Source organism: Pseudomonas sp. P4_C8 (assembly GCF_056401975.1).
The window spans coordinates 1-57,671 of sequence record NZ_JBFUIH010000019.1; the positions used below are offsets into that span (position 1 = coordinate 1).

Annotated in this window: 51 protein-coding genes and 4 pseudogenes (1 of these 55 running past the window's edge); 27 read left to right on the forward strand and 28 right to left on the reverse strand. The window is 56.3% G+C overall.

Features of this window, described 5'->3' with window-relative positions; genetic code table 11:
* From AC1DWM_RS13665 to AC1DWM_RS13675, 3 genes are all read right to left on the reverse strand, one after another.
* The coding region (locus AC1DWM_RS13665) for an efflux transporter outer membrane subunit (protein ID WP_477795401.1) at positions 1–1,245 on the reverse strand (1,245 nt) is incomplete at its 3' end.
* 78 nt (positions 1,246–1,323) lie between these two features.
* Positions 1,324–1,956 carry a response regulator gene (locus AC1DWM_RS13670; RefSeq protein ID WP_223513772.1) on the reverse strand — a complete coding sequence of 211 codons (633 nt, stop codon included), beginning with the start codon at positions 1,954–1,956 and terminating at the stop codon, positions 1,324–1,326.
* 33 nt (positions 1,957–1,989) lie between these two features.
* The gene (locus AC1DWM_RS13675) at positions 1,990–3,357 is read right to left on the reverse strand and encodes a cache domain-containing protein (protein ID WP_223513775.1); all 1,368 of its coding nucleotides are present in this window, start codon (positions 3,355–3,357) and stop codon (positions 1,990–1,992) included.
* A gap of 307 nt (positions 3,358–3,664) precedes the next feature.
* Here AC1DWM_RS13675 and AC1DWM_RS13680 point away from each other — a divergent pair, with 307 nt between their 5' ends.
* The 3 genes from AC1DWM_RS13680 to AC1DWM_RS13690 all read left to right on the forward strand — a co-directional run bounded on the left by AC1DWM_RS13680 (position 3,665) and on the right by AC1DWM_RS13690 (position 7,856).
* Positions 3,665–5,725: a carbon starvation CstA family protein gene (locus AC1DWM_RS13680; RefSeq protein ID WP_477795402.1), complete on the forward strand. Its 2,061-nt coding sequence runs from the start codon at positions 3,665–3,667 to the stop codon at positions 5,723–5,725.
* Between the two features lie 11 nt (positions 5,726–5,736).
* The gene (locus AC1DWM_RS13685; protein ID WP_046027284.1) at positions 5,737–5,937 is read left to right on the forward strand and encodes a YbdD/YjiX family protein; all 201 of its coding nucleotides are present in this window, start codon (positions 5,737–5,739) and stop codon (positions 5,935–5,937) included.
* Between the two features lie 302 nt (positions 5,938–6,239).
* Positions 6,240–7,856: a mechanosensitive ion channel family protein gene (locus AC1DWM_RS13690; protein ID WP_477795403.1), complete on the forward strand. Its 1,617-nt coding sequence runs from the start codon at positions 6,240–6,242 to the stop codon at positions 7,854–7,856.
* Positions 7,857–7,941: 85 nt separating this feature from the next.
* Here AC1DWM_RS13690 and AC1DWM_RS13695 read toward each other — a convergent pair whose 3' ends face one another.
* On the reverse strand, positions 7,942–8,847 hold the full coding sequence (locus tag AC1DWM_RS13695) for an amino acid ABC transporter substrate-binding protein (protein ID WP_477795404.1): 906 nt from the start codon (positions 8,845–8,847) through the stop codon (positions 7,942–7,944).
* Positions 8,848–8,895: 48 nt separating this feature from the next.
* Positions 8,896–10,236, reverse strand: coding sequence for a putrescine-ornithine antiporter (gene potE / locus AC1DWM_RS13700; RefSeq protein ID WP_477795405.1), 1,341 nt, complete (start codon positions 10,234–10,236; stop codon positions 8,896–8,898).
* 94 nt (positions 10,237–10,330) lie between these two features.
* Here potE and AC1DWM_RS13705 point away from each other — a divergent pair, with 94 nt between their 5' ends.
* The gene (locus tag AC1DWM_RS13705; protein WP_477795406.1) at positions 10,331–10,672 is read left to right on the forward strand and encodes a potassium channel family protein; all 342 of its coding nucleotides are present in this window, start codon (positions 10,331–10,333) and stop codon (positions 10,670–10,672) included.
* 22 nt (positions 10,673–10,694) lie between these two features.
* On the opposite strand, the gene ppk2 is transcribed toward AC1DWM_RS13705, so the two are convergent.
* The 8 genes and pseudogenes from ppk2 to AC1DWM_RS13745 all read right to left on the reverse strand — a co-directional run.
* Positions 10,695–11,513 carry a polyphosphate kinase 2 gene (gene ppk2 / locus AC1DWM_RS13710; protein ID WP_477795407.1) on the reverse strand — a complete coding sequence of 273 codons (819 nt, stop codon included), beginning with the start codon at positions 11,511–11,513 and terminating at the stop codon, positions 10,695–10,697.
* 113 nt (positions 11,514–11,626) lie between these two features.
* The gene (locus AC1DWM_RS13715; protein WP_477795408.1) at positions 11,627–13,381 is read right to left on the reverse strand and encodes a SulP family inorganic anion transporter; all 1,755 of its coding nucleotides are present in this window, start codon (positions 13,379–13,381) and stop codon (positions 11,627–11,629) included.
* Positions 13,382–13,530: 149 nt separating this feature from the next.
* Positions 13,531–14,490, reverse strand: a complete 960-nt coding sequence (locus AC1DWM_RS13720; protein WP_477795409.1) for an HlyD family secretion protein — start codon at positions 14,488–14,490, stop codon at positions 13,531–13,533.
* Between the two features lie 3 nt (positions 14,491–14,493).
* Positions 14,494–14,865: a DUF3302 domain-containing protein gene (locus AC1DWM_RS13725; protein WP_223513820.1), complete on the reverse strand. Its 372-nt coding sequence runs from the start codon at positions 14,863–14,865 to the stop codon at positions 14,494–14,496.
* Positions 14,866–15,202: 337 nt separating this feature from the next.
* On the reverse strand, positions 15,203–15,499 hold the full coding sequence (locus AC1DWM_RS13730) for a hypothetical protein (RefSeq protein ID WP_223513824.1): 297 nt from the start codon (positions 15,497–15,499) through the stop codon (positions 15,203–15,205).
* A gap of 93 nt (positions 15,500–15,592) precedes the next feature.
* Positions 15,593–16,201 carry a trimeric intracellular cation channel family protein gene (locus tag AC1DWM_RS13735; protein WP_223513827.1) on the reverse strand — a complete coding sequence of 203 codons (609 nt, stop codon included), beginning with the start codon at positions 16,199–16,201 and terminating at the stop codon, positions 15,593–15,595.
* A gap of 34 nt (positions 16,202–16,235) precedes the next feature.
* On the reverse strand, positions 16,236–17,267 hold the full coding sequence (gene ahr, locus AC1DWM_RS13740) for an NADPH-dependent aldehyde reductase Ahr (protein WP_477795410.1): 1,032 nt from the start codon (positions 17,265–17,267) through the stop codon (positions 16,236–16,238).
* A 107-nt stretch (positions 17,268–17,374) separates the two neighbouring features.
* Positions 17,375–17,488, reverse strand: a pseudogene (locus AC1DWM_RS13745) (RidA family protein); the annotation flags it as partial.
* Here AC1DWM_RS13745 and AC1DWM_RS13750 point away from each other — a divergent pair.
* The 6 genes from AC1DWM_RS13750 (at position 17,474) to otnI (ending at position 24,560) form a co-directional block, all read left to right on the forward strand.
* A complete protein-coding gene (locus AC1DWM_RS13750) occupies positions 17,474–18,754 on the forward strand; it encodes a diguanylate cyclase domain-containing protein (RefSeq protein ID WP_477795411.1) in 1,281 nt (426 codons plus the stop codon). The pseudogene AC1DWM_RS13745 and the gene AC1DWM_RS13750 sit on opposite strands and share 15 nt — an antisense overlap.
* 422 nt (positions 18,755–19,176) lie before the next feature.
* Entirely contained in the window at positions 19,177–20,169 is a 993-nt protein-coding gene (gene ltnD / locus AC1DWM_RS13755) for an L-threonate dehydrogenase (RefSeq protein WP_477795463.1), read from the forward strand.
* Positions 20,170–20,179: 10 nt separating this feature from the next.
* Entirely contained in the window at positions 20,180–21,472 is a 1,293-nt protein-coding gene (gene otnK, locus AC1DWM_RS13760; RefSeq protein ID WP_477795412.1) for a 3-oxo-tetronate kinase, read from the forward strand.
* Complete coding sequence (gene otnC / locus AC1DWM_RS13765; protein ID WP_223513841.1) at positions 21,469–22,107, forward strand: 3-oxo-tetronate 4-phosphate decarboxylase; 639 nt, start codon at positions 21,469–21,471, stop codon at positions 22,105–22,107. Before otnK ends, otnC begins: the two co-directional genes overlap by 4 nt.
* 188 nt (positions 22,108–22,295) lie before the next feature.
* Positions 22,296–23,756, forward strand: a complete 1,461-nt coding sequence (locus tag AC1DWM_RS13770) for a GntT/GntP/DsdX family permease (protein WP_223513845.1) — start codon at positions 22,296–22,298, stop codon at positions 23,754–23,756.
* A 21-nt stretch (positions 23,757–23,777) separates the two neighbouring features.
* Positions 23,778–24,560: a 2-oxo-tetronate isomerase gene (gene otnI / locus AC1DWM_RS13775; protein ID WP_477795413.1), complete on the forward strand. Its 783-nt coding sequence runs from the start codon at positions 23,778–23,780 to the stop codon at positions 24,558–24,560.
* A gap of 93 nt (positions 24,561–24,653) precedes the next feature.
* On the opposite strand, the gene AC1DWM_RS13780 is transcribed toward otnI, so the two are convergent.
* Positions 24,654–25,475: a DeoR/GlpR family DNA-binding transcription regulator gene (locus AC1DWM_RS13780; RefSeq protein ID WP_223513851.1), complete on the reverse strand. Its 822-nt coding sequence runs from the start codon at positions 25,473–25,475 to the stop codon at positions 24,654–24,656.
* 398 nt (positions 25,476–25,873) lie between these two features.
* Between AC1DWM_RS13780 and AC1DWM_RS13785 the strand changes: the two genes are divergently transcribed.
* The 3 genes and pseudogenes from AC1DWM_RS13785 to AC1DWM_RS13795 all read left to right on the forward strand — a co-directional run bounded on the left by AC1DWM_RS13785 (position 25,874) and on the right by AC1DWM_RS13795 (position 27,907).
* Entirely contained in the window at positions 25,874–26,383 is a 510-nt protein-coding gene (locus tag AC1DWM_RS13785) for a cupin domain-containing protein (RefSeq protein WP_477795414.1), read from the forward strand.
* A gap of 227 nt (positions 26,384–26,610) precedes the next feature.
* Positions 26,611–27,126, forward strand: a pseudogene (locus tag AC1DWM_RS13790) (MFS transporter); the annotation flags it as partial.
* Between the two features lie 139 nt (positions 27,127–27,265).
* On the forward strand, positions 27,266–27,907 hold the full coding sequence (locus AC1DWM_RS13795; protein ID WP_477795415.1) for a dimethylsulfonioproprionate lyase family protein: 642 nt from the start codon (positions 27,266–27,268) through the stop codon (positions 27,905–27,907).
* A gap of 161 nt (positions 27,908–28,068) precedes the next feature.
* On the opposite strand, the gene AC1DWM_RS13800 is transcribed toward AC1DWM_RS13795, so the two are convergent.
* Positions 28,069–29,964 (reverse strand): sigma-54-dependent Fis family transcriptional regulator, encoded by a 1,896-nt coding sequence (locus AC1DWM_RS13800; protein WP_477795416.1) that lies wholly within the window; start codon positions 29,962–29,964, stop codon positions 28,069–28,071.
* Positions 29,965–30,209: 245 nt separating this feature from the next.
* Here AC1DWM_RS13800 and AC1DWM_RS13805 point away from each other — a divergent pair, with 245 nt between their 5' ends.
* Together AC1DWM_RS13805 and AC1DWM_RS13810 are read left to right on the forward strand one after the other, a co-directional pair.
* A complete protein-coding gene (locus AC1DWM_RS13805; RefSeq protein WP_477795417.1) occupies positions 30,210–32,033 on the forward strand; it encodes an NAD(P)/FAD-dependent oxidoreductase in 1,824 nt (607 codons plus the stop codon).
* Positions 32,034–32,416: 383 nt separating this feature from the next.
* Positions 32,417–33,322: a LysR family transcriptional regulator gene (locus tag AC1DWM_RS13810; RefSeq protein ID WP_477795418.1), complete on the forward strand. Its 906-nt coding sequence runs from the start codon at positions 32,417–32,419 to the stop codon at positions 33,320–33,322.
* Here AC1DWM_RS13810 and AC1DWM_RS13815 read toward each other — a convergent pair.
* Positions 33,312–34,088 carry a substrate-binding domain-containing protein gene (locus tag AC1DWM_RS13815; RefSeq protein ID WP_477795419.1) on the reverse strand — a complete coding sequence of 259 codons (777 nt, stop codon included), beginning with the start codon at positions 34,086–34,088 and terminating at the stop codon, positions 33,312–33,314. The genes AC1DWM_RS13810 and AC1DWM_RS13815 overlap by 11 nt on opposite strands.
* Positions 34,089–34,113: 25 nt before the next feature.
* Positions 34,114–35,406, reverse strand: coding sequence for a tricarballylate/proton symporter TcuC (gene tcuC, locus AC1DWM_RS13820; protein ID WP_477795420.1), 1,293 nt, complete (start codon positions 35,404–35,406; stop codon positions 34,114–34,116).
* 183 nt (positions 35,407–35,589) lie between these two features.
* Between tcuC and AC1DWM_RS13825 the strand changes: the two are divergent.
* A pseudogene (locus AC1DWM_RS13825) lies at positions 35,590–35,682 on the forward strand (histidine phosphatase family protein); the annotation flags it as partial.
* 28 nt (positions 35,683–35,710) lie between these two features.
* Here AC1DWM_RS13825 and AC1DWM_RS13830 read toward each other — a convergent pair.
* From AC1DWM_RS13830 to AC1DWM_RS13840, 3 genes are all read right to left on the reverse strand, one after another.
* Positions 35,711–36,583: an isocitrate lyase/PEP mutase family protein gene (locus tag AC1DWM_RS13830; protein WP_223521753.1), complete on the reverse strand. Its 873-nt coding sequence runs from the start codon at positions 36,581–36,583 to the stop codon at positions 35,711–35,713.
* A gap of 124 nt (positions 36,584–36,707) precedes the next feature.
* Positions 36,708–38,015: a C4-dicarboxylate transporter DctA gene (gene dctA, locus AC1DWM_RS13835; protein ID WP_223521751.1), complete on the reverse strand. Its 1,308-nt coding sequence runs from the start codon at positions 38,013–38,015 to the stop codon at positions 36,708–36,710.
* A gap of 103 nt (positions 38,016–38,118) precedes the next feature.
* Positions 38,119–39,288 carry a mandelate racemase/muconate lactonizing enzyme family protein gene (locus tag AC1DWM_RS13840; protein WP_223521749.1) on the reverse strand — a complete coding sequence of 390 codons (1,170 nt, stop codon included), beginning with the start codon at positions 39,286–39,288 and terminating at the stop codon, positions 38,119–38,121.
* A gap of 99 nt (positions 39,289–39,387) precedes the next feature.
* Here AC1DWM_RS13840 and AC1DWM_RS13845 point away from each other — a divergent pair, with 99 nt between their 5' ends.
* The 6 genes from AC1DWM_RS13845 (at position 39,388) to leuD (ending at position 44,094) form a co-directional block, all read left to right on the forward strand.
* Positions 39,388–40,263, forward strand: a complete 876-nt coding sequence (locus AC1DWM_RS13845; RefSeq protein WP_477795421.1) for a LysR family transcriptional regulator — start codon at positions 39,388–39,390, stop codon at positions 40,261–40,263.
* 195 nt (positions 40,264–40,458) lie between these two features.
* Positions 40,459–40,725, forward strand: coding sequence for an RraA family protein (locus AC1DWM_RS13850; protein WP_317849420.1), 267 nt, complete (start codon positions 40,459–40,461; stop codon positions 40,723–40,725).
* Complete coding sequence (locus AC1DWM_RS13855; protein WP_477795422.1) at positions 40,691–41,155, forward strand: RraA family protein; 465 nt, start codon at positions 40,691–40,693, stop codon at positions 41,153–41,155. Before AC1DWM_RS13850 ends, AC1DWM_RS13855 begins: the two co-directional genes overlap by 35 nt.
* Entirely contained in the window at positions 41,152–41,901 is a 750-nt protein-coding gene (locus AC1DWM_RS13860) for a sulfite exporter TauE/SafE family protein (protein ID WP_477795423.1), read from the forward strand. Before AC1DWM_RS13855 ends, AC1DWM_RS13860 begins: the two co-directional genes overlap by 4 nt.
* Before the next feature lie 159 nt (positions 41,902–42,060).
* Positions 42,061–43,482, forward strand: a complete 1,422-nt coding sequence (gene leuC, locus AC1DWM_RS13865) for a 3-isopropylmalate dehydratase large subunit (protein ID WP_223521744.1) — start codon at positions 42,061–42,063, stop codon at positions 43,480–43,482.
* 3 nt (positions 43,483–43,485) lie between these two features.
* Entirely contained in the window at positions 43,486–44,094 is a 609-nt protein-coding gene (leuD, locus tag AC1DWM_RS13870; protein ID WP_477795424.1) for a 3-isopropylmalate dehydratase small subunit, read from the forward strand.
* 49 nt (positions 44,095–44,143) lie between these two features.
* Here leuD and AC1DWM_RS13875 read toward each other — a convergent pair whose 3' ends face one another.
* Positions 44,144–45,061 (reverse strand): LysR substrate-binding domain-containing protein, encoded by a 918-nt coding sequence (locus AC1DWM_RS13875; protein WP_477795425.1) that lies wholly within the window; start codon positions 45,059–45,061, stop codon positions 44,144–44,146.
* A 128-nt stretch (positions 45,062–45,189) separates the two neighbouring features.
* Between AC1DWM_RS13875 and AC1DWM_RS13880 the strand changes: the two genes are divergently transcribed.
* Complete coding sequence (locus tag AC1DWM_RS13880; protein ID WP_477795426.1) at positions 45,190–46,530, forward strand: 2-hydroxycarboxylate transporter family protein; 1,341 nt, start codon at positions 45,190–45,192, stop codon at positions 46,528–46,530.
* A gap of 160 nt (positions 46,531–46,690) precedes the next feature.
* Here AC1DWM_RS13880 and AC1DWM_RS13885 read toward each other — a convergent pair.
* From AC1DWM_RS13885 to AC1DWM_RS13910, 6 genes and pseudogenes are all read right to left on the reverse strand, one after another.
* A pseudogene (locus tag AC1DWM_RS13885) lies at positions 46,691–47,615 on the reverse strand (AraC family transcriptional regulator).
* A gap of 19 nt (positions 47,616–47,634) precedes the next feature.
* Entirely contained in the window at positions 47,635–48,603 is a 969-nt protein-coding gene (locus tag AC1DWM_RS13890; RefSeq protein ID WP_477795427.1) for an XdhC family protein, read from the reverse strand.
* Between the two features lie 20 nt (positions 48,604–48,623).
* The gene (locus AC1DWM_RS13895; RefSeq protein ID WP_477795428.1) at positions 48,624–51,014 is read right to left on the reverse strand and encodes a xanthine dehydrogenase family protein molybdopterin-binding subunit; all 2,391 of its coding nucleotides are present in this window, start codon (positions 51,012–51,014) and stop codon (positions 48,624–48,626) included.
* Entirely contained in the window at positions 51,011–52,003 is a 993-nt protein-coding gene (locus tag AC1DWM_RS13900; RefSeq protein ID WP_477795429.1) for an FAD binding domain-containing protein, read from the reverse strand. Before AC1DWM_RS13900 ends, AC1DWM_RS13895 begins: the two co-directional genes overlap by 4 nt.
* A complete protein-coding gene (locus AC1DWM_RS13905) occupies positions 52,000–52,488 on the reverse strand; it encodes a (2Fe-2S)-binding protein (protein WP_477795430.1) in 489 nt (162 codons plus the stop codon). The genes AC1DWM_RS13900 and AC1DWM_RS13905 overlap by 4 nt, the downstream gene beginning before the upstream one ends.
* 285 nt (positions 52,489–52,773) lie before the next feature.
* Complete coding sequence (locus AC1DWM_RS13910; RefSeq protein ID WP_477795431.1) at positions 52,774–53,520, reverse strand: YkgJ family cysteine cluster protein; 747 nt, start codon at positions 53,518–53,520, stop codon at positions 52,774–52,776.
* 207 nt (positions 53,521–53,727) lie between these two features.
* On the opposite strand from AC1DWM_RS13910, the gene AC1DWM_RS13915 reads away from it, so the two are divergent.
* Both AC1DWM_RS13915 and AC1DWM_RS13920 read left to right on the forward strand, forming a co-directional pair.
* A complete protein-coding gene (locus AC1DWM_RS13915; RefSeq protein WP_477795432.1) occupies positions 53,728–54,744 on the forward strand; it encodes an SDR family oxidoreductase in 1,017 nt (338 codons plus the stop codon).
* 27 nt (positions 54,745–54,771) lie between these two features.
* Positions 54,772–55,158 carry an SDR family NAD(P)-dependent oxidoreductase gene (locus AC1DWM_RS13920; protein ID WP_477795433.1) on the forward strand — a complete coding sequence of 129 codons (387 nt, stop codon included), beginning with the start codon at positions 54,772–54,774 and terminating at the stop codon, positions 55,156–55,158.
* On the opposite strand, the gene AC1DWM_RS13925 is transcribed toward AC1DWM_RS13920, so the two are convergent.
* Entirely contained in the window at positions 55,053–55,970 is a 918-nt protein-coding gene (locus tag AC1DWM_RS13925; protein WP_477795434.1) for an AraC family transcriptional regulator, read from the reverse strand. The genes AC1DWM_RS13920 and AC1DWM_RS13925 overlap by 106 nt on opposite strands.
* A 165-nt stretch (positions 55,971–56,135) precedes the next feature.
* Here AC1DWM_RS13925 and AC1DWM_RS13930 point away from each other — a divergent pair, with 165 nt between their 5' ends.
* The gene (locus AC1DWM_RS13930; protein ID WP_477795435.1) at positions 56,136–57,185 is read left to right on the forward strand and encodes an NAD(P)-dependent alcohol dehydrogenase; all 1,050 of its coding nucleotides are present in this window, start codon (positions 56,136–56,138) and stop codon (positions 57,183–57,185) included.
* A 50-nt stretch (positions 57,186–57,235) separates the two neighbouring features.
* On the forward strand, positions 57,236–57,671 hold the beginning of the coding sequence (locus AC1DWM_RS13935) for an MFS transporter (protein WP_477795436.1). The gene runs 764 nt beyond the window's last position; the window shows 436 of its 1,200 coding nt (coding positions 1–436); its start codon is at positions 57,236–57,238; its stop codon lies beyond the right edge, outside the window.

Below are 57,671 nucleotides of genomic sequence, written 5' to 3' on the forward strand. Positions count from 1 at the left end.
AGCCCCTCCGGCGTCGCGCAGGATGCGTTCGCTCTCCAGTGACTGGATCAGGCCGTTGGCCGCATCATCGGCTTCGCGAGCGGCCTGGCGAACTTTATCGCGGTAGGCTTCGATTAACTGCTGCAACCGCGCGTCCTGGACGCGCACGTTGTTGGCGATCTGCCCGTGATCGAATACATTCCAGCGCAGACTGGGACCACCGATCAGGTCCAGGCTGCTGGATGTGCCATTGAGAGAGTCCGCCGACCAGACAATGCTGCCGAGCAGCGTCAGCGACGGATAGAAATCGGTTTCGGCCACGCCGACCAGCGCACCTTGGGCGGCGACGTTGAGTTCGGCGGCGCGTACGTCAGGCCGGCGCAGCAGCAGGTTGGACGGTACATCTTGCAGCACGGCGCGATCGACCAGCGGGACCAGGGTGTCGTTATCGATCACCTGTGGCAGGCTGCCAGGCGGTTGCCCGATCAGCACGGCCAAGGCATTACGCGTGCGTTGCAACTGGTCCAGGAGGGCGGGAATAGTGGCCAACGTGCCCAAGTATTGGGTTTTGGCCTGTTGCAGATCGAGTTCGGCATCCTGCCCGCTGTTGAACAGTTTTTCGGTGATCTCGAAATTGCGCTTTTGCTGAGCGGCGTTTTCACGCGCGACACGCAAACGGGCGTCTGTGGTGCGCAACAAATAATAGGTGTCCGCCACCTGGGAACGCACCAATACCAGGACGTCTTCATAGTTGGCCTGGGAGGAAAAATAAGCTGCATCGGCCGACTCGATGGCGCGACTGAAACGCCCCCAGAAGTCGAGCTCCCAGGCGATATCAAACGCGGCACTGTGTTGCCACAAATTGGTGTCCTGCGGATTGTTGCCACCATATTGGTGACGGTCAATGTACAAATTGTCAGTGCTGACTTGCTGAAATTGCGGGTACAGCCCGGCTTGCGTAATGCCCAGTTGGGCGCGGGACTCCATGACGCGCAAACCGGCAATTTTAAGGCTGGAGTTGTAAGCATCCGCTTGTGCAATCAGTTTGTTGAGAACCGGGTCGTGGAAGATTTGCCACCACTGCCGCAGATCCGGATTAGGCCCGCGTTGGCTGGATTGCTCGAGGGCAGGGGTGTCCCATGTCTTGATCCACTCCTCAGCCGGCGGCTGGAAGTTCGGTCCCAGCTGAATACAACCGCTCAGGGCCAGCGATCCCAGCAGAAAGAGACGGCCTGGCTGCAACTTAAGGTATAGACCTGAAGGCATTGCGCTGTGTCCAGCCAAGAAAGATTACTGGAGCATAGACGTCCGAGAGTATTGTCGAGCGGTCGACGTTTTATTTTATTACCGCGAAATAATTCCATGATCGATCGCGTATTTGACCAGTGCCGCGGGTTTGTCGATATTGAGTTTGCGGCGGATGCTCAGACGATGGGTCTCGACCGTCCGCACGCTGATGTCCAGTTCTCGGGCCATTTCCTTGTTGTTCAGGCCCTGCGCCATTTTGTACAACACTTGGCTCTCGCGCGGTGTCAGCTCGTTGTCCGTACTTTTATCGGCGATCAACCGCTGGGCGATTTCGGCGCTGTAGAACGTGCCGCCGCTGGCAATGGCTTCGATGGCCGCAATGATTTCCCGCGACGGAGAATTTTTCAGCACGTAGCCGCTGGCGCCCGCACGAACAGACTCGCTCACGTATTCGTAGTTGTCGTACATACTCAACACCAGCACCTTCAGCGACGGGTACTGGCTGCGTAACACGCGCGTCAGTTCCAGGCCGTTCATGTCGCGCAAGCTGATGTCGACCAGCAACAAATCCGGCTGGCAGCGCCCGACCATCTCGATCGCCTGCGCACCACTTTCGGCTTCGCCCACCACTTCCAGGGGTGCCATGACCGCCAACAGCGCTTTGATCCCGTCACGGACCAGGGAGTGATCGTCGACCAGGGCGACGCGGATCGGGTAGGGCAGGTTCATCGCGGGTGTTCACTCTTGTTGTAAAGGGGTAAGTCAGCGTTTCGCTGCGGGCGCTTTCATTGGCAGTTGCACGTCCAGTTCACTTCTGCCAGGCATCGATATCAGCTCGAAACGTCCGCCAAAATGCTCGACACGTTCACGGATGTTACGCAGGCCAATGCCCGCATGGCGACGTTCGACCTGGGCGACGTTGAAACCGATACCGTCATCCACCACGCTCAGTCGTACTGATTCTTCAGCGCCGTGCAGGGTAATGGAAACGTTTTTGGCTTGAGCGTGGCGTTCGATATTGGTCAGGCCTTCTTGCACAATCCGGAACAGCGCGACCGCCGCGCCATCGACCAGGTGACAGTCGAATTCATTGTCGTCATACGTCACTTTGAGACCGCTGCGTTGCTCGAATTCGGCAGCGAGTTGGCCGATCGCCGCTGGCAGGCCCAAGGTGTCGAGCAACGAAGAACGCAGGTCGTGCGAGAGGCTGCGGACCTCGCCAATGGCTTCGCCCAGGCGTTCGGTGGCGTCCTTCAACGTGCTCAACCCTTTGTCATGTCCTTGTTCATTTTCCAGCAGATGGCTGGCCAGTTCGAAGCGAAACTTGATCGACACCAGCAACTGGCTAATGCCGTCGTGCAACTCGCGGGACACCCGTGAACGCTCTTCTTCTTGCAAGCTGACGATACGCTGCGTCAGGCGCTGCAGCTTTTTATCCGCCAGGCGATGCTCACTGACGTTCAGCGTCATGCCGCTGGCAAACACAAACAGCACGGCCACAAGCGCCACGACAGCAATCGCCAGCATGGTTTTGCGGATGCCCTGAGCCACTTCGTCACGCGCCTGTTGGGTGGCGCGTTCAACGTCCTCAAGGTATATGCCGGTGCCGAGCATCCAGCCCCAATGGTCCAGCATCACCACGTAGGCGAGCTTGTCGGTTACCTGGCCGGAGGAGGGTTTGTTCCAGGCATAGCGTTGAAAGCCTTCGCCTGATTGCGCACTTTTGAGCAGTGCCTGAATCACCGGCAAGCCATGTGGGTCTTTCATGTCCCACAGGTACTTGCCCACCAGTTCGGTCTGGCGCGCGTGCATCAGGCTGCGGCCTTCGCGGTCATAGACGAAGAAGTAGCCATTGATGCCGAAGCTGAGCTTGCGCAATTCTTCCAGGACTTGTTGCTGGGCGTGCGCGTCACCGTGGCCGTCGTCGTACAGCGGCGCGATCAGGCTTTGCGCCATTTCGACGTAGTTCTTGAGTTCAGCACGCTTGCTGGCCAGGATACTGTCTTCGATCAGCTGCGCCTGTTGATCGCCCAGTTGTCGGTTGAGCGAAATCACCAGCGCGCAGATCACCGCGATGGCCAACACCAGCGGCAGAATCCCGAGCGCGACGATTTTGTGTTTGAGCTGCATCCTGGCTCCTGACCGAGGGAAAGCAAAGGCCCGGCATCATAGGCCAAAACCTGTGGGAGCGAGCCTGCTCGCGAATGCCATCTGTCATTCAACATCCATGTCGTCTGATTCACCGCCTTCGCCGGCAAGCCGGTCTCGCTCCCACAGGGGATCAACTCCGCCTACGTAGAACTACGTAGACCGCGCGTACGTAGTAACGCGGATTTATTTGTAGACGGCTTGCGGGGATATTGGGCCAGCTCCGCACCGCGGACACAATTATAAAAATTACCGCCGCAGTCCACTGGCTGTCGGCAGGAGACACGCTATGCCCCGTCTGGCTAAACACCTCGCCTGGTTTGCCGTGGCTGTTCTGGGAGCGTTTGCGCTAAGTGTCGTGGCCCTGCGCCGCGGCGAAGCGATAAACGCCCTCTGGATCGTAGTCGCAGCCGTCGCCATCTACCTCGTTGCCTACCGCTATTACAGCCTGTTCATCGCCACCAAGGTGATGCAACTGGACCCCAATCGTGCCACGCCCGCGGTCATCAATAACGATGGCCTGGACTACGTGCCGACCAATAAACACGTACTGTTCGGTCACCACTTCGCGGCCATTGCCGGCGCAGGGCCTCTGGTCGGGCCGGTGTTGGCAGCGCAAATGGGCTACCTGCCCGGTACGCTGTGGCTGATCGCCGGCGTCGTGCTGGCGGGGGCCGTTCAGGACTTCATGGTCCTGTTCATGTCGACTCGCCGTAACGGTCGTTCCCTGGGCGACATGGTCCGTGAAGAAATGGGCCGCATCCCCGGCACCATCGCGCTGTTTGGCTGCTTCCTGATCATGATCATCATCCTCGCGGTGCTGGCGCTGATCGTGGTCAAGGCCTTGGCCGAGAGCCCATGGGGCATTTTCACGGTGATGGCGACCATCCCGATTGCGATGTTCATGGGCATCTACATGCGTTACATCCGCCCGGGCCGCATCGGTGAAATCTCTGTGGTCGGCGTGCTGTTGCTGCTGGGTTCGATCTGGCTCGGTGGGCAGATTGCTGCTGACCCGGTCTGGGCCAAGGCCTTCACCTTCACCGGGATTCAGATCACCTGGATGTTGATTGGCTACGGTTTTGTCGCAGCGGTACTTCCGGTATGGCTGATTCTAGCCCCGCGTGACTACCTGTCGACGTTCCTGAAAATCGGTACCATCGTCGCCTTGGCCATCGGCATTCTGGTGACCATGCCCGATCTGAAAATGCCGGCGCTGACCCAGTTCATCGACGGTACGGGTCCGGTGTGGAAAGGTGGCTTGTTCCCGTTCCTGTTCATCACCATCGCCTGTGGCGCGGTCTCGGGTTTCCATGCGCTGATTGCTTCCGGCACCACGCCGAAGCTGTTGGCCAGTGAAGGTCATGCCCGTTACATCGGTTACGGTGGCATGTTGATGGAATCGTTCGTCGCCATCATGGCCATGGTTGCCGCCTCGGTGATCGAGCCAGGCGTGTACTTTGCGATGAACAGCCCGGCGGCGCTTGTCGGCGCTGATGCTGTTTCGGTCGCTCAAACCGTCAGCAGCTGGGGCTTTGCCATTACCCCGGAAGCCCTGCAAGCGGTGGCCAAAGACATCGGCGAAACCACTATCCTGGCCCGTGCCGGCGGCGCGCCGACCCTGGCAGTCGGTATCGCGCAGATCCTGCACCACGTCTTGCCGGGTGAAAACACCATGGCGTTCTGGTACCACTTCGCGATCCTGTTTGAAGCGCTGTTCATCCTGACAGCCGTTGATGCCGGCACCCGTGCCGGTCGTTTCATGCTCCAGGATTTGCTCGGCTCCTTCGTGCCGGCACTGAAGCGCACCGATTCCTGGACCGCGAACCTGATCGCCACCGCCGGTTGCGTGGCGATGTGGGGTTACTTGCTCTATCAAGGCGTAATCGACCCATTGGGCGGCATCAACACCTTGTGGCCACTGTTCGGAATCTCCAACCAGATGTTGGCCGGTATCGCGCTGATGTTGGCGACCGTTGTGCTGATCAAGATGAAGCGCCAGCGTTATGTGTGGGTCACCATGCTGCCGGCAGTCTGGCTGCTGATCTGCACCGTGACCGCGGGCTTCATCAAACTGTTCGACGCCAACCCGGCCATTGGTTTCCTGGCCCTGGCCAAGAAGTACAGCGATGCACTGGCCAACGGTCAGGTGCTGGCGCCAGCGAAGAGCATTGATCAGATGCAGCATGTGATCTACAACGCCTACACCAACGCAACGCTGACGGCGCTGTTTCTGTTCGTGGTCTTCAGCATTCTGTTCTTTGCCCTCAAGGTCGGTATCGCCGCCTGGGGTACCAAAGAACGCACGGATAAAGAAGCGCCATTTCAGGCAATTCCGCAGGCTCGATAGGGGATGGGTTTATGTTCAATGACCTGAGTCGCCTCGGTAAATACCTCGGTCAGGCCGCACGCCTGATGGTGGGAATGCCCGATTACGACACCTACGTCGAGCACATGCAGAACAAACACCCGGACAAACCGGTGATGAGCTACGAAGTGTTCTTTAGAGAGCGCCAGGAAGCCCGTTACGGGGGAGGGAACGGGCAGACACGCTGCTGTTGATTGCTCCCCTTGAATAGAGCGCATGAAAAACCCGGCTGATGAGGCCGGGTTTTTTATGCTCGTGTATAAACATCCGTTGCACAGCTCAAGGCTTAGGCATAGTCACAGCTATAGGGTCAGGCCGAGGTTCAGGAGCTGGAGATCCATATGTCTCGATTGAACTGATAGTTGAGTAATTGAGTAGCAGCAGGCTTCGCCAGCGGCTACAACAGCCATCCGCTGAAATCTGACAACCGTTCATCGGTGAACTACGCTGCGATACGAAACTCAGTCCTGAATGTTGTGACGTAAGGAAGTGACACATGCGCAGCAATTCGCTCGCGATTTTGACGGCTGTATTCGGGATGTTCTGGTCGGTGCTCCTGTGGGCAGAAGACGTATCGACAACGGTCGATCCTTCTTCTGCCGTTGAACTGAAAGTGGCCAACCGCAGCATTATGGTGTTTCGCGCGACGATACTCGGCGAAGCGCCGGCGACACGGGTCAAGCGCGCTAAAGCGGTGATCAGCGAGGCGCTGGACGAGACAGATGATCTGAGCGTTACCGTCGACCCGATCCAGAACAGTTACCTGGTGTTATTAGGGGCCCGGCGTGCCTTTATCGTGTCACCCCACGATGTCGACAGCGTGGAATTCACCTCGGTCCAGGAGGCCGCCGACAGTGCGGCCGCAAAGCTCCGTCAGGTGGTGGCTGAAACCCAGGAAGCACGCAGCCTGCGGTTGATACTCCGGTCCGTGGCCGCGGGGGCATTGGCCACGTTCATCTATGTCGCGCTGCTCTGGGGCATGGCGTATTTGCGGCGACGCATGATGATGAAACTGCCCGAGCTGATGGACCGGCACACTCAGGCACTGAAAGTAGGGCGCGTCCAACTGGTCGACGCCAATTACCTGTATCCGCTGGTCACCCGTCTGCTGGAGGCGGTGCGCTGGGCCATCGTGTTGCTGCTCACGTATGAGTGGCTTGGGTTTGTCCTGTCGCGTTTCCCCTATACCCGGCCATGGGGCGAAAGCCTCAACAACTACCTGCTGGAAGTTGCCGACTATTTGCTGCAAGGGATCGTCGGTGCCATACCCGGTCTGGGCGTGGCGCTGGCCATCTTTTTCATCGCACGTGGTGCAACCGCATTCAGTCGCCGGATTCTGCGACGCATGGCCGCCCCCGGCACCCTCAATTGGCTGAACGCTGAAACCCTGCAACCGACCCAGCGCCTGACGTCGCTGGCGATCTGGCTGTTTGCCCTGGCCATGGCGTATCCCTATTTACCGGGCGCCGGCACCGATGCCTTCAAAGGCTTGTCGGTGTTGATCGGCCTGATGATTTCGCTGGGCGCTTCCAGCGTGGTCGGCCAGGCCGCCGCCGGGTTGATCCTCACGTACACCCGCACGCTGCGCCCCGGTGAGTTCGTGCGCATCGGCGAGTATGAAGGCACGGTGACCGAGCTGGGTATGTTCACCACGCGTATTCGCACCGGTCTGGGCGAAGTGCTGACCGTGCCCAATTCGATGATCACCGGCACGGTCACCAAGAACTACTCGCGAACCGTACAAGGCCCAGGCTATGTGGTCGATACCGTCGTCACCATCGGCTACGACACGCCATGGCGGCAGGTCGAGGCCATGTTGCTGGAAGCGGCCAGACGCACCCCTGGCGTCCTCGAAGTACCGCCGGCGCAGGTGTTTCAAACCGCGTTGTCGGATTTTTATCCCGAGTATCGCCTAGTGGCCCAGGCCATTCCCAGTCAGCCTCGGCCGCGCGCCGTTTTGCTGAGCATGCTGCACGCCAACATTCAGGATGTGTTCAACGAACACGGCGTACAGATCATGTCGCCGCACTATTTGGGCGATCCCAAGGATGAAAAATGGGTGCCCAGAGACAAGTGGTTTACTGCGCCTGCGCAAGAACCGAAGGAGCGTTGATACCGCTGGACATTGTGACGACAAAACCCTTTTACACTAGGGGTCGAGGCGTCACCGAGGGCTGGAGTTGCTGGTGCGGTGGACGCTAGGGCAGTGCATAGACCTTGAACAGCTTTCTCGTCGTTTCGCTGGCGCCTTCCAGGTACTTGTCGTACGCCTGTTCAATCTCGCCGGATCGGTACATTTCACTCAGCGTGGTGTCGACCAGCAGACGGAAATCTTCATCTTCACGCGGCACCGCCATGGCCGTCGGGGCGTACTCGAAAATTCGTTGCAACAGGACCAGATTGCCGGTGGGGTAATGGCTGTCGAGGAGGTTCCTGAGCAACATCCGTTCGCTGAACATGGCATCCGCTTTACCTTCGGCGACCAATTCCAGGCCAGCGGCGGTGGTGTCGACCGTGATCAGTGTGGCGACCACGCCGAGCAAGCGCATCTGCTGGCGTATCCACGCCTCGGTCACGCCGCCTTTCGTGGTGACATAAGTCTGGTTGGTCAACCCATGGTTGACGGTTGCACGCCAGGTCGGTCCGGTATGGGCGACTTTGCCGTTGAGTACATCCAACAGCGGTGCCGGGGCATCCTGGTGCACCACCACCGAGAGGCCGGCCGTGTAAATCGGCACCGAGTAGCTCACTGACTTGCGTCGCTCAAGTGTCCGCGGTGTCGGCGTGCAGAGGATGTCGACCTTGCCCGAACTGACGGCACTGATCTCATCAGCGGCGGTGACGGCCTGGTAATGCACCTGCAAATCGGGCAACCCCAGCTCGGCCTTGACCTTGTCGGCAATTTTCTCGCAAAGACCGATCGCATACCCCTGGACCTTGTCACCTTCTTTGAAGCTGAAAGGGGCGAAATCCGGCAGGTAGCCGAGGGTCAACGTGTTGCTCGAACGCACGCGTTCAAGGGTGTTGGCACCGGCCAGTAGCGACACCATCAGCAGCAGGCAGGCAAACAGGCGTGCGGTGGTTTTGGTTCGTTGTCCGTTCATGTCCCGATTCCCCGTGTGCAGATGTCAGTGCTGTCCAGAAAACCACGCCTATGGATTGTCGGCCTTGGCTTGAGCGGTTGCCGACACAACGGCAAAGCGCTTGGCGAGCACGCCGTAGAGCGGGTAGCCAAACACCAGGACAAGGGCGCCGCCGAACACGGCGTCCTTGCCACAGGCATGCAGGGCGTACAACGAATAGGCGACCGCGATCAGCAACGCCGGGGTATTACGCAGGTAGACCTTCGGCGGCACCGAGGCCTTGTACATCATGACCAGCAGCCCGGTCAGCGCCGTCACATAGGGGATCAGGTTGGTCACGGCGGCAAGATTGATCAGTTTGCCAAACTGGGCACTGGCATTGGGTGAGATGGTCGACAAGGCCATCAGTGTCTGCAACACACCACAGGCGAGCATGCCCATGAGGGGGGCATTGCGGGCGTTGACCTTGCTGAACAGTTTCGGAAACATCCCTTGGTCGGCCGTCATTTTCGCCGTTTGCGCCAGCGTGAACTGCCACCCCAACAGCGACCCGACACACGCCATCACTGCCAGCGCCATGATGATATTGCCGACCATGGGATTGAACATTTGCGCGTAGACAAGTGCGAAGGGCGCCGAAGCGTTGGCCAGTTCGGCATTGGGAATGATGCCCTGGATGACGGTCGTCGACAGCACGTAAACCACGGCCGCGCCCAGTGTGCCGAACAGGCAGGCGAGCGGTACGGTGCGCTTGGGATTCTCAACCGCATCGGAGGCTTGGGCCGCGGACTCCATGCCCAGAAAAGCCCAGAGGGTCAGCGGAATTGCCTTGCTGATCGCTTCGGAGTTGGTGAGGTTGTTCGGGTTCCAGGCGGAAACCAGGACATCAGACTTGAACCAGAACCAGCCAATAATGCTCAGCCCCGCCACCGGGATGATCACTCCCCAGACGGTAATTGCCCCGATTTTGCCGGTGATGCCGGGGCCGCCGAAGTTGGCCACGGTGGTTAACCACAGCAGGCCCACCGTACCGATAAACAGGGGAATTGCGCCGCTGCCCAACCAAGGCAGGAACGAGGTCATGTAACCCACGGCGGAGATGGCGACGGCGACGTTGGCAATGGCCAGCGAAAGAAAGTACAGATACGAACAGAGGAAAAATCCTGATTTGCCATGCGCCTCTTCGGTGTAGGCGGATAATCCGCCCGAGCGCTGACAGTAAATACCGCATTGGGAAAAGCAGTAAGCAATCGCCATGGAACCGACGGCCGTGACGATCCATGACAGCAATGAAATGGCCCCGAGTTGAGCCATGCTCGTCGGCAGCATGATGATGCCCGACCCCATCATGTTGACCATCACCAATGTGGTGAGCCCCACGAGGCTCATTTTTTTGCTTGAGTCGGCCATCGAAATCTCCTTTTTTCACACTTGTGCCAAGCTGTCAGGTGTCGGTACCCACGCAATCAACTGTCGCCAACGTAAATCTCAGGAAACTCATGACATGAAACGTTCCTTTGCAAAGCACGTCCGCAGAGAGTTTTACAAAACAGTGTGGTTTTACTTCCTTGTAGTCTGGCCGATATTCTCCATCCTGTTGTTTACGATTGTGCTGTTCGGAATCATCATCGGCCAACTGGAAGGGTGGGGGCCGTTTGACGGTATCTACTTCGGGTTCGTGACCGGCTTGACCATCGGTTACGGCGACCTGGTACCGAAAACGGCCCTCGCGCGTATCCTTTCAATCGCGCTCGGTTTCAACGGCGTGCTGATGACGGCGATCTTTGCGGCAATCAGTATCCGGGCCATCGAAGAGACCACGCGGGCGGCCCAAGCCGAGGAATAGGCCGCCGCGTCGCACTGAACCCTCAGTAGGGTTCAGCGATGTATTTGAACGGGTAGTTGGCGGCCTTGTAGCCGCCGATTTTACGTTTGGGCAGAACGACTTTTTCTTGCTTGATTTTTTTGTAGGGAATGTTCTCCAGCAAGTGAGTCAGCACGTTCAGCCGTACGGATTTTTTGTCTTCGGAACGGGCGACATACCAGGGCGCCCATTCGCTGTCGGTGGCTTCAAACATCTCGTCACGGGCGCGCGTGTAGTCGTCCCAGCGGTTGTAGGATTTGATGTCCATCGGCGACAGCTTCCAGATCTTGCGTCCGTCGGTGATGCGTTCCTTGAGGCGCCGGGATTGCTCTTCAGGGCTGACTTCCAGCYAGTACTTGAACAGCAGGACGCCGGAGTTGACCATAAGACGTTCGAACATCGGCGTCACCGCCAAAAAGCTGTTCACCTGCTTCTCGTCGCAAAACCCCATGACCCGCTCGACGCCCGCGCGGTTGTACCAACTGCGGTCGAAGATCACGACCTCACCGGCCGCCGGAAAGTGCGGCATGTAGCGCTGCAGGTACATCTGGCTTTTTTCTCGCTCGGACGGTGCCGGCAAGGCCACCACACGAAACACCCGCGGGCTGACGCGCTCGGTCAGCGCCTTGATGGTGCCGCCCTTGCCAGCGCCATCGCGGCCTTCGAAAACCACCACCACCTTGGCCCCCGTGGCAACAACCCACTGCTGCAATTTGACCATCTCGACGTGCAGGGTCTTCAGCTGGGCTTCGTAGTCTTTGCGGCTAAGCCCGTCGGCTTTTTTTTCCGCGGAGTCGGCTATTTCACGATCATGTTTTTTCATCGTAATACTTCAACCTCAGGGTGGCTTTGAATACGGTGCGTACCGGCTGGCAATTACCGCTACGACTTGCGAATAAAGGGTAGTTCAATTTCCCAAGGGCAAGATGACGCAAGTCACCCGCCTGCCGGGCAGCGTGCGAAATTCACTGTCGATGGGTGCTGTTTCTTATAGCGCGCAACGGCCTGCTCCAGATTGAGGAAAATTCGTGTGTTGCCCAAAGCGTGGCCCAACGGCGCATGGCTGACCATCGCGCAAACGCTTGGGCTCATGCCCACCAGCCACAACGAAATGCCCTTTTCCCGCAGGTGCTGTTCTGCCGCCGTTAGCATTTTCAAGGCGGTGTATTCCAGATCGAAAACACTGCGCAGATCGAGAATCACAACGCTGGGTTTTGCCTCCACGATCAACGGATGAATTTTCGAACCGAGGCGTTCAGCGTTGGCAAAGAAGATGCGACCTTCAGGTCGCAGCAGCAACAGCCCCTCAAAGTGTTCATCGTCGTCAGTCTCGACGGATGGCGGGCGATAGATGTTGGTGCCGGGTTTGCGCCCCAGTATGTGCACGGGTGGGTCCGAGACCTGATAGGCCAGCGCCAGCAACGACACAATGATCGCTACGACGATACCCTGCAGCGTGCCGAGCAACATGACCCCGACCATTGCCACAATCGCCCAGATAAACTCGGTGCGGCGCACCGATAGAATGTCGCGAAATTCCGAAGGCTGGATCAGGCCTATCGAATACACAATCACCACGGCCGCGAGCGTGGCGTTGGGCATCAAACCGATGAACGGTGCGATAAGCAGACACGTCCCCAGTGCCAGCCCGGCAGTGATCAACCCCGCCAGTTGTGATTGCGCACCGGCCAGGCGATTGACGGCCGTTTGGGTGGTCCCACCCCCGGCGGCCATGGCCCCAAGAAACGCACCACCCAGGTTTGCAAGGCCTGTCGCCACCAACTCACGGTTGGGTTGCAGTGCGGGTTCATCACTGCGGGCAAATGCTCGTCCCGCCGCGATGGTTTCGGTAAAACTCATGAGCGCAATGCCCATCGCCAACGGCCAGAGTTCTGACACGATAGACCAATCGGGTAGCGTCAACGCGGGCAACCCGATGGGAACAATCCCCACGGCTGACACACCCAATTGCTCCAGATTGAGCACACTCATGCCGACGATGCCGAGCGCGACCGCAATCAGCGGCGCCGGCAATCGCGGGGTAAAGTGCTTCATGCCGATCAGAATCAGCACCATGAACACACCGACTGCCACGGTCGGCAATGAGGCGTGCCCCAGCCCCTGAAAGGTGGCGAGCACGTTGTGCAAAAAACCGCCTTTTTCGAAGTGGACGCCCAGCAACTTGGGTAGCTGGTCGAGCACGATGACAATCCCGATGCCGGCTTTGAAACCCACCAGCACCGGTTCTGAAATGAAATTGGCAACAAAACCGAGGCGCATCATTCCTGCCACGACCAGTATGGCGCCAACCATAAAGGCCAATGTAGCCGAGGCAACTAACAGAGTCGCCGTATCGCCGGACGGGCTGATCTGCCCCAGTGCGGAGGCGACCAGGATGGCAAGCGTTGTGGTGGTGCTGACGCTGAGCGGGCGCGAACTGCCGAGCACGGCGTAGATCGCCATCGGTACCAACACGGTATAGAGGCCGACCTGCACCGGCAGGCCTGCAATGGTGGCGTACGCCAGTGCCTTGGGAATGACCACGGCCGCGGCGGTCAGCCCCGCAATGACATCGCCTTTGAACCAGGCTCGTCGATAGTGACCCATCCACTCCGGTAGCAGGCGGCTCGCGGCCCGCCGGGTGGCTAATCCTGAAAGCCGATCATCCAGATCGCTACGTTGTTGACTCATGAGATGCTTCAACTCCTTTTACGCACAGTTCAGCTGACCACGCGCCACCTCAACGGTGACGTGTAGTCACTGAAACTAAAAATTCAGTCGGTCCGGGGGCAGACAGAGGAGGGGTGACGCCCCCTATTGCAGAGGGCGTCAGCCGTTTCTTAATGGAATGGAAAGATGTAGTTCATCCATGCAGCCATGCGCAGCAGAATTTTTCGCATCATGGCGATATGGTGGAAGTGCTGGCTGTAGATCGCCGCCTGCCCATAAGCGCCGCCGGGCATCTGGCTGCTGTATTGGGCATAGTCAGGGTCGGTGATTTCAATAGTGACCGGTACCCGGCCTGCCGGCGGTGAGCCGGTGAAGCTGATCAGCGTTCCGGAAGGCTGTACTTGTCCTTCTCCGATGACGGAAATGACGCTCTTGACCCGTCCCTCGAACACCTTGCCGGGAATGCCGTCGAAGGCCACTTCCGCTTCATCGCCGACCGACAAGCGCAACAGACTGTTTTGACGCATCCACGCGGCAAAGTAATGCCCCTCTTCCGGAATGAACACCATGGTCGGACGCAAGGGGAACTTGGTAGCCATTATTCCCGGACGCAAGGAAACATGGGTCACGAAGCCTTTGCTGGGCGCGCGAACGGTGGTGTTGTCCAGTTCATACTGAGCATTTTCCAACTGTGCCTGCAAGTCGTCGGATCGAGCAATGACGACGTCCAGCTCACGTTGGGTACCGAAGTTACGCTTGATCAGTTCAGTGATTCGAGCACGATCAGCTTTTGCCGAGACCAACTGTGCCTTGATGGACCTGACCCGGTACTCGAACGGGGCAGGGTCGATACGAAACAGCACATCGCCTTTTTCGAGAGGCTCGTTACCCTTGACCGGCACGTCGATCACCATGCCAGTGACCACAGGAACCACCGGCACGGAGACGAAGTAAGAGCGAGCAACCTCGGAGTACGGATGGTTGTAGTTCATCGTGAAGATCATTGCCCCCACGATCAGGATCCCGCCGAGCACGGCGGTAGGTACCGTCCATTTGTTCAGCGGTATGCGGAAAATCTTGAAGATGGCGGTACAGATGGCCGCATAGGTTAAAACGAGCAGAAGATCCATGGCTTAGATTCCCTCACCGCGATTGTCTGACGCGGGTTTGTCCCGTGCGGTGCCGGCAGCCCCTTCCAGCCGTTCTATACGACTTTGCAGGTCGGCAACCTGCTGCTCCAGATGAGCGACATGAACTTGCGGTGACTTGCCATCACCAAATCCCCAGCCCCGGTCTTCCCGGTACGCCATCGCCCAGATCCATAGAAATGGCCAAAGCGCATGCAGGGTGAACAAACTGACCCAACCGGTTGCATGGATAGCGTCCTGATGCGGGTGATTGCGGTGTACGGAAATTTCATAAGGAATGTCGTGTAGCGCGATGATCCCGTAGAACAGGACCAGACCGACAAAGAACAATAGGCCTAACGCGAAGTAATCAAGCATGACCGCCCCCTCCTGGCACAAGCGATGTACTCGGCTCAGTGTAGTCACGGTTTTTATGAAAAATCAGTTCAAAACAACGCATAACAACTCCGGCAATTCAATTTTCAGCCAACGCAGGCTTACCCTGACTCCCAGCCTGTGACAGAACCTGCGGGCGAGCGAGAGGATCCCCCTAATTGTCGCTGTGATCTAGGTCGTTTTCTGCCACCGTCAGTGCTTTGCCGTGAAGGCCGTGGAGCACTTTGGAACAGCGCCAACCTGGGGTTTGTGGTGAGGCTGCAGGGCAAGGGCGAACAGATTCGTTCGCCGGGAGAACCGCACTCACGGCATTCGTCATTCAATCTCTGCGCTTATCAAGGCATTGACGGCGCAGGGTGAGGTTATTGATGTCCATGCAATTGACCGCGTGATCATCATCATAGTCTTTGGCCTTGTCCTTGGCTTTGTCGCCGCAATTGCCATTCCCATTGCAATTACCTTTGCCGGCATTGCCATTTTGATTGTTGTTATATTTCACACAGTTTTTGGCGGCATTTGCACTGCCCGCGTTTTCGCAATTTGCAGCGGCAAAGGACAGCGATGGCAAAGCCAGGGAGAACAGAAATGTGCACACAAGGGGCGCAATGATTCGCATAACCAAACTCCAGAATAGATTGTTTTTTACCAGCAACGATTGCCTTTCCACTCTGCCTGACTATAGCAGGCGTCCAGATAAGGGCCGTGCACCTTAACCCTGCCTGGTGGAGAGAATCGCCGGCATTTGCAACTCTTTGTAAATTGCAAGAAATCTCAAGCCCGAGGTGAATATCAAGGCAATCCAGCCGGCGATCTGGATTGTCGGGAATACATCGCGCAACAAGACATAGAGGGTGCACCCGAGCAGGATCGGCGTGGCGTAGATCTCTCGTGACATCAACAACGAGACTCTCCCTGCCAGCACGTCACGCGCGATACCGCCACCAATACTGGTCAGCACGCCCATCATCACGGCGAAAGGTGCAGCAAGATGAAACCCCAGCACTTTCTCGGTAGCGACTATTGCGAACAGTGCGGCTGCAAAACCATCGAGGTACAGCAACAACCGATAGCGTTGCTGGAATCGCTTGGTGAGAAAGAAAGCCAGCAGTCCGGCAATCAACGCGACCCAAATGTAGTTGAAGTCGGCAATCCAGAAAATCGGTTGATCGAGCAACAGGTCGCGGATGGTGCCCCCACCGATAGCGGTGATGATGCCAAGTACCACGGCTCCGAACACATCGACCCCCGCCTTCTGGATAGCCAGCACCCCGGTAATGGCAAACACGGCGGTGCCCAACATTTGCTGAAAATAAAGCATCCGTTACTCCGTCACGTATTTCGGTGCCAGTCGGTCATTTACTGGCGTCCAGCACGACGCGGTAACGCGCCTTGCCGCTGCGCAGATGATCGATCGCGTCGTTCACCCGGCTCATGGGAAACAGTTCGACCTGCGGCAGGATCTGATGACGTGCGCAGAACTCCAGCATGGTTGCCGTGTTACTGGGTGAGCCCACCGGTGAGCCGGACAGGCTCTTTTGTCTGGGAATCAGATCGAACACGTGCACCGGAATGGCACTGGGCACGACGCCGACAAAATGCAGGCGCCCCTTGCCGCGCAAAGTGGCGAGCATGGCTGGCCAATCGAGGTCGGCGCTGGCGCAGACCAGAAGAAAATCCAGGGTGCCGGCAATGGATTTCACGGCGTTACTGTCGGTCGAGGCGATGACGTTGTGCGCACCAAGGCGCTTGGCTTCATCCTGCTTGTTCAGTGACGAGGTAAAGGCCGTGACTTCGCAGCCCCAGGCATTAAGGAAGCGCAGGGCCAGGTGACCCAGGCCACCGATGCCCACCACGCCGACCCGGTCAGTCGGCTTGACGCCGAATTCCACCAGCGGGTTGAACACCGTCGAGCCGGCGCAGAACAAAGGTCCGGCCATGGAGGGGTCGAGTCCGTCCGGAATCGGTAGTGCCCAGGCCCAGTGCGAACGCAACCTGTCGGCAAAGCCTCCGTTACTTCCAATGATGGTGGGTTTGGCCGTGTTGCAGAGCTGGTGGGAGCCCTCGATGCAGGAAGAACAATGCATGCAGCTGCCCTTCAACCAGCCAATGCCTACCCTTTGTCCCACTTCGAGACCACGGACCTGCGGGCCCACGCGGACAATACGGCCAACCACTTCGTGACCGGGGATAAACGGGTACTGGCTGATACCCCATTCGTTATCGATCATCGACTGGTCGGAATGGCAAACGCCGCAATATTCCACGGCGACTTCCACTTCTTCACTGCCCAATGGACCGGGATCATAGCTGTGACGCTCCAGTGGCGCGCCGGCCGTCGTTGCGGCCCAACCGGTGAATGTCGTGAGTTCGGTGCTGTCGCTCATGGAGTCCCTCCAGATCAGGAAGCCGCTAGGGAGGCGCGGCGCAGATAAGGAAGTGTAGCGGGGCGCTTGCCGTTGTCTCGGATGCTGATGAATGGGGCAAGCCGCTATCAGGATTGGCCCGTCGTAGAGTCGGTAAGCTTGGGGATCACCTTGATCTCGAACTGGAAACCATCGAGCCATGTCACGCCGACGGCGGTTAACGTCGGGTGAAACGCGTTACCCCCATTGTGCGCAATCAACTTGATACCAATGAAGCGGTGTTGGCCGGGTTCTCGGCATTTCTTCAGGCCGTTGACCAGAGTGATACGCAAGCAGCCGCTCGTTATGCGGCAGCCGTTTTATCTGCCTATCCCCACATTTATATGCTTGAGGCGGCGAGGGCGGTCCCCATCGCTGAGCAGGCTGCTTTTGAAGACCTGTTACGCCGCACCTACGCATTGGCTCGAACCCAAAATAATCTGAAGCCCGTCGTATCCCCGGTTTTCTCGATGTATGAGGGGGGCAACGCTTACATTCTGATGCAGTCAGTCAGCCGCCCTGAACAAGCGCGAGAAAACGCACCGCCGAATTTTTTCGGTAGCACGATGGTGTCTTTGCTATTACTCAAGACAGGCTCGTTAATGGATGCGGTGAGTCAGGCGAACGTTGATCCCCTGGTTCACATCAGCGCAGTCCTGAAAACCACCGCAGGATCTGAAAGCGATGTGTTTTCAACGCAGACCGAAGAAGCCGGCTTCCTGGATCGCCTATTCTTTGCGCGTCTGGCTGAGCGGGTCGAGATCAGCAGTGCTTCACAACCCATGACATTGTCGTTTGAGCGTCAGTTGCGCTTAGGAGATGCGCTGACTGCGCAAACAGTGATAATCCTCGCGGTTCTGGCAGGAGCTCTCGTGCTAATGCCGTTGGTATTGATTCGGCATTTCAAGGCCCTGGAAAGGGCAGAGCTCGAGCACAAACGCTCGGCTTATCTTGCCACCCATGACGTGCTCACCCAATTGCCTAATCGCTATCTCTTCGCCGATCGTTTTGAACAGACCTTCTCCGATTGGAACGTATACGGCGTTCCGTTTGCTGTGCTGTTGATCGACCTGGATCACTTCAAGGAAATCAACGACCAGTACGGCCACGAGGTCGGCGACCAGGTGCTTCGGGCGGTCGCCAAACGCATGCTTCAGAGCACTCGTTCGTGTGACACCGTCGCTCGCTACGGTGGCGATGAATTTGTGGTTCTGATTGCGAATTTCACCGATACGGAATGTGCTGAAAACAGAGCTGAGAGAATGCTGGAAGCCATTGCGCAACCGGTTGCAACAAGCGCAGGAGAGCTGACCCTCTCGTGCAGTATCGGCGTTTCGCTGTGCCCCCTGCATGGCCAGAGTCTGGATACCTTGCTCAAGGCGGCGGATCAGGCCATGTATGGCGTCAAGCAACTAGGACGCAAGGGCGTTGCGTTGACTGAGTGTCGTGCGGTCTCTGGAGAGGTTTGAGGGCAAAAAGTTTTTAGCCCAAGGCCATGTGTAAGCGATGTAAATCCCGATCGGTTTCAATCATGTGTTGGTCCAATTGTGAGCCGCAGCCAGGCCGATGTCTGGCCAAAAGAAAAAGCAAAACCCCGGAGGTCCTCCCTGCCGGGGTTTTTTTATGTCCTCCCTGTCTCCCTGCCGGGAAGAGCGCATCGTCAAAGTAGCAAGGATCTCTGTAGGGTGAGCGTACGACCACGCATCTCTATCGATGTTAAAAAATGTTATTTTGAAAAAAACACTTCACACAATCCGTTCATTGGTGGATTATCTACTCGACCCGAATGACAACCTGAAAACAATACAAAACAGGATTGTGACGATGTTCGACAAGGCGCCCACAGATTTACTCCCGCCCATTCAAGGGGCAGACATGTCAGTCACAATCGATCCCGGCATCAACCTCTCAAAAACGCGGACAGTCACCTGCGCCTTTCTGGCGCGGATACAACCGCTGCTTTTCTCAGGAGCACCCCATGAACAATAAAAATGTCGGCGTTATCGGTCTTGGCGCTATGGGACTGGGCATTGCCCGCTCGTTATTGCGTAGCGGCTTCAATGTGCACGCCTGTGATGTGCGTGAAGCAGTCACGCAACAGTTCGCCAGCGAGGGAGGTGTTGCATGCACCTCACCCGCGCAGATGGCGGGTGAGTGCGATGTGATCATTACGGTGGTGGTCAATGCCGAACAGACTGAAACGGTGTTGTTTGGTGAAGGCGGCGCGGTTGCGGCGTTACGTCCTGAGAGCCTGGTGATTGGATGTGCCACTGTGGCTCCGACCTATGCCGTAGATCTTGGGCAACGCCTGGCCGACAAAGGTCTGCTGTATCTGGATGCGCCAATCTCCGGTGGAGCCGCCAAAGCGGCGGCCGGCGAGATGACCATGATGACCTCCGGCCCGACTCCAGCCTATGCCAAAGCGGATGCAATCCTGGCGGGCATGGCCGGCAAGGTCTATCGCCTGGGAGACGTTCATGGCTTGGGTTCCAAGGTCAAAATCATCAATCAGTTGCTCGCGGGTGTGCACATTGCCGCCTCTGCTGAAGCCATGGCATTGGGGTTGCGCGAAGGGGTCGATGCCGATGCGTTGTATGAAGTGATCACCCACAGCGCGGGTAATTCATGGATGTTTGAGAACCGTGTGCCGCACATTCTCAAGGCTGATTACACGCCTTTGTCCGCTGTCGATATTTTCGTCAAGGATCTGGGTCTGGTGCTCGATACCGCCCGGGCCAGCAAATTCCCGTTGCCCTTGTCAGCCACTGCGCACCAGATGTTCATGCAGGCGTCCAGTGCCGGCTTCGGACGCGAAGATGACTCGGCAGTGATCAAGATTTTCCCGGGCATAGAACTACCGACTGCCAAGCCTGAATCTGTTTGAGGACCGCTCCATGACTCTTTCCACTGCGCGCCCTTTGTTGGGCTGCATCGCCGATGACTTCACCGGCGCCACGGATCTCGCCAATATGCTGGTGCGCGGCGGCATGCGCACGGTGCAGAGTATTGGTATTCCCGGCACCGAAGTGGCAGCAGGGCTCGATGCAGATGCGATCGTTATTGCGCTGAAGTCTCGCACCACGCCCAGCACTGATGCCGTCGCAGAATCTCTGGCTGCGTTGAACTGGTTGCGGGCGCAAGGCTGCGAACAGATTTTCTTCAAGTATTGCTCAACCTTCGACTCGACGGCGGCTGGCAACATCGGCCCTGTCAGCGAGGCGTTGCTCAAAGCATTGGACAGTGATTTCACCCTGGCCTGTCCGGCATTCCCGGAAAACGGTCGAACCATCTTTCGCGGGCACTTGTTTGTACAGGATCAATTGCTCAACGAGTCAGGTATGCAGCATCACCCCCTGACGCCCATGACCGATGCCAATCTGGTACGGGTTCTGCAATCCCAAACCACTCTGAAAGTGGGGTTGCTACGCTACGACAGCATCGCGCAAGGCCCAGAGAAAGTGCGGGAAAAGTTCGCCGAACTGCGAGCGCAAGGTATCGGCATGGCCATCGCCGATGCGCTGTGTGATCAGGATCTCTACACCCTCGGTACGGCCTGTGCCGATCTGCCCTTGCTGACCGGTGGTTCAGGTTTGGCTTTGGGTCTGCCGGAAAACTTCCGCCGAGCCGGCAAACTACGGGATTTTGATGCCTCTTCATTGCCTGCTGTGTCAGGTGGCGAAGTGGTTCTGGCCGGCAGCGCTTCTGTCGCTACCAATGGGCAGGTTGCGGCGTGGCTTGAGTCCGGTCGGCCTGCCTTGCGGATTGACCCATTGGCGTTGGCTGCCGGCGAACCGGTCGTTGCGCAAGCCTTGGCTTTCGCCAAGGACAATGAACAGACCGTGATGATCTACGCCACCAGTTCGCCGGATGAGGTCAAGGCGGTGCAACAGAAATTGGGTGTCGAACAAGCAGGCAGTCTGGTGGAACGCGCCTTTGGCGACATTGCAAATGGGCTGCGGCAAAGTGGAGTGCGTCGCTTCGTGATTGCAGGCGGGGAAACATCGGGCGCCGTGGTTCAGGCGTTGGGGGTGCAACTGCTGCAGATCGGCGCACAGATCGATCCGGGTGTACCAGCGACCGTCAGCAGTACGGATGAGCCGTTGGCGCTGGCACTCAAATCGGGCAACTTCGGTTGCCGGGACTTCTTCGACAAGGCACTCAAACAACTGGCCGGAGATGCGAAATGAGCGATGAAAATGCCCTGCGCGAAGAAATTTGCGACGTCGGTCGCAGCCTATATCAGCGCGGCTATACCGTGGGCAGCGCTGGCAACATCAGTGCCCGTCTCGACGATGGCTGGCTGATCACGCCCACCGATGTCTGCCTCGGCCGCCTCGACCCGACCGCCATCGCCAAGGTCAACCTGGCGGGGGAGTGGGTCTCTGGCGACAAGCCGTCCAAGACCTTGGCCCTGCATCGTCAGGTCTACGATCGCAATCCGGGAGTCGGTGGCGTGGTGCATACCCATTCCACTCATTTGGTGGCGTTGACCCTGGCCGGTGTCTGGCAGCCGAATGACATTCTGCCACCGTTGACGCCTTACCAAGTGATGAAGGTCGGGCACATTCCATTGATTGGTTATCAGCGGCCTGGCTCCCCCAAGGTGGCCGAACAAGTCGCGCAACTCGCCAACAGTGTGCGAGGGGTGATGCTCGAACGTCTCGGGCCGGTGGTCTGGGAAAGCACCGTGTCCAAGGCCAGTTACGCCCTGGAAGAACTCGAAGAAACCGCACGACTGTGGTTGATGAGCAACCCGCGCCCCGAGCCTTTGGATCAGTCCGCTCTGGACGAGTTACGAGATGCTTTCGGCGTCCATTGGTAGGTCGCCGGACTCACTCGATACACCGCTAACGCAGGCTATGCCCGGGAGATGCAGTACGACTCCTGTGGAAATCGGCTTGCCTGAAAAACAATAACAATAGGACTTACCTGTATGACACACCCTGACCGCACTCCTTATATTTTCAGTGGCAACCGAGTCTCCGCTGTACGGTGTGGAGGGCTTTTGGTATGAGCCCGCTCATTCTGATGGCCACCGCCGGGGTAGGGATCGCGCTCCTGCTGTTCCTGGTGCTCAAGTACAAGTTTCAGCCGTTCGTGGCCTTGATGCTGGTGAGTATTCTGGTGGCGTTGGTCGCCGGGGTGAAGCCGGCTGATCTGGTTGCGACCATTGAAGGCGGGATGGGCAAGACCCTCGGTCACATCGCGATCATCATCGCTCTAGGCGCGATGATCGGACGGATCATCGAACTGTCCGGCGGTGCCGAGTCCTTGGCAAAGACCTTGATCGAGCGCTTTGGTAATCGCCGTACGCCATTGGCGCTGACGGTTGCCGGTTTTATCATCGGTGTGCCGGTGTTCTTCGAGGTTGGCGTGATCATCCTCATGCCGCTGGCCTATGGTGTCGCTCGTAGAGCGCGTAAGCCGTTGCTGATGTTTGCCTTGCCGATGTGTGCGGCTCTGCTCACCGTGCATGCCTTCTTACCACCCCATCCGGGTGCCGTGGCTGCTGCGAGTCAATTGGGTGCCGACCTCGGTCGAGTGCTGATGTTCGGCCTGCCGATGACAGCATTCCTGTGCTACGTCGGCTACCGAGTGGCGGGGCGCATGACTCGTCGTTTTTATCCGATGACCGATGATATCCGTGCTGAAGTCTATGGCCCTCATGTGACCAATGAAGACCTGTTGGCGTGGACGAACGGTAATGGGACCAACACCGAAAAAGCCGCTGCTGCAGTGGCTCATATGGGACTTGAGGAATCCACCAGCAGTATTGTTGCCAAACTTCCGCCCGCACCGCCACCCGGTTTCGCTCTGCTCTCAAGTCTGATCCTGTTGCCGATCATCCTGATTCTCTTGGGCACGCTATCCAACTCGCTACTGCCGCCCGAATCGACACTTCGCGCGGTGATGACCGTGCTCGGTGCACCGCTGGTGGCGCTGTTACTGGACACTTTGCTGTGTGCCTGGTTGCTCGGTACCCGTCGTGGCTGGAGCCGCACTCAAGTGTCCGATGTCATCGGTTCCGCGTTGCCCGGCGTGGCCATGGTGATCCTGATTGCCGGTGCCGGTGGAGTGTTCGGCAAGGTGCTGGTGGACACCGGCATAGGTGCGGTGGTTTCTGATCTGTTACGTACCACCGGGTTGCCAGTGCTGGCTCTGGGTTTTCTACTGACCATGTTGCTGCGCGCAGTGCAGGGCTCCACCACAGTCGCCTTGGTCACCACAGCGGGTATCATCAGCCCACTGATCGCCACCCTTAACCTGACCCCCAATCATATGGCACTGCTCTGTCTTGCCATGGGTGGTGGCGGGCTGGCCATGTCGCACATCAACGATGCCGGTTACTGGATTTTCACCAAACTGGCCGGATTGAACGTCGCTGACGGTTTGCGCACCTGGACGGTGATCACTACCTTGCTCGGAACGCTCGGCTTTTGCATCACGCTGTTGATCTGGCCTTTTGTCTGACCCATTTTTCAAGGAGTTAACATGCCTCGTTTTGCTGCCAACCTCAGTATGCTTTACCCGGAACATCAGTTTCTGGATCGCTTCGCGGCGGCGGCGGCCGACGGTTTCGAAGCGGTGGAATATCTGTTTCCTTACGACTACAGCGCGCAGGAGCTCAAGCAGCGACTGAGCGACAACAGACTGGTACAGGCGCTGTTCAACGCGCCGCCCGGTGACTGGGCGGCGGGGGAGAGAGGCGTTGCGACCTTACCTGGCCGCGAAGTTGAGTTTCGTTCGGGCTTCGACCGCGCGCTGGAATACGCCGAGGTCCTTGGGAACACGCGTATCCATGTGATGGCCGGCTTGTTGCCGTCGGAAAACGACCGCCAGCGTCACCATGCCGTGTATCTGGAAAACCTCGCCTACGCTGCGGCCAAGGCGAGTCAGGCTGGCATCACGGTGTTACTGGAACCGATCAATACACGCGACATGCCGGGGTTTTTCCTCAATCGTCAGGATCAGGCACAGGCTATCTGCAAGGAAGTCGGCGCGAGTAATCTGAAAGTGCAATTCGACTGCTATCACTGTCAGATCGTGGAAGGGGATTTGGCCACCAAGCTTCGTCGTGACTTTGACGGTATCGGCCACATTCAGATCGCCGGTGTGCCTGATCGTCATGAGCCAAACCTGGGGGAACTCAACTATCCCTACTTGTTTGACCTGATGGATCAGTTGGGCTACGACGGCTGGGTCGGCTGCGAGTACCGTCCCAAGGGTGATACTTCGGCGGGGCTGCAGTGGTTGCGGGACTGGAAGGCGCTCTGACCTTCGATGTTTAATTGCCGCTGCGTTGCCTGGAGGCAATGTTAGCGGGGGAGGCTCCGGTCGATACCGGAGCCCTTCTTTTTTGGGTCACTTTCAGGTCTGTTTCTGATCTGCGGGCAACACTAATTCGACACCTTGTTTGCGAATCCCATCTGCCGCAGCCGAAGCCAGGGCATCGTCACTGATGATGATGTCGAACTGCTCAAGCCCCGCGATTTTGTACATGCTGAATGTGCCGTACTTGGAGCTACTGGCAACCAGTACCACCTGCGACGCCGACTGCATCGCCACTTGCTTGACCTCGACCTTCAATGCAGAAGGAGTCGTGATACCGCGACGTAGATCCCAGGAACTGGTGGAGATGAAAGCGATGTCCGTCACGACCTGACGCAAGGTAGCAACGGCGAGTCCGCCGACACAGGAATGATTGGAGTGATCAAGCTGTCCACCCGTGTGGATCACCGTCACCTGCGGCGCGTCCAGCAAGGACTGCACCACGCCAAAATCGTTGGTCACTACGGTCATGCCAGACAGTGCTTTTATGTACGGTACGATCTCCAGCGTGCTAGTACCGGCATCCAGATATATCGTCATATCCGGACGCAGTAATCGGGCAGCGAGCTTCGCCATGGCTTGCTTTTGCGGCAACTCGACCACCGCCTTGAGTTGATGGCTGGGTTCGCTGTGCAGCTGGCTGGCAATACGTACTCCGCCGGTGACCGAATAGGCACGTCCTTCCTGCTCAAGCAGGGCGATATCGCGCCGTACAGTCATGTGCGAGCAGTCGAACATCTCCATCAACTGGTGAACGCTCAGCACCTGGTGCTTGCGTAGCTGCCGCAAAATAAGTTCACGGCGCTGGTCAGGAATCACCGGTGCGGCGCTGACGGCTGCGATGTCCTTTTGACTAGGCATTGGGTGCTCCAAAGGGGTAAAGCTTCAGGTTTCGTATAACCCACATGGTAGCGAATCTACTGCTTAATCAGTAGTGTCGACGTGCAGCGAGTTCGATAAAGGCCTGTAGGGAGGAGGGCGACTGTAGGGGTGGTACGGCGTTTAATTGCTCTACTAGGAAGTTGTTCAGAAGTTTTCAGCGCGGCGCATTTCAGAGTCCGCAGCATCACGGATGAGGGCCAGGCAGGGACGAACCAAGATTAGAAGGAGAGTGGCCGTTTCCTCAAACACATCGGTCGAATATGATCGAGGTCGGTCTGAACTTAGCTCAACTAAATAGATGTTTAGTTGAGCTATGTAGCTAAATGCTGCAAACATGATGATAAATGCTTCGATATGACTGGATAGAGGTTGTCGGGATGGCGTTGAAAACACCCAGCATTAAAGAACTGGTCGCAACGCTCGACCTGGAGCCCCATTTGGAAGGCGGCTACTACCGCAGAACATATCAGTCGGATAATCAAAGCATGGTCACGACGACTGGTGGGCAGCGTTACCGGATGACGTCGATTTACTATCTGTTAACGAAAGATTCTCCCGTTGGCCATTTCCATCTAAACCAGTCCGACATCGTTCATTACTATCATTTAGGCGATGCCATTGAGTACTCGCTGATTTTCCCGGACGGCACATTGGAGGCCGTCATGATGGGCAGCAATGTTATCGCGGGAGAATGTTTACAGCTGCATGTACCTGGCGGTGTTTGGAAAGCTTCGCGGCTTACGGAGGGATCGGCAGGATTCGGTCTGATCAGCGAAGCAGTGTCGCCAGGGTTTGATTACGCGGATATGCAATTGGGTGATAGACAAAAACTCAGTGAGTGTTTTCCTGAGCATTCGGTGTTGGTTGAAAAGCTCACGCGCGGATAAGGGCTTAGAAGGTATTGAGCGCTGTGAAGTCTGCGTGCAACCGGGCCAATCTTGAAATACGTTGTTACGTGTAATGTATATTATGTTAAACGACAGATCATGTCATAGATGTTCATGAGCTACCTAAATGTACACCGAACTGATTCTCGAAACTTTCATGCACCGTTTTGAAGTCTGCGTTGCTACGTAAAATCTGGCAGCGTTTGGCTGGCCCGCCCGCTACGCACGGGGCGCTCTGTTTCATCGTCTTCCTCACTGAAGGCGCAATCCTCGACTGGAGCGCAGTTTTCCTTGTCTCGAGCCGAGGGTTAGAGCCGAGCATCGCCGGCTTGGGCTACGCATCCTTCGCCGCTGCGATGACGGTGGGCCGCCTGACAGGAGATGCCATCGTTAGCAAACTAGGTGGCGTGCGCGTCGTTGCGCTAGGTGGACTTTGCGCGGCCGCAGGCATGATCGTGTCGCTTGGAATCGATGGCTGGGCCGCGTCCTTGATTGGCTACGCTCTGGTCGGTGCTGGATGCTCAAACATTGTTCCAGTGCTCTTTACCGCTGTAGGCCGCCAGCAACGTATGCCACAGGCAGTAGCCATCCCCGCCGTCATCTCGATGGGCTACGCGGGGATTCTGATCGGTCCTGTATTTATCGGGGCGGTCGCCCATTTGAGCACCTTGTCATTCGCTCTGGGCTGCGTAAGTGTTCTGCTGGTTTTTGTCAGTGCGACAGCGAAATTACTTCGAAATTAAGCGGATCTTTTCAGACGCGATTTCAGCATTGGCCATTGCGCGTCGAGCTCTATCGTTCAGAGAGCAGTGAGACATCTCGATGGATGTCTCACTGAATTCTCAAAGTGACCTGCCAAGTATGTTCAAGAGGTAAAAGGTCATGCAGTCGTACCCACCGTTGTCGGAACAAGAACTCCTCATACAGGGAGTGGTGATGCGGGAGGCACTCCTGCGAATCCTTGCCAGGCATTCTCAAGTGAGTGGTGTTGATGGCGTGGATACAGAAATCTGTGTTCGCTCCTTGAGCAATGCGCGCCTGGACATCGGCTTGCCTCCGTTCTCGGGCACTTCCCTGCCCGCTTGCCTGGAGCCCACGGTAGCGCGGGCATTGGCGGATGCTCCCCGAACGAATCGGGACTTCAAGATTCTGCTATCGGCTCTTGAGACCCTGTTGTCCAGTAGTCGCTGGATAAAGCGATCCGCTTCAGAAGGGGACGATGATGCGTTTGAAGAAAGGCACCGACACGCGCTGATTCTCGGCAAAGGCGCACTGCTTGAATGTTCAACTTTGACAGTGGGGTTGGCGGTAATGGAGCCCGAACTTTGCTACCCGTACCACAAGCATCCTCCGGCAGAGTTTTATGTCGTTTTATCGGAAGGTTACTGGTACCGAGAAGATTTCGGCTGGTGGAATCCCGGTCCGGGCGGCGTGGTGTTCAACCCACCATCGGCTGTCCATTCCATGAGGTCAACCGACAAGCCGTTGCTGGCACTTTGGGGACTTTGTTATGCAGTGGATTGATGCACCGACAATCAGCAGACCACATATGTGTCATACGGAGCTGGCATCGTGTCGTGCACGAACACATGGTTGCTTCTAGCATTGGCGCCCTCTCCTGCTCGACCTCTATCGCCTCAGTCCAAGTCCACAGAGGCAGGAAAAGCGACGATGTCATTCTGCACTCAGCCGGGTCGTGAAATACCGTGATGGCGTAGTTTGCGATAGAGCGTATTGCGGCTGATCCCTAGGCGGGCGGCGACATGGGCGATATGCCAATGTTCCGCCTCAATCAACGTTATCAGCGTTTGCCGTTCGGATACTCCAAGCGGATTTTCGGCCAACGCGACTGTCACTGGTACTGTCGGCAGCAACTCCACCAAGTCGTCTAGAGTGACACGCCCCTCCAACGACAACGCTACCAGTGTGCGCAGACACGTACGCAGCTGCCGGACATTGCCCGGCCAAGGCTGCGTCAGCAAGCGCTCTCTGACGCCCGCCTCCAGCCGAATCCTTGCACCTTTTGTCTCTTCGCGCAGCAGAAGGTCGAGCAAACGGCCCTTGTCTGAACGCTCACGCAACGGCGGGAGCTGCACGGCGAACCCAGCAATGCGATAAAACAGATCTTCGCGAAAACGCCCATCGGCCACACAGGCGTGCAGATCCTGGTGGCTGGCACTGATAAGGCGTACGTCGAGCGGACGTGCCGTCGCGCCGCCTAGCGGCACCACTTGACGTTCCTCCAGCACACGCAGCAGGCGAGTCTGTAACGCCAGTGGCATATCGGCGATCTCATCGAGAAATAGAATGCCGCCATGGGCCTGCTCCAGCTTACCGATCATCCCGTCCTTGCGTGCGCCGGTGAAGCTGCCGCCGCGATAGCCGAACAGCTCGCTCTCGATCAGCGTTTCTGGAATGGCCGCGCAATTGATCGCCACAAACGGCTGGCTCGCTCTGGAGCTGGCGCGATGCAGCGCCGCCGCAAAAGCTTCTTTGCCGGTACCGGTTTCGCCCTGTAAAAACACCGGAACGTCACGCTCCAAAACACGCAATGCGCGAGCAAAGCCGCGTTGCAGACGCGGGTCTTCCAGACACACGTGCACGTCGTTAATTTTGGGGATTGCGGGAGTGACTAAAGGCACCTGGTGTAAGGGTTCTCGCAACTGTCCATAGAGCAGGCGTCCGTCCACCAGCCGCATTGGCCAACAGACACTCGGCTGAGAACTGGCCTGACTCATCACCTGATCGATAGGTGTTTCCAGCAGCATCGTCAGAGATTGTCCAACCACCTGGTCACGGCTGAGGCTCAGCAGATCCAGCGCAGCATCATTGACTGAACAGATACGGGCACGCTCGTCGAAACTGAGCAGACCTTCGCCCAGCAGCCCAACGAAGCCTGCCTCAGGGTGGAAGCGCAGCAAGTATCGCTGCGGATCATGCCCTAAGAAAAAACAGCTCTCGATCAACTTGGCTGACAGGTTGGTCAACGCCATGGCCTTGAAGTGTTGCTGAAGACTGTGTTCCTCCCGTACAGAGGAGAGGTTGAGCACGGCAAGCAACTCTCCGCTCGCATCAAATATCGGGCTAGCCGAACACGTTAAGCCGACGTGCTTACCACGGAAATGTTCATCACGACGGATGGTTACGTGCTGTCGCTCGACCAAGCAAGTACCGACACCGTTGGTACCCTCGCAATCCTCGCTCCATACCGAACCGAGCCACAGTCCGGAACGCTGGAACTCGGCTCGTTCGGATTCGTTGAACACACTGTCAATCGCCACACCGCGAGCATCGGTGAGTAGCACCACGTGGCCGTCACGCCCGAGTTGTTGGTGCAAACTGCTCATCTGCCAGTGCGCCACAGAGATGATGTGTTCCAGTGGCGCGCGGTGATCCTGTAAGCGTGGGTGCTCAACTACATTAGGCGCGCGGCGGCTGGCGGGATCGAGCTGATGCTGATCCAAGCAACGGCGCCAAGACCGTGTGATAGCCAGGTCAGTAGTATGGCCGTGGCTGGCTGGAGTGCCCTGCACGGCTTGTAGCACTTGTTGTGCATGGGCGTTGATCAAGGCCGGCTTCATTGTTCTTGTTCTCCGCTACGGTTAGGACACGGGGTTGTTCGCAGCTTATATGAAAAGACTGCAACGAGCGCTCTTTGCACCGCGTGACACTCTGTCATCCGCCGTTCCCAGAATCGTGACATAGATCCGAGTCAATGCCTGAGCACTACTGCGACAGCCGCTCTGCAACGGGGCTTTCATGAAGATGGCCCGGCCCTTGCTCTAGGGCAAGTTGTTACAAAAACAACAAGATCGGGAGAGGCTCCATGAACATCGCTATCGAAACACCTCTGCAAACGCCAACTGCTCAGCTCGCGGCCTGGGTCGAAAACCTCGGCGAGCGTCTCGCCCAACGTGATTTGGACGACGCGCTGGAATTGTTTGCCGAAGAGTGTCACTGGCGTGACCTGCTACTTTTCAGCTGGAACTTAGTGACCTTGGAAGGTAAGCCTGCCATCCAAGACATGCTCGAAACACGCCTCGACCAGACTCGTCCTGAGCGATGGAAACTGGAAGGTGAGGCGACGCTGAATAACGGTGTACTCGAAGGTTGGATCAGCCTGGAAACCGAAGCGGCGCGAGGAAAAGGCTACGTGCGTCTGAAGGAAGGCCTGTGCTGGACGCTGCTGACGACCATGCGCGAGCTCAAAGGTTTTGAAGAACCCAGTGGCCGCCGTCGTCCGATGGGTGCCAGTCATGGTCACGCCCACGCCGACAAACGCAACTGGCTGGAGCGCCGACGCGATGAAGAAGCTTCGCTGGGTATCACCACCCAACCCTACTGCCTGATCGTGGGCGGCGGCCAGGGTGGGCTGGGGCTCGCTGCGCGGCTCAAGCGAATGGGCGTGCCAACTCTGATCGTCGACAAAGCCGAGCGTCCTGGCGATCAGTGGCGCGGTCGCTACAAGTCGCTGTGCCTACACGACCCTGTCTGGTACGACCATATGCCTTACCTGCCCTTCCCCGATCACTGGCCAGTTTTCACCCCAAAAGACCAGATTGGCGACTGGCTGGAAATGTACACCAAAGTCATGGAGCTCAATTATTGGCCGCGTACAGAATGCGTGAGCGCCAGCTTTGACGAGCAAAGTGGCGCCTGGAAGGTTGAAGTGCAGCGCAATGGCGAGCGTGTGACTTTACAGCCTACCCAGTTGATCCTCGCCACCGGCATGTCTGGCGTACCCAATGTTCCCAATTATCCGGGTGCCGAGGTTTTCAATGGCCAGCAGCATCATTCCAGTCGCCATCCCGGTGGAGACGCATGGAGTGGCAAGCGCGCGGTGGTAATCGGTGCGAACAATTCGGCTCACGATATCTGCGCCGACTTGGTGGAGAACGGCGCCGAGGTGACCATGGTGCAGCGCTCGAGCACCCACATCGTGCGTTCCGACAGTTTAATGGATCTCGTCTTCAGCGGGCTCTACTCAGAAGACGCCCTGGAGACGGGTTTGACCACGGACAAGGCTGACATGCTGTTCGCCTCGATCCCCTATAAGGTTATGCCCAGCTTTCATCAACCCATCTTTGACGCGATCAAGGAGCGTGACAAGGACTTCTACGAACGCTTGGCCAAGGCCGGCTTCATGCTCGATTTCGGTGACGACGAGTCTGGCCTTTTCATGAAGTACGTACGCCGTGGTTCTGGTTACTACATCGACGTCGGCGCCTCAGAACTGATCGCTAACGGCACAATAAAGCTCAAGAGCGCCCCTGGCCTGGGTGTCGAACGCATCGAAGCAGATGCCGTCGTACTCAACGATGGCAGCCGACTACCGGCAGATCTGATCGTCTACGCCACGGGCTATGGCTCAATGAATGGTTGGGCGGCGAAGCTGATTTCCCAGGAAGTAGCTGACAAGGTCGGCCGCTGCTGGGGCTTGGGTTCTGGAACCACGAATGATCCTGGCCCGTATGAGGGCGAACTGCGGAACATGTGGAAGCCAACACAGCAGGAAAACCTATGGTTCCACGGTGGCAACCTGCATCAGTCACGGCATTATTCACTGTATCTGGCGCTGCAGTTAAAAGCGCGCTTCGAAGGCATCGACACATCCGTCTACCGCCTTGCCGAGAGTCACCACACTGGCTGAGTCAAATGGCGCCCAGCCGTGGTTGGGCGCCTCTCCACAATGCCCCGGACGCAGCCTATGAATAGCCTCTAAGAGAGGGGTTCACTGTGTACGGTTTCAGCGTACAAAAGCCTAATGGCCGACGTAAACAGCTGCTTGCCCCAGAGATTCCCCAATCCGTAAAAGCTGATTGTACTTTTCCAGTTCGAGAAGAATCAGACTGGGGCAGTGATATCTCGGCAACTAGCTCAATTCGATGTCGGCGCCAACAATGTCAAGCAAACTCCATAACGCACCTCCCCGAGATAGGGCATGCACAGAAACCAAATTCAGTTAGATTTTGCATTAATTTATTCTATTCATAGAATAAGCTGATCAATCTGCCTGTTCTCGAGTACATACCTATGGCCATTAACTTCGACCTCAACGACTTGCAAGCTTTTCGTGCTGTTGTCGAGCAAGGCAGTTTTCGAAGGGCCGCCGACACTGTGCGCATCTCTCAACCTGCCCTGAGCCGGCGCATCGATAAGCTTGAAGATGCCTTGGGTGTTCGGTTGTTCGAGCGCACTACGCGTAAAGTCAGTTTGACTCAGGCCGGACGCAGTTTCATGCCCAGCGTCGAGCGCTTGTTGGATGATCTGGACGTGGCGTTGCTGGGCATTAGCGAAGTGGCTTCGACCCGACTTGGCCATGTCACTGTCGCCTGCGTACCGTCAGCGGCTTACTACTTCATGCCGCGGGTGATCGCGCATTACCACCGGCAATTTCCACGCATCAAAGTCAAAGTGCTGGATTCCAGTGCTCACGACGTACTCAGTGCAGTGGTCAACGGCGAAGCGGATTTCGGCTTGAGCTTCATAGGCACGCTGGAGACTGAAGTCGAGTTTGAGCCGCTGGTGCAGGAAAGTTATGTTGTAGCGTGCCGGCGTGATCATCCGTTGGCGGATCGCCACAGCGTGAGCTGGGACGAGTTCTATCAGCAGGACTACATCTCGCTAGACAAGACGTCGGGCAATCGCTTTCTGCTCGATCAGGCGCTGACCGGCATCGTCCCGCAGCGCCAGAGCATCTGTGAAACCCGGCATGTGACGACGATGATCGGTTTGGTGGAGGCTGGGCTGGGGGTAGCGGCGGTGCCACTGATGGCGATGCCGGCAGCGGATCATCCGATATTGACGCGGGTGCCGCTGACCGATCCGCAGGTGATGCGCAGTGTTGGGCTGATCAAACGCCGAGGTCGTACATTGACCCCGGCGGCGCTGGAGCTGGAGCGCTTGGTGGTGGAAATGAACGTTCAGATCAGCGACTGACCGAATCCAGGCCGGTGGCCTTTATGTCCGTTTGTGCGTCCGAGGATGCCAGGTATTCCAACAACGCCCTGGCTTCAGCAGGGTGTTGTGCGTCCACGGGAATTCCGGCAGCGAAACGCGTCACCGACTGCACCGGCTCCGGAATCTTTGCCACAAAACTCACGCCCGGCACTGGCAGCAATTCGCTGACCTGCTGAAAGCCCAGTTGGTAGTCACCGGTGGCGACCACCGAACCCACGGGAATCTTCGGGATCATTTTCGATTTAGGTTTGAGCTGGTCTTCTATGCCCAGGCGCGTGAACAGTTGATTTTCGATGTATACGCCGCTTGCGCTGTCTGAATAGGCGACAGACTCCGCGTTTAGTAGTGTCTTTTTCAATGCATCGACGGTACTGATGTCAGGTTTCGGTGCACCTTCGCGCACCACGAGACCGATCCGCGAATCCGCCAGTTCTACCCGTGAGGCGGGATCGACTTTGCCCTGTTTGATCAACTCATCGAGGGCATAACCGACCATGATCACCACGTCAGCTTTTTCTCCGCGAGAAAGACGGTTGGGAATAGCTTCCGGCGCTTTGCCCATCGACGGGCCAAGGGCGGTATCGAGCGTGTTGCCGGTAGACACGGCAAATTTAGGGCCGAGGACTTTGTAGGCGGCGGTGAAACCACCGGAGGTCATCACGCGGATTTCTTCCGCTTGGACCGTGGTGCTCAGACCGAGGCTGGTCAACAAGGCGAAGGCGGCAAGATTGAATAGCTGTTTCATAATTGTTTCTCGAAAACTGGCGGGATCAAGAGATCGCTGGTTGTAAGCGACCGGTCGCACGGCGATAGAGATAGAGCGTCGCGCACAGGGCACAGAGCGCGGCGAAACTCATCCAATAGCCTGGCGCTGCCTTGTCGCCGGTGTACTGAATCAGGAAGGTCGAGATCGCCGGTGTGAAACCGCCAAACACCGCTGTGGCCAGGCTGTACGCCAGCGAGAAACCGGCGACACGGACTTCGACTGGCATGATCTCCGTGAGCGCCGCAATCATTGCGCCATTGTACAAACCGTAAATGAACGACAACCACAGCAAGACCAACAGCATGTTGACGAAGCTCGGCGCGTTCACCAGGTACGTCAGCGCCGGATACGCGGTGGCAAGGGTCAGTAGCGCCATGGCGATCAGAACCGGACGCCGACCGATACGGTCAGATAATGCACCGCCAATGGGTAACCAGAAGAAGTTCGAAACACCCACCAACAGTGTCACCAACAACGCGTCGGATGTGCTCAGATGCAGCACGGATTTGCCGAATGTTGGCGCGTACACGGTGATCAAGTAGAACGCGGTGGTGGTCAGTGCGACCATCATCATCCCGGCAAATACGATCACCCAGTTCTGCGCGAGGGTGCGGAACACATCGCCCATACTCGGCTGGTGCTTGCGCGCGGCGAATTCCTCGGTTTCTTCCAGATTGCGACGCAGGAAAAAGATGAACGGGACGATCATGCAGCCGACGAAAAACGGAATTCGCCAGCCCCAATCGGCAATCATCGCAGGCGCCATCCACTGGTTCAGTCCGTAGCCCAACGCTGCTGCAACGACGATCGCGACTTGTTGGCTGGCCGATTGCCAACTGGTGAAAAAGCCCTTGTTGCCGGGCGTGGCAATTTCCGAGAGGTACACCGAGACACCCCCCATTTCCGCACCAGCCGAGAAGCCTTGCAGCAAGCGCCCGATCAGCACGATGGCTGGGGCGAAGAGCCCGATGGTCTCGTAACCTGGCACTAGCACAATCAGGATCGTGCCGCTGGCCATGATCGACAGCGTCACGATCAAGCCTTTGCGCCGACCTACATCATCGATGTAAGCACCCAGCACCACCGCGCCCAATGGACGCATCAGGAAGCCAGCACCGAACACCGCAAAGGTCATCATCAGGGAGGCAAATTCACTGCTGGCCGGGAAGAACACGGCCGCAATCTGCGTGGCATAAAAACCGAAAAGGAAGAAGTCGAACTGCTCAAGGAAATTACCCGAGGTGACCCGGAAAATTGCACTGGCGCGTGAGCACCCGGAAGGGATTGATGTTGTCATTGACCTGTACTCCACCGCTTTTATGACGTGCACCGCCTGGACGCGCTGCACGGTTCTTATTGGGGAGAATGGTGGAGCAGGTAGACTGATTTGATAAGTGCATTGTTGGTATGCATTGATGCGCTGAGCGAATCAATGCATAGCATTGTGAAACCATCTTCCAAATCAAACCGAAGCCTCGCGATGAAGCTCGTAAGGTTGATCCGCCACGCTGAGAGCGCCGCAAACGCGGGCCTTGCCACTACAGAGCCGGACTCAATACCGCTGACTGAAAAAGATAACGCTTTACTTACCTGGCTCGAACTCAATGGGAACCGTGACCTGATTTTAGATAGGTCTTTGCCCATTCACGATATTTGTCCGAGAGTGTGTATTTGGAGAGCAATTCAGGAAGGGACAGCTCACTGTTTTCCATGCCGCTTTGCTCATGCAGTGCATCGTAGGTCGCTTTGATCGCGGACAAATAAGGTGCGTGACCGTTGACCACGATCCTCACGTTGGCGCCGCTCAATTTATCAACGTTACTCAGTTCGGGATTTCCGTAGTTGATGAGCATGATCGGCAGGGAAAGATGCGCGGTCAGTGCCTTCAGATGCTGGAAGTTCTTAACACCGACAAGACAAATCGCATCAGCCCCAGCCTTTTGATAGGCCGTCGTTCGGGCAATCGAATCTTCCAGGGTGGTGACTGCCACATTTGTACGCGCGATGATGCTGAGTGCATCGTCCGACCGCGCAAAACGCGCAGCGTAGATCTTGCTCGCGGCCTCATCAATATCGATGAGCACATTCGATTGCTCGTCGTACTTGGCGGGCAGGTGCGTGTCTTCCAGTGTCAGAGCAGCAGCGCCAGCCTTCTGTAATTCCGTGACCGTCCGCATAACATTGAGCGCGTTGCCGAACCCATGATCAGCGTCGCCAATGATTGGGATTTGGCTGGCCCGTCCTACCCTGGAAACTTGCTCTGCGTATTCATCAAGCGTGAGCAACGCGATGTCGGGAGCGCCGAGTACCTGAAGCGAGGCGACGGAACCGCCCTGGATGGCGACCTCAAAACCAAGGTCGGAAGCCATTCGAACCGAGATCGGATCGAAAACTGATGCGGCAAATTTACAGACTGTTCCATGAAGCAAATCACCGAACGCCTTGCGTAGTTCATGATGAGATCGCTCAATCATTTTCCCGGCTCCATCACATTTCAACTGAGTACTTCGCATGAACCGTTCTGCGAGAACGAGACAGCAAAATGGCTACCGGTCATTGCGCTCTGTTCGATGAGGAATGACCGGTAAGCGATGCTGATTACTTTTGAGTTGCTAACGCTCTACGCGCCGCCTTTTCGTTTTTCATCGCGGCCATTTCACGCTCGCAGGCTTCTACATCGAACGAGTTGTCCCACTTGGCAATGGCTATGGTGCCGATACCGTTGCCGATCAGGTTAGTCACGGCTCGCGCTTCGTTCAGGAACCGGTCGATGCCCAAGAGCAATACAAGGCCCACCAACGGAATGGAGTGGATGGTTGTAAGCGTTGCCGCCAGTGTTATGAACCCGGCACCCGCCACGCCAGCAGAGCCTTTTGAGGTCAGCAGGAAGACGCCCAACAGAATCATCTGATCCATAAACGTCAGTGGCGTATTGGTTGCCTGTGCGATAAAAATCGCCGCCATGGTGAGGTAAATGCAGGTGCCATCCGCATTGAAGGCATATCCAGTTGGCAGCACCATGCCCACCACTGACTTCCTGCAGCCCAGCTTTTCAAGTTTCACCATCATTCGCGGAAGCACCGCTTCAGTTGAGCAAGTTCCAAGCGTGATGAGAATCTCGTCCTTAAAGTACCGGAGGAACTGAAACAGAGGCATTCCTGACCATCTAGCAACCGCCCCCAGCACTATCACAATGAATATCAGCGTGGTGACGTAGAGTGCTATCAGCAACTGGCCGAGTGACAGCAAGGTACCAATTCCGTACTTGCCTATAGTGAAAGCCATCCCAGCGCCGGCACCAATCGGAGCCAGACGCATAACCATTGCCACGATCTTGAACAGCCCTTGCAGAAACAGGTCGATGGTATTGATCAGCGGTTTGCTGGTTTCGCCCATTTGAACGAGGGCAACGCCCATCAAAACCGAAATCAAAATGACCTGAAGCATGACGCCATTCGAGAATGCGCCAATGAAGGTACTCGGGATTATGTTGAGAAAGAAATCGATTGTTCCGCCCTGCTCACTGGCGGCTTGGCTGTACTTGGCGATAGCGCTGGCATCAAGCGTGGTAGCGTTGATATTCATCCCAGCGCCTGGCTTTGCGATATTGACCACAATAAGGCCGATGACCAGCGCAATGGTTGAAAGGATTTCAAAGTAGAGCAGCGCTTTGACGCCGATCCGCCCGACTTCCTTGATGCTGCCCATCTTAGCGATACCAACGACGACGGTACCGAAAATAATAGGCGCCAACAGCATTTTGATGAGTTTGATAAAGCCATCCGCAAAAGGTTGGAGCTTGGCTCCGAATTGCGGTTCAAAGTGACCAATTGCTGCACCGATGACGATACCGATCAGCACCTGCACATACAGCTGGCTGTACCAGCGGGACTTGGAGATTTCCACGGGAGCACCTCATTTTATTTTTGTGATGGGCGTGTGGCGTGGCGTCAGTGAGTGACGCCTAATAACGGCAGGCCTCCTGCAAGAGGCCGCCGTTCGAGGGCTATCAGCCTTCGCCCAGCTCGCGCATTACTGCGTACAAAGCGGACTTGGCTTCGAAGCCGACACCTGGGATATCCGGCAGACCTACATAGCCATTTTCCACGCGGATCCCGTCAGCGAAGCCGCCGAAAGGCTGGAACACATCCGGGTACGATTCGTTACCGCCCAGGTGCAGACCTGCTGCGATGTTCAGGGACATCTGGTGACCACCGTGAGGAACTACGCGGCGGGAAGACCAACCCATTTCTTCCATCACCTTCAGGGTGCGCATGTACTCCACGAGCCCGTAAGACAGGGCGCAGTCGAACTGGAGGTAGTCGCGATCAGGGCGCATACCACCGTGGCGCAGCAGGTTACGAGCATCCTGATGGGAGAACAGGTTTTCACCAGTAGCCATGGGCAGTTCATAGTGGTTTGCAAGCTCAGCCTGCAGTTCATAGTCCAGCGGATCGCCAACTTCTTCGTACCAGAAGAGGTTGTACTTTTTGATGGCTTCCGCGTAAGCGATACCTGTCTTCAGATCGAAGCGGCCATTGGCATCGACCGCCAGTCGACGACCGTCCCCGACCACTTCAAGTACTGCTTCGATGCGACGGATGTCTTCGTCCAGTGGCACCGCACCGATCTTCATCTTGACGACGTCATAGCCACGATCCAGATAGCTCTGCATTTCTGCTTTGAGCTTGGTCTGATCTTTGCCAGGGTAGTAGTAGCCGCCCGCCGCGTAGACCCAGACCTTGTCATCTGCCACGCCGTTGCGGTAACGGTCGGCCAGCAGGCGATACAGGGGCTTGCCTTCAATCTTCGCAACGGCATCCCACACAGCCATATCAATGGTGCCAACTGCGACTGAGCGCTCGCCGTGGCCACCTGGCTTTTCGTTGGTCATCAGGGTTTTCCAGATGGCGAACGGATCCAGGTTGTTGTTTTCATGATCGACGAGAGTATCTGGATCAGCTTCTGTGATACGCGCCAAGAAGCGATCACGCATCAATGCGCCCTGACCATAGCGACCGTTGGAGTTGAAACCGTAACCGATGACAGGTTTGCCATCGCGAATCACATCCGTGACGACAGCGACAACCGAGCAGGTCATTTTCGAAAAATCGATGTAGGCATTGGCGATTGGAGAAGCGATAGAGACGGTTTTTTCACGGATGTCTACGATACGCATGACGGGTTCCTCTTGTTGTTGGTGGCCCCACGTTATGCTTTGCGATGACACCCGCCCAATGCTATTAATGCCGCGCCCTATGCACAGGAGGCATTGCCCTTGGAACTCGTCTGGCTCGAAGATTTTTCAGCGCTTGCCGAATACGGCAGCTTTGTTCGTGCCGCTGAAGCGCGCCACGTCACTCAGCCGGCCTTCAGCCGCAGAGTCCGTTCACTGGAGAATTGGATGGGCGTGGAGTTGTTTGTGCGCACGCCTCAGGGAGCAACCCTGACCGAGGCTGGAAGGCAGATTTTGCCCAGCGCTCAGGAGGCTGCCAGACGCTTGTACAGGATGCGCACAGAGGCACAGGAGGTGGCAGGGATGGCCGCCAAGACACTGCAATTCGCAGCCACTCACTCCCTGTCTTTTACATTTTTTCCAAGATGGCTGAGAAGCACGGAGAATGGCGCCCCGATAGATGCTGTACGCCTGCACTCAGATAGCATGGCTGTTTGTGAGCAGATGCTGATTCACGGCCAAGTTCAGTTCCTGCTTTGCCATCGCCATCCCGACGTCCCACCTTTGCTGGCCCCTGATCAATTCATTGGGAAGAAGGTTGGAGAGGATGTGYTCGTGCCTTTGGCAAGTGCCTCTGCCAATTTTGGTACCTCACCTGAAACACTGCCTTACTTGGCATACACCCACGAATCGGGTCTAGGCCGCATCGTCGCTCACCGACTCCACGGCAAAGAAGACTACCTTCGCCTCAAGCCTCTTTTTAGTAGCCACCTTGCAGCAGTACTTATGTCCATGGCTTTGGAAAGCAAGGGTGTAGCGTGGTTACCGAAAAGCCTGACGGAACAGGAAATGGCTGATGGACGCCTTGTCAGGGCCCTCGATGAAAGCTGGGATATCCCTTTAGAAATTCATCTAACGCGACCGACAGCCCCAATCAGCCCTTCTGCAGAAGAATTCTGGGCCAAGCTGGGCGACTAAATCCCATTTTGCTGACTCCGGTTTCAATTTATCCAATGCCGTTTCAGGGCCAAAGCAAGATCAAATACGCCACGATTCGTGAAGTGTTTGATCACTGAATCGCCATTGTTTGAAGCTAGTAACCTCACTACGTTCCTGGCCGCGCATCTCCCCAACAACAGCTAGTGCGGCCTGGCAGCGAGGGTTTTATGTTTAATGTTGTTTCTTCTGGCCTTAGGTTTACGTCCGTTTCATGGGAGCGCGCCAATGCTTGGCAGCGCCCTGACTGTAAGGGTCAGACCTGGCGATAATTTGATGATCCTGAAAGCGATGCAGATGGCGCGGCCTGGCGATGTCCTCGTAATTGACGGTAGTGCCGACCTAACGCGCGCCGTCTTCGGAGGCATCATGCGGGCAATGGCATTGATTGAAGGCCGGAATTGTTGGCGTGGTAATCAATGGCGCTCTGCGCGATCTCGATGAGTGGCAGACCGGCGAGTTGCCAGCCTACGCTATCGGCGGGGTGCATCGAGGGCCAAGCACCGATGGTGGAGGAGAAATCAATGTCCCGATCTCCTGCGCTGGAATGTTGGTTACACCTGGTGATTTGATGATCGGCGACGGCGATGGTGTAGTTGCTGCCGCCCGTTCAGAGCTGCCTGAATTGCTTGTGCGTTGCCACGATTTGCTTGCGCGCGAGCAGGCAACATTGAAGGCTATTGAAGCCGGCACACTAGACCCGAATCGCTTCGACGCTATTTGCGGGCAAAGGGCTGTCCGCTTTAACTTCTCAGGCACGCCGACTCATCCCTACGAGCGACATTCAATTCACTTCTTTGTTAGCGCGATGCAATGCGCACCAGTATCTCTCAACCATCTAACTCATAAGCTAAAGGCGGGCAGCCTCAAATGATCGATTGGGCTATGTACCTGCTGTTGGGCGCGGCCATGGGCACACTCGGAGGGATATTCGGGATCGGTGGTGGACTCATTGCAATCCCGGCTTTGGTGTTGATGTTCGGAATGGATCAACAGCTGGCTCAGGGGACGACGCTCGTCATGGTCGTGCCCAACGTGATGCTCGCGCTGTGGCGATACCACCAACGAACACGAATTTTACTGCGTCATGCGGCGCCATTAGCGGCAGCAGGATTTGTCTTCGCCTGGATAGGATCGATCATTGCCGTAGGCCTGGATCCCGATACCATGCGCATAGGTTTTGCCGTCTTCATGATGCTGCTTTCGGCCTACAGCTATTTGCAGATGTACTTACCTAAACTGCCGCCCAGCAAAGAGCTGCGACATCCATGGCCATGGTTGATGGTCTTGGGATCGGGTTCCGGGATCTTGGGCGGTTTTTTCGGTTTGGGAGCATCGGTATTGGCCACTCCCGTTTTATCCACCGTCTTCGGTACAACCCAAGTAGTTGCGCAAGGGCTATCACTGGCACTGGCCGTTCCGAGTACGGGTGTAACGCTGCTGACTTATGCACTCCACGACCATGTGCAATGGCATCTTGGCCTGCCCATGGCGTTAGGTGGGCTTCTCAGTGTCAGCTGGGGAGTCAAGCTCGCTCATGCCCTGCCCGAAAAGTCTCTTCGCACCTGGTTTTGCCTGTTTCTTATGGTGTGTGCTGCCTTGATGATCACTAAAGCTTGAGACGCATTGAGCAATCACACTGAAAACGGGTTAATTCGATTATTCACAATTCGTGCTGAACGCGTTCACTTTCACGCTCTTGATGCGTGATCAGGGATCAATATGCTGTAGGCATGTTTGTACCCGTGATCTCGAATAAGACAGAGAAAGAATCCAGCCATGAATATGCCTCGAACGCTCTACCAGAAACACATCGATAGCCACACCGTTTGCCCTCTTGATAATCAAGGCCACGTGCTTTTGTACATTGATCGCCAGGTCGCTAACGAATACACGAGCCCCCAGGCATTTAGCGGGATGCGCGAAGCAGGCCGTAAAGTATGGCGGCCAAACGCGACGCTTGCGGTGGTCGACCACGTGAACCCGACCGCACCGGTTCGTATTGCGACCATGCCGGATGCCGGCGGTGCGCAACAGGTCTCGTACTTTGAAGAAAACTGCCGAGACTTTGGAATCGAGCTCTTTGATGTGCTGGACAAGAGACAAGGCATTGAGCACGTCGTAGCGCCAGAGCAAGGCTTCATATTACCTGGGATGGTCGTCGCTGCAGGTGACAGCCACACCACGACTTACGGTGCATTGGGTGCTTTCGGATTTGGCATCGGCACCTCTGAAATCGAGCACCTGCTGGCGTCGCAAACACTGGTCTACAAACGCCTGAAAACCATGCGAGTTACAGTGAACGGGCTGCTCAGTAGCGGTGTCACGTCCAAAGATATCATCATGGCGCTGATCGAAAATATCGGCGCATCAGGCGCCACTGGCTATGCAATCGAATTCGCCGGGCCGGCGATCTCTGAGCTAAGTGTCGAGGCCAGAATGACGATCTGCAACATGGCCGTCGAAGCGGGTGCCAGGGGCGCGTTCATGGCTCCGGATGACAAAGTCTTCGCTTATCTGCAAACCAAACCACGTGCGCCTCAAGGCGAAATGTGGAAGCAGGCAGTTGCTAAGTGGAAAGAACTGCACACTGACGAAGGCGCTGTATTTGACCGCGAGGTAATACTCAACGTTGATGATCTGGAACCGATGGTCACTTGGGGTACAAGCCCCGATCAAGCCTCGCCAGTCGGCGGTTATGTGCCAGACCCTGCCACTCAACCCGACCTCATTCTTCGCCAAGGTATGCAACGCGCTTTGGATTACATGGGTCTGCAGGCGGGCATGCCGCTGAGCGACGTGGTCATCAGCCATGCGTTTATCGGCTCCTGCACTAATGCACGAATTGAAGACTTGCGTGACGTTGCCCGTGTGGTGCGCGGCAAGCGCGTAGCGGCACATGTACGAGCAATGATCGTTCCCGGCTCAACACTGGTTCGTACTCAAGCCGAACAGGAAGGCCTTGCGCAGATATTCCTGGATGCCGGTTTTGAATGGCGGCAGTCGGGTTGCTCGATGTGCCTGGCCATGAATGACGATGTCCTCGCTCCAGGTGACCGCTGCGCATCAAGTACAAATCGCAATTTTGAAGGTCGCCAAGGTGCCGGCGCGCGCACCCATCTCATGAGTCCGGCGATGGTCGCAGCTGCAGCGATCACCGGACATTTGACCGACGTTCGCTCATTCGCCCTGGAGGCTTGAAGCATGCAACCTTTCAACACGGTCAGCGGCAGCGCCGCGCCACTTTTGGCTTCCAACATCGACACCGACGTGATCATGCCCAAGCAGTTTCTCAAGGGTATTGATCGAAAAGGGCTGGATCGCGGTTTGTTCTTCGATCTGCGCTTTCTGGAGTCAGGCGAACCCAACCCTGAGTTCATTCTCAATCAACCCGCCTGGAATGGCGCAGCCTTCCTGGTGGTCGGCTCCAACTTCGGTTGTGGGTCTAGTCGAGAACATGCCGTTTGGGGCCTGAAGCAAGTCGGCATCAGAGCACTCATCGGCACCAGTTTTGCCGGTATTTTTTATGACAACTGCCAGCGCAATGGTGTGTTGGCCATACAGCTTTCTGAAGCCCAGCTAAAGCAGATTGCCAGGGTAGTCAGTGACGCGCCGACAGCACGGATCGAAGTGAATTTACCAGAGCAAACAATCGAATTGGCGGACGGTACTGTGATTCCTTTCGAGATCGACCAACTGCGAAAACAGTCCCTTTTGCTGGGGCTTGATGCGATTGGTACGACGTTGCAGCGGGCCGATCAGATTCGAAGCTTCGAATCTCGGCATCTGGCGGAAAACCCCTGGTTGAGCTGATGAAAATTCCTGGCGGAAGATCACGTGTGTTGATCTTCCGCCCCGGAAGTCACCCAACCGATAGATCGCGAAAGTACTCTTCCAGAAATTCGACGCAGACGCGCAATTTAGCCGACTCGCTTAGGCGAGTGGGATAAACAGCCCAGACATTGGCGCTCTGTGAGTAATCAGCAAGCACCTGCACCAGACGTCCTTTTTCCAGCATCGGTTTCACATCCCACATCGAACGCAGCAGAATGCCGCCACCACTCAGCGCCCACTCCAAAACAATCTCGCCACTGTTGGAAGACAACGGGCCGCTGACGCGCACGGATTCTTCCTGCCCGTTTCTGGTGAGGTTCCACACGCCAAAAGCGTTGTTTCGCTCTTTCAGCACCAGGCAATCATGGTTTTTGAGATCTTCCAACGACTGAGGCGTGCCCCGCCGCTCCAGATACTCGGGCGTTGCACACAGCACGCGCCGATTACTCACAAGCTTGCGCCCCAAATGCTGACCCGGCAGGTCATCTCCCACACGTATCTCCAAATCGAACCCTTCGCTGACTATGTCGACGACGCGATCAAACACGTCCAAGCGAATATCGAGTTTTGGATAAGTCTGCGAGAGCTTGCAGATCGCTGGCGCAACGTGATTGCGTCCAAAACCGAAGCTGCTGCAAATATGCAACGAGCCCATGGGCTGATGGCGCGCCTCGGATATTTCCCCAACAAAATCGTCGAGATCACCCAGCAATTTTTCAGCCCATACCCGCACCCGCTCACCATCATCGGTCAAGGCAATACGTCTGGTTGTGCGGTGCAATAGCCTTGTCGACAGAGTTGTTTCGAGCACCGCTATCCGCTTGCTGATGTAAGCGGGCGAGTAGCCCAGCTCCTCGGCAGCACTGGCAAAGCTGTTTTTTCGAACGACAGTAAGAAAAACATTGAGGTCTTCAGGCAAGGGGAATTGGTCACGATTCGTGTTCATGCGCCTCATACTTCCGCTATTTATCACGTGATTTGCGAAGGATACCATCGAATTACCGAGTGGCAACTTGAGCCCGGTTAACCGTGGTTTCTGAATCCTCGATAAAAACAACATGAGGAAATAGCGTAATGAACAGTCCCTATGAGCAATCCCTGAAAGTAGATGCTGAAGGCGGTTTTCTTCAACGCCTACGAAACCTTTGTGCCTACGAAATTGGTGTTATCCCATTGCCGATTTTCCTCGGCATAGCCTTGATTGTATTTCTCTCGGCGCACTTGGGTTTCCTGCCCAAAAACATGATCGGCGGCCTCGCTGTAATCATGACCATGGGCGTGTTTTTTGGTCAGTTGGGGTCGCGCCTTCCGCTACTCAAGGAAATTGGTGGCGGGGCCATCTTGTGCCTGATGCTGCCATCGGTGCTGGTGTTTTACGGCTTCTTCGGGCCGGCAACGATTGATGCGACCAAGATGCTGATGAAGGAGGCTAACTTCCTCTACTTCGTGATTGCCAGCCTGGTTGTCGGCAGCATTCTGGGGATGAGTCGCTTTATCCTGGTTCAGGGCATGATCCGGATGTTCATCCCCCTGCTCGTCGGCACCTTGGCCGCCGTCGGAAGCGGGTTGATTGTAGGCAAGCTGGCCGGCTACAGCTTCTACCACACGTTCTTCTTCATCATCGTACCAATTATTGGCGGTGGGATCGGTGAAGGGATTCTGCCTTTGTCGCTGGCTTACTCAGCGATCCTCGGTGGCACGCCCGATATCTATGTCGCGCAATTGGTGCCCGCCGCCGTAGTCGGCAACATCGCAGCAATCATCTGCGCAGGTTACTTGGCTCGTCTGGCGCTGAAACGTCCGAACATCAATGGTGAAGGCTCACTGATTCGTGCCAAAGCTGAGAATGACAAATTCAAGGTCAAGGAAGAGACGAACTCCGGCGTCGACCTTCGCGTCATGGGTGCAGGCGTGCTGATCATCTGCGCCTTCTTCGTCCTGGGCGGTTTGCTGGAAAAAGTAGTCGGCATCCCGGGGCCAGTGATGATGATTCTGGCCGCCGTACTGTTTAAGTACATCCGTGTCCTGCCGGAAAAACTGGAGAAAGGTGCGCAATCGTTCTACAAACTGGTTTCCGCCGCCTTCATCTGGCCGGTCATGATCGGCCTCGGCATGCTCTATGTACCGCTGGATAGCGTGGTAAAAGTCTTCTCGATTGGCTATGTGCTGGTGTGCGTATCAGTCGTGGTATCGATGACAGTCGCGGGTTTCTTCATTGGCAATGTGATGAAGATGTATCCCATCGAATCGGCCATTGTCACCTGCTGCCACAGCGGTCTGGGAGGCACTGGAGACGTTGCAATTCTCTCGGCTTCTAATCGGATGTCGCTGATGCCTTTCGCTCAGATTTCAACGCGCATTGGCGGAGCATCGACGGTAATTCTCGCAACTATTTTGTTAGGTATTTTCGCTTGAATGGAATAGTAAGCCCACGATACGAGCACTAAGCTGTACTGCTTCTGAAATCTATCTTCACTGTTACCGTATCAACGAAAAAGGGCCCTTAACGGGCCCTTTTGTACTCAAACCAAACTCACTTGGTCAGCCAGGACTCGTCGATGTCGGAGCCATACGGCTATTGCTCGCGCATACGCCTTATATCCCTCTGAGGCGGCTCACCAAACAGACGGCTGTACTCACGACTGAACTGCGAAGAGCTTTCATATCCGACCAGACCGCCGGCGCTACTCGCATCTACATTTTGACTTAGCATCATCTGCCGTGCAGCTTGCAGCTTGCAGCCTGAGCTGCTTCTGATATTGCAAAGGGCTCATCCCGGTTACTGCACGGAAGTGCTGCCGGAATGTAGACGGGCTCATGTAAACGGTAGCTGCCAAGTCATCCATGCGAAGCGCCTGACTGAAATTGAGCTTAAGCCAGGCGACTGCTTTGGCTATTTGTTGACTTGGGGAGCCGGCGCTGACGACGTGGAGCAGTTGCGGCCCATGGGCTCCACTTAGCAGGCGAACGACTATCTCTTCTTTGATCAAGGGCGCAATGGCAGCGATCAAAGCCGGTTCATCGAGTAGCCCAACCAGCCGCTCAAGAGCGTCCAGCACATTCACTTCCAGTGTCTGCACAGTGACAGGCCTAAACCCATCATCCTTCATGCGTTGAGATAGCTGCAGACGCTCGGCTACCTGCATAACCATAGTACTGTCGAAGGTCAGCATCATGCCTAAAAACGGGTGCGTATAGCTGGCTTGGGTAACATTCGCTATCACGGGAAGGTCTACGCTCGTGACCATCGATTGCCCAGGGGCATAAGTGAGCACCTCCTCACCCACCATGACTTGCTTGCAGCCTTGCAAGCATAAGCCGATACCCAAGCCATAAATGCAGTGCAAAGGTACTGTAACCGCATTGCGGCGGTGAAGGCTCAGGCCCGGAATGGCTGTTTGGTGGTCGCAATCGGTGCGCACAATTTGGCTCACGAGTTCAGCCAACCGACCAGTGTCGCCGTAGGTACGGTTATTTTTAGAAGCAGCGTGCACGTTCATCTCCTAAAGAGTCACGACGCTACAACGCGCCACGATCAATTCCGTTACTCACCCTAACAATGTCTGACATGACTGCCAGAGCAATCTCGGCAGGCGTCTTGCTTCCGAGGTTAAGACCAATCGGAGCATGTATACGGTCGATGACTCGATCCTCCAACTTTCCGATTCGTCTGACCCGCTCCAGGCGCTTTTCACTGGTGCGTCTTGAGCCCATGGCGCCGATGTAGAAAGCGGAAGTCATAACGGCCTCAAGGAGTGTCAAATCATCCAGTCGGGGATCGTGGGTCAGAGCTACTACTGCAGTGGCGGCGTGGCAGCCCCCTTGAGAAATATAGGTCGCGGGTAGCATTTCGATAAGCTGTACGCCGGGGACGTTAAAGTGCGCTGTCAACTCCGTTCGTGGGTCACACACAATTACTTCATACCCCAGCGCCACGGCAAAACTGGCGCAAAACTCGGCTACCGGTGATAGCCCCGCTATCAGTAGTCGCTGAGCCGCCCCTATCCTCAGACGCACATGACCAGGCTCAACAGCGACGGTCGCGCAGACAGTTGCGTCAGTTTCGATATGAGCATGGGTCGTGCCCAATACGACATGGCGTACAATCAACTGACGGCCCTGCAGAGCACTCAATAGGATCGCAAAATGCTCACGACTTTGGCAGTCGGGCTCGAAGCGTTCGACCAGTACATCCAGCACGCCTCCACACGGCAATTCCAAGGATGGCGCGAGTCCGCCCTCACCGTAACGAATGATCTGGTTATGAACCGCAAACTCCTCGCGTCCCAGTCTTTCTAAAAAGTCCTCTTCTACGCAGCCCCCTGAGAGCGACCCGCAATTGTGTCCCGACTGCAGCGCGACAAGCATCGCCCCAGGCCCTCGGGGAGCAGAGCCGAAGGTTGCCAGGACAGTGCAGAGCCACACACTGTTGCCCCCTTCGAGCCATTTAAGTGCCTGCTGGATCACTTGGACGTCAAGATTCTTCATAGGTCATACAGCGTCAAGAATCATACGAGGAGCTTATCCATGGTGATCGGCAAATCACGAACACGCTTGCCGGTAGCGTGGTAGACCGCATTACTGATTGCTGCCGCAACTCCAACGATCCCCAATTCACCGACTGCTTTACCACCCAGCGCACTGGCCTGTAGATCAGGCACGCCTACATTGATGGTAATGATCTCGGGTACATCTGCATTCACTGGAACAACATAGTCGGCAAGATTGGCATTAACGATACGTCCGTCTCGGCGGTCAATGTGGCCTTCCTCAAGCAATGCCTGACCCAGTCCCATAACCATCCCTCCGATCCACTGGCTTTCGGCGAGCTTCGGGTTGTAGACCCTACCACTGTCGAAAGCAGCGACCATACGTTTGACCCTCACCGTCCCGAAGTCTTCGTCCACCCGAACTTCAACAAAATGCACACCCCAGCTGTGCGCCGAAACGCCGCCAGTTGTCGGCGACTGCATCTGACTAAAACCATGAGCTGCCGCTTCCCGATCTGCCTCCGTAGCGCCTGCTTTGAAGGTGTCGGTCGAAATTTCAAATCGGTCTCGCCCGAGAGCCTTCAGGAGATCCGCTAATGCCACCCCATCACCGGGCCTTTGTGAGGGCTTTATGCGACCGTTTTTGAACACCAGATTACCGATGTCCATTCCATGCAAGGGAGACTTGGGATCTGTTGTCGCAATTCTCAGCAGCTCGTTGCGAGCAACTTTCGCCGCTTTGTACACTGCCCCGGTGAGATTGTTCGCCAGTTGCGATCCACCGGCTACGGGGGCACGGGGCAAGCTCGTATCGCCCAGAGTCACCTTCACTGAACGGGTTGGGACATCCAACACTTCGGCGGCGGTTTGGGCGAGGATCGTATAAGTACCAGTACCCAGGTCGGTGCCTCCACTGAGCACCTCAATCAGACCATCGCGGTGAATGATGATCTTGGCTTCACCAGGAGTTCGCCACACCGGATAGGTACCTGCTGCCATACCCCACCCAATCAGCTCGCGACCTTCACGCATTGAGCGCGGTTTTGGATTGCGACTGGCCCAACCAAATGCATTGGCGCCGGCGGTATAACCCTCGCGAAGACGCCGTGTCGTCCACGGGATGTTTGCCTTCGGATCGTGGGGTGCCCAATTACGCAGTCGTAACTCGATGGGATCGAGCCCGACTTCGTAGGCAAGTTCATCCATGGCGGTTTCGAGTGCGTAGGTGCTGATGTTTTCCCCTGGCGCACGCATCCAGCCGGGATTAACCGTGTTCACCGGAATGATGCTGTGGCGGGCCAGCATGTTGGGTGTGGCGTACATTAGTGCGGTTACTGAAGTGCTGGGCTCCAAGTGAGTATCGTCAATCGCCGTCTCGTTCCATCCCTCATGCAAGACTGAGAGAAGGATGCCTTGCTGTGTAGCGCCCAATGCCAGTCGTTGGCTTGTACGTGGACGTCCACCGTATCCCGTGAAAGTCTGGGGACGAGTCAGGGACACTTTCAGAGGCCGCCCCAAAACCATGGATGCCGCGCATGCCATTGCAACGTGGGGATGAGGCGCGATTTTGCAACCAAAGCCACCACCGACGAATGGAGAAACGATTCGCACATTGGACATGTCGATGCCCATCCACTGGGCGATAACATTGCGGGCACCACCCACCCATTGGCTCGATTCATACACCGTCAGACTGTCCCCACTCCACTGTGCGATACAGGCATGGGGCTCCATTGGAACGTTATATTCGCGCGGTGTTGTGTAGATCCCTTCCACCTTGACCGCCGCAGAAGCCATAGCCAATTCGGCTTCCCCCCATTTCGCTTGCAGATCATCAATGGGCTGAGGTTTTGTCCGTCGATCATCGGGGTCAATAATGGCTTGGGTTTGTTCGTAGCTGACCTTCAAGAGACAAGCGGCTTCGGTCGCTTGCTCGAAAGTTTCAGCAACAACCAAGGCAATGTGCTGCCCGTTCCAGCGAACCTGGTCGTCTTGCAGCGGCGTGAAGCTTTCGGTGGCGGCACCGCCTTTGATAAACGGAGTGGCTTGCTGAATCGTTAGCCGATTGAGATGCGTATAGACAGCAACCACTCCAGCAGCGGTTTCAGCCGGAGTAGCATCGATTGCAGCGATGCGTCCGGCGGCGATGGTTGATTGCACAACAACGCCGTAGAGCATCCCTTCAATGGCATGCTCAATGGCATAGCGTGCCTCACCTCTCACTTTAAGAGCCCCATCCTGACGGGACGCACGCTCCCCAAGCGCACCGTTGGGCTCTATGCTGACCATTGGCGCGGCCTCGCCGGTTAATGGGTTCAATGCTAGCCCGGTGTAAGCTACGGCAGAACCGGCGGCGGCAGTTTTGAGCAGAATCCGCCGACTGATATTGGGATTGAAGAGATCGTTCATACCAAGCCTCCAGCTGCCATCAGCGCTCTCGCAACCACGCGTGGTGCCAAAATTATCTTGAAGCCATTGTGTTCCCGAGCATGCGCACCATCGACAGCGTGGCGGGCTGCCTCACGAAGTACCTTTTCGGTAAATGGCTTACCAATGAGTGCTTGCTCCACAGCACGGGCACGCCATGGTTTGGTGCCCACTCCACCCAATGCAATGCGCACATTGCGAATGGTGTGGCCGTCACTTTCGAACTCCACACCTACAGCAGCACTTGCTGCAGCAAACTCATAAGAGGCGCGATCACGCACCTTGAGATAGTGAGAATGCTTAAGTGCTGGAATCACAGGGACTTCAACGCCAACGATAATTTCCCCAGCAGCCAGATCGTGCTCAATGTCGGGGCGGTTACCTGGTAGTCGATAGAAGTCATCTGCGGACACCGAACGATCACTATCACCACGGATCAAAATTCTCGCATCGAAAGCCACCAACGCGACAGCTRGGTCACCAGGATAGGTGGCAATACACGCGTCGCTGCCGCCCAGCACAGCATGATTGCGATTCACACCATTGAGCGCCACACAGCCGGAGCCAGGGGTGCGTTTGTTGCAATCGGGGTAAGCGGCAGGATCGCGGAAGTAAGTGCAACGCGTGCGCTGCATGAGGTTGCCACCAATTGATGCCATGTTGCGCAATTGAGGAGAGGCGGCACGCCACAATGCGTCACTCAGAACCGGTGCCTGGGTCTGTATCCGGGTATCCGCAGCTACCTGGCTCATTTTGGCCAAGGCTCCAATATGGATTTGTTCAGCGCTGAAAGTGATGTAACTCAAACCTGGCAAATGATTGATATCAACCAGCCGAGCCGGACGTTCCACTCCACACTTCATCAAATCCAGTAACGTTGTGCCGCCTGCAAGGAATCGAGTCTCGGGCGCGCTGACTTCCTGGCGCGCGATGTTCAAGTCGTCTGGGCGAATATAGTCAAACGCTCTCATGCCTTGCCCCCCTGCAAACGTGCCGCCGCTGTTCGGACGGCGGTAACGATGTGTGGGTAAGCACCACAGCGACAGAGGTTGCCGCTCATGTATTCGCGAATGGCATCGTCCGAGCCGGTATGTCCTTCACGTATGCAAGCGACCGCAGACATGATCTGACCAGGCGTGCAATACCCACACTGGAAAGCATCAAACTCTACGAAAGCGGCTTGCACAGCGTGCAAGGTACCGTCGGCTTGAGCCAATCCTTCGATGGTGGTCACGTCACGGCCTTGGACTTGAGCAGCCAACGTCAGGCAGCTCAGTACACGCTGTCCGTCGACGTGCACCGTACATGCACCACACTGACCTTGGTCGCAACCTTTCTTAGTTCCAGGGAGGGCAGCATGTTCACGCAGGGTATCGAGTAACGTGGTACGGGAGTCGAGTTCAAAGTCCCGCTGTGCGCCGTTGATGGTGAGCTGAAGTCTGTTACGGTCTGCCATGCTGGCCTCTCCAATAAAGTCCGACAGCGCTTAGCAAGGCGTTACACAAGCGCCATTTCGTGCTTCAAGTATGCTTTGCTCGGGCCTTGGAGAATTGCCTGATCGGCGGGGTTTATTGCCTGATCCGACGACGTTTTTTGCTCTCACGCTGAGCGTAACAAGATGTTACTGAGCCTGTGGCTGCTCGAAATGACGAAGGCAATGAGACGCCGCCTTGGGACACAGAGCGGCTGCAGCGTTTTTCGTTGGGCCCTGCATGCTCAGTCTGATTTCCAAAGTTTCTGACTACAGCTTGTGGAAGATGTAATCAGAACAACCGGAGGCATCAACTTCGACACCTATATCACCTAGATGCTGGCGTAATCCTTGATCATCAACTCGCACGCGCCAATGAGGGCTCTCCGTTTTATGAAGCCCTGCATCGTAGTTCTGGATCGCATTGATCAATACAGTCCGCTCAGGTAGATAGACCGCAAGCGCATTTTCTTTCCAGGCTGCTGTGGTCATGCCCATGGACTCGCAAATGGCGACTTTTGCTCCAGCATCGTTTCTGTCTGCTTCCCGTGACTGATCTACTTGGCTGGCTAACGTTGGGTCTACGATTCGATCAGAAAAAATGATTTCGCCCTCATCCCATACCTCTGGCGGACATGCCTTCTGCGCTGGATTCAAGGAGATAAAAGGTGAGATCTCCATTGGGTAAATCCGGCAAACCAAAGGCCGCTCTTCATAGATCCCGCACCGATCTTGGTCGTCCAGGTTAGGGCATTGCATGAGCGCATTTGCAGCCAGAATCGCAACAGCTCTGATCTTGGCAGTACCGCTATCAACTTCAATTGCACGGCGGGAGCTGTGAACGAATTTCGCCGGTTCGGTGGGATAAAGCGTCTCATCGAATGCTTCGAGAATCACAGCCACGTCATGGCCGCGCTGCAGCCACTGCCTCGACTCACTCAACGTCAGGGGAATCAGGCGTCCCTTGCAGCAGACTCCACAGCCGTTGCAGGCAAAGCGTATAGCAGTATTTTCCATGAACACACTCGACATAGTTTGACCAACCACCACCGTGGGGCTCTGGGCAAAGCTCCCGTCGAGGTGAAATTGACGTTGTCTAAATTATGTCGAGCAGATTCAACAGGTGATTGCTGAATCCATTCGAATACTTGCCGTTTCCAACGTAAATGCTCCTTCTTCTACCAAGGTGGTTCAGCGTAATGAGAGCGTTGCGCAGAGATGGTAATGACCGAGCTTGAAGGTGAAGTTCGTCGTTTTAGGCAACTTTTTACCCGAACCCTGCAAACCACTCCGGCTCATTGCGGGGAGAATAAATCACTGCTTTCGCAGACGGGCCGCCAGGCCGCATTAGGGCCAAAGGCCTACGAATGCCCATCTCTAACCTATGAGGACTATCAAATGGCTGACAAAAAGGTTTGGCTTATAACAGGAGCGAGCCGAGGTCTCGGCGTTCACCTGGCACAGGTAGCTCTGACAGCTGGCCACGTGGTGGTCGCTACCGGGCGAGATCCGAAAAAGGTAGAGATCGCTGTAGGCGCTCATGAAGATCTGCTGACTGTGAAACTCGACGTCACCCGCCCGGAAGAAGCAGAAACAGCGGTGGCAGCCGCATTAAGCAAATTCGGTCGGATCGACGTGCTCATCAACAACGCAGGCGATTTTTACGCAGGTTTCTTTGAGGAGCTCACACCAGATCATGTTCGGAGCCAAATCGAGACGCTGCTGTTCGGCCCGATGAATGTGACCCGTGCGGTATTACCCGTCATGCGCAGGCAGCGGTCAGGCCTGGTGGCAACTGTCTCCTCCACAGCAGGCATCGTTGGCGGCACTTTCTGCAGCGCCTACGCCGCCGGCAAATTTGGCGTTGAAGGATGGATGGAGTCATTGGCTTCGGAGGTCGAACAATTCGGCGTCAAGACCATGCTGATAGAGCCAGGCTTCTTCCGCACCGATCTACTCACTGCCAATTCCACTACATTCGCTGAGCCTGTAATCGAGGATTACGCGGAGAAGACGCGTGAAACCGTAAAAGCCTGGAGCGACATGAGCGGTAAGCAAGGAGGAGACCCCGCAAAGCTGGCGGTGGCCATTATTCAACTAGCTGGGAGCGAAACTCCTCCAGCTCGATTCGCTGGTGGAGCGGATGCCATCGAGGCTTTCGAGAATAAGGCCAAGGTTCTTCTGGAACAAGCCAACGCACACCGCTCGCTGTCGTCCTCGTTGGCGCACGACGAAGACTAACCAGAGATCGATAACTTCACCGGCAGGGTGGCCCTCGTTACAGGCGCAGGTGCGGGAATCGGTTTAGCAACCGCGAAGGCTTTCGCCGAGGCAGGTGCCTCGGTAGTTCTTGCTGATGTGAACGAGACACAGCTTTTTCACGAAACTCAAATCCTGCTTGCTGCGGGGCAGCAGGCTACGGCCATCGTTTGCGATGTGGCGGACGAAGTCCAAGTTGCCTCAATGGTTGAGAGAGCAGTAACTATTTACGGTCGCCTGAACATGGCATTCAACAATGCTGGTAGCCACTCATACGCGTATTGGTGTTGCTACCCCTGCCCTCGCAACACCGAAATATCCCTCTTTGGGGGTACGCCAAACAGACGGCTGTATTCGCGGCTGAACTGGGATGGGCTTTCATATCCGACCTTGTAAGCCGCACTGGAAACGTCTTGGTGTTCATTGAGCATCAACCGTCTTGCTTCATTCAGTCGCAGCCATTTTTGATACTGCAAGGGGCTCATTGCAGTGAGTTGGCGGAAGTGGTGGTGAAAGGTCGGAGTGCTCATCTGCACCCGGGCCGCAAGTTCGTCGACGCGAAGCGCCAAGGTGTAATTCAACTTCAGCCAATCGATGGCTTTCGCGATCCGATAACCTTGACCATCGACAGACGTTATTTGTCGCAGCCGGCTCGCTTGATCACTCTGCAAGAGACGGTAGTGAATCTCGCGTTGGATCAAGGGTGCAAGGACAGGGATGGACTCCGGCTCATCGAGCAGTGCCAATAAGCGCTCGAATGAGGCCAGCATAGCTGGTGTCACGGAACCAATTCCTACCCCCTTCGCAACTGATCGATCACGGGTTGGCGGCAGGTCACTTTGCGCTATCAGCTCAGCCAGCATGCGTAGATCGAGTTTCAACGTCAGCCCCAAGCATGGTTGTTCCGGGCTTGCCGTCAGCACTTCTGAATTGGCAGGCAAGTCTAATGAGGTGATCAGAAACCGCGACGTGTCATAGGGGTAGCCCTCGCCACCAACCCAGAGCTGTTTCTCACCTCGGGCGATGAGAATGATGCTTGGCTCAACCATGCAGACGATGGGCGGTGCTGGATGTTCGCGCCTGAAGAAGCCGAGACCTGTAATGGCCGTTCCGTAATCACCTGGTTTCGAGATCTGCGCGCCGATGATCTGCGCAAGCTTTTCTTGTGGCGATGTCTGTTGAGAGTCGGTCTTGGATTTGTTCGTCATATTCGTCTTATACCTCTTCACAGAACTCTAACTCGCCAGCTCCCGACCGTCCTGCAAAAAAACAGAGACTCATAGAATCAGGCAAGTAATCCAGTGGAATGCACTACAGAGAGCCTTGGCAGACCCGGAAAATGTCCATCCGACAAATCCTTTGAGGTCTCTCCCATGCTTGTACAAGCCTATGGCGCTCACGCTGGCGACAAACCCCTTGAGCCGATGCAGATCAATCGCCGCGAGCCGGCAGCCCATGATGTTCAGATCGATATCGCCTTCTGTGGCATCTGCCATTCGGATTTGCACCAAGTGCGCGCAGAGTGGGCAGGCACGCAATTTCCTTGTGTACCTGGGCATGAAATTGTCGGTCGCGTATCGGCGGTGGGCGCACATGTAGCGGATTTCAAAGTCGGCGATCTGGTCGGTGTCGGCTGCGTCGTCGACAGTTGCAAACACTGTGACGACTGTGACACAGGCCTGGAAAACTACTGCGATGAGATGGTCGGTACCTACAACTTCCCGACACCGGATGCACCTGGCTGGACGCTGGGCGGCTACTCGCAAAACATCGTGGTGCATGAGCGCTACGTGTTACGCATCCGCCATCCCGAGGCGCAACTAGCTGCCGTCGCCCCGCTGCTGTGCGCGGGCATCACCACTTACTCTCCTCTGCGTCACTGGAACGCCGGCCCAGGCAAGAAAATAGGTGTGGTCGGCATCGGCGGTCTGGGTCACATGGGCATCAAGTTGGCCCACGCGATGGGCGCCCACGTCGTGGCGTTCACCACCTCTGAAAACAAGCGCGAGGCGGCAAAGGAGTTAGGCGCCGATGAGGTGGTCGTATCGCGTAACCCTGAAGAAATGGCTGCACATACCAAGAGTTTCGACTTCATTCTCAACACCGTCGCAGCCCCACACGATCTTGATGCTTTTTTGGTTCTGCTCAAGCGTGATGGTGCACTGACGCTAGTCGGCGCACCGGCCTCGCCGCATCCGTCACCCAACGTGTTCAACCTGATCATGAAGCGCCGAACGATTGCCGGTTCGATGATCGGAGGCATCCCGGAAACACAGGAGATGCTTGATTTCTGTGCCGAGCACAGCATCGTCGCCGACATCGAACTGGTTCGAGCAGACCAGATAAATGAATCCTACGAGCGAATGCTCAAGGGTGACGTCAAGTATCGCTTCGTGATCGACAACTCCACATTGGTTGATTGAGCGCCTCAGATTCGGGGCTGCGACGCTTCGCGCAATACAGGATTCAAACAATGACTGATCACCTTCTACCAGTGCCCCATAAATCATGGGGCGCCGTACTCGCCATGTCGCTCGCCGCCTTCGTGCTGGTGGCATCGGAGTTCATGCCCGTCAGCCTGCTGACACCAATTGCCGCCGATCTGCATATCACCGAAGGACAAGCCGGTCAGGGCATTTCCGTTTCGGGGCTGTTTGCCTTATTCACCAGCCTTCTTATCCCGCTGGTGGCGGCACGAGTTGACCGTAAACCGCTGCTTCTTTCACTGACGCTGTTGATGACCCTTTCTGGAACAGTCGTCGCGTTCGCCCCGAACTACTGGGTGTTCATGATCGGCCGTGCGCTGATCGGTATTGCGATAGGTGGCTTCTGGTCATTGTCGGCGGCAACCGCCATGCGTCTGGTGCCTGACGACCAGATCACTCGCGCAATGGCAATCGTCAACGGCG

Coding starts and splice junctions, on each gene's coding strand:
- AC1DWM_RS13720 (WP_477795409.1), bottom strand. CDS start 14,490: ATGGATCTTCTGCTCGTTTTAACCTATGCGGCCATCTGTACCGCCATC.
- AC1DWM_RS13910 (WP_477795431.1), bottom strand. CDS start 53,520: ATGGAAAATACTGCTATACGCTTTGCCTGCAACGGCTGTGGAGTCTGC.
- AC1DWM_RS13930 (WP_477795435.1), top strand. CDS start 56,136: ATGCTTGTACAAGCCTATGGCGCTCACGCTGGCGACAAACCCCTTGAG.
- AC1DWM_RS13695 (WP_477795404.1), bottom strand. CDS start 8,847: ATGAACGGACAACGAACCAAAACCACCGCACGCCTGTTTGCCTGCCTG.
- AC1DWM_RS13770 (WP_223513845.1), top strand. CDS start 22,296: ATGAGCCCGCTCATTCTGATGGCCACCGCCGGGGTAGGGATCGCGCTC.
- AC1DWM_RS13840 (WP_223521749.1), bottom strand. CDS start 39,288: ATGCGTATCGTAGACATCCGTGAAAAAACCGTCTCTATCGCTTCTCCA.
- AC1DWM_RS13905 (WP_477795430.1), bottom strand. CDS start 52,488: ATGGCAGACCGTAACAGACTTCAGCTCACCATCAACGGCGCACAGCGG.
- AC1DWM_RS13780 (WP_223513851.1), bottom strand. CDS start 25,475: ATGCCTAGTCAAAAGGACATCGCAGCCGTCAGCGCCGCACCGGTGATT.
- AC1DWM_RS13785 (WP_477795414.1), top strand. CDS start 25,874: ATGGCGTTGAAAACACCCAGCATTAAAGAACTGGTCGCAACGCTCGAC.
- potE (WP_477795405.1), bottom strand. CDS start 10,236: ATGGCCGACTCAAGCAAAAAAATGAGCCTCGTGGGGCTCACCACATTG.
- AC1DWM_RS13810 (WP_477795418.1), top strand. CDS start 32,417: ATGGCCATTAACTTCGACCTCAACGACTTGCAAGCTTTTCGTGCTGTT.
- AC1DWM_RS13815 (WP_477795419.1), bottom strand. CDS start 34,088: ATGAAACAGCTATTCAATCTTGCCGCCTTCGCCTTGTTGACCAGCCTC.
- AC1DWM_RS13730 (WP_223513824.1), bottom strand. CDS start 15,499: ATGCGAATCATTGCGCCCCTTGTGTGCACATTTCTGTTCTCCCTGGCT.
- otnI (WP_477795413.1), top strand. CDS start 23,778: ATGCCTCGTTTTGCTGCCAACCTCAGTATGCTTTACCCGGAACATCAG.
- AC1DWM_RS13875 (WP_477795425.1), bottom strand. CDS start 45,061: ATGAACACGAATCGTGACCAATTCCCCTTGCCTGAAGACCTCAATGTT.
- otnC (WP_223513841.1), top strand. CDS start 21,469: ATGAGCGATGAAAATGCCCTGCGCGAAGAAATTTGCGACGTCGGTCGC.
- AC1DWM_RS13850 (WP_317849420.1), top strand. CDS start 40,459: ATGTTGTTTCTTCTGGCCTTAGGTTTACGTCCGTTTCATGGGAGCGCG.
- AC1DWM_RS13680 (WP_477795402.1), top strand. CDS start 3,665: ATGCCCCGTCTGGCTAAACACCTCGCCTGGTTTGCCGTGGCTGTTCTG.
- otnK (WP_477795412.1), top strand. CDS start 20,180: ATGACTCTTTCCACTGCGCGCCCTTTGTTGGGCTGCATCGCCGATGAC.
- AC1DWM_RS13675 (WP_223513775.1), bottom strand. CDS start 3,357: ATGCAGCTCAAACACAAAATCGTCGCGCTCGGGATTCTGCCGCTGGTG.
- AC1DWM_RS13830 (WP_223521753.1), bottom strand. CDS start 36,583: ATGATTGAGCGATCTCATCATGAACTACGCAAGGCGTTCGGTGATTTG.
- AC1DWM_RS13800 (WP_477795416.1), bottom strand. CDS start 29,964: ATGAAGCCGGCCTTGATCAACGCCCATGCACAACAAGTGCTACAAGCC.
- AC1DWM_RS13735 (WP_223513827.1), bottom strand. CDS start 16,201: ATGCTTTATTTTCAGCAAATGTTGGGCACCGCCGTGTTTGCCATTACC.
- AC1DWM_RS13805 (WP_477795417.1), top strand. CDS start 30,210: ATGAACATCGCTATCGAAACACCTCTGCAAACGCCAACTGCTCAGCTC.
- AC1DWM_RS13725 (WP_223513820.1), bottom strand. CDS start 14,865: ATGCTTGATTACTTCGCGTTAGGCCTATTGTTCTTTGTCGGTCTGGTC.
- tcuC (WP_477795420.1), bottom strand. CDS start 35,406: ATGACAACATCAATCCCTTCCGGGTGCTCACGCGCCAGTGCAATTTTC.
- AC1DWM_RS13670 (WP_223513772.1), bottom strand. CDS start 1,956: ATGAACCTGCCCTACCCGATCCGCGTCGCCCTGGTCGACGATCACTCC.
- AC1DWM_RS13915 (WP_477795432.1), top strand. CDS start 53,728: ATGACCGAGCTTGAAGGTGAAGTTCGTCGTTTTAGGCAACTTTTTACC.
- AC1DWM_RS13690 (WP_477795403.1), top strand. CDS start 6,240: ATGCGCAGCAATTCGCTCGCGATTTTGACGGCTGTATTCGGGATGTTC.
- AC1DWM_RS13880 (WP_477795426.1), top strand. CDS start 45,190: ATGAACAGTCCCTATGAGCAATCCCTGAAAGTAGATGCTGAAGGCGGT.
- AC1DWM_RS13860 (WP_477795423.1), top strand. CDS start 41,152: ATGATCGATTGGGCTATGTACCTGCTGTTGGGCGCGGCCATGGGCACA.
- AC1DWM_RS13685 (WP_046027284.1), top strand. CDS start 5,737: ATGTTCAATGACCTGAGTCGCCTCGGTAAATACCTCGGTCAGGCCGCA.
- AC1DWM_RS13925 (WP_477795434.1), bottom strand. CDS start 55,970: ATGACGAACAAATCCAAGACCGACTCTCAACAGACATCGCCACAAGAA.
- AC1DWM_RS13795 (WP_477795415.1), top strand. CDS start 27,266: ATGCAGTCGTACCCACCGTTGTCGGAACAAGAACTCCTCATACAGGGA.
- AC1DWM_RS13705 (WP_477795406.1), top strand. CDS start 10,331: ATGAAACGTTCCTTTGCAAAGCACGTCCGCAGAGAGTTTTACAAAACA.
- AC1DWM_RS13715 (WP_477795408.1), bottom strand. CDS start 13,381: ATGAGTCAACAACGTAGCGATCTGGATGATCGGCTTTCAGGATTAGCC.
- AC1DWM_RS13890 (WP_477795427.1), bottom strand. CDS start 48,603: ATGAAGAATCTTGACGTCCAAGTGATCCAGCAGGCACTTAAATGGCTC.
- ahr (WP_477795410.1), bottom strand. CDS start 17,267: ATGAGCGACAGCACCGAACTCACGACATTCACCGGTTGGGCCGCAACG.
- AC1DWM_RS13895 (WP_477795428.1), bottom strand. CDS start 51,014: ATGAACGATCTCTTCAATCCCAATATCAGTCGGCGGATTCTGCTCAAA.
- leuC (WP_223521744.1), top strand. CDS start 42,061: ATGAATATGCCTCGAACGCTCTACCAGAAACACATCGATAGCCACACC.
- leuD (WP_477795424.1), top strand. CDS start 43,486: ATGCAACCTTTCAACACGGTCAGCGGCAGCGCCGCGCCACTTTTGGCT.